Source organism: Flavobacterium microcysteis, assembly GCF_006385255.1.
Classification (GTDB): domain Bacteria; phylum Bacteroidota; class Bacteroidia; order Flavobacteriales; family Flavobacteriaceae; genus Flavobacterium; species Flavobacterium microcysteis.
Genome location: NZ_VFJE01000053.1, coordinates 346028 through 391874 on the forward strand (window position 1 = coordinate 346028; position 45847 = coordinate 391874).

Genomic DNA, 45847 nt, shown 5'->3' on the forward strand with positions numbered 1-45847 from the left:
CGTACTGCAAGCCATTCGAGTATTGCAAGCACAAGACAACTTTATAATTTCAGAAGAAAACATAAAAGATGGATTCTGGAACGTGATTAAAAACACCGGACTGCAAGGCCGTTGGCAGCAATTAAAAGAAGCTCCTATGGTAATTTGCGATACGGCCCATAACAAACACGGACTGGAAATTGTCATGAAACAAGTCGCACGCCAAAAATTTGACGCACTGCATATCGTTTTGGGTTTCGTAAATGACAAAGATTTGGATGATGTGCTGCCTCTTTTTCCAAAAAATGCTAAATATTATTTTTGCAGGCCAAATATTCCACGTGGACTAGATGCAATGGCATTACAAGAAAAAGCAGCAACTTTTGGACTTAACGGGAAAATATATCCCTCAGTTGCAGAAGCTTACAAAATTGCTTTAGAAAATGCATCTGAAACAGATTTTATCTACATAGGTGGAAGCACATTTGTAGTTGCAGAAATTTTATAATTTTTACGAATATTGTTTGCAGATATAAAAAAACAGTCTATATTTGCACTCGCAATCAGGGCGATTAGCTCAGTTGGTTCAGAGCATCTGGTTTACACCCAGAGGGTCGGGGGTTCGAATCCCTCATCGCCCACCAAGATTATTAAGCCCCGCAAGTTTTCGCTTGCGGGGTTTTTTCTTTGGCATAACATAGGACAACACATACCAAATACTTTATTTATAGTCGCATGTTAGTTAGTTGCAAAGTAAAAATGATTCTCAGCTAAATTTGGTTCGGCGTAACCAATCTTTCCTTGCTCTTCTAAATCCATTAATTTTTCTCTGATTGGTTTGTAATTTAAACTTTTTGGAACTTTAATTACAAAGTATCCTTCACGGAATTTTTCAGATTCACAACCTAATGAACTAAATATTTCACGTAAATCATTAGTTACAATTTCTTTGTCCCTTACGAATACTTGAATCGTTGAATTTCCAGAATGTTCAATAGTTCTTCTATACGTTAACATTTCTTCGTCCTGGTCATATTCTGCAAACACAATATCTTCGCAAGATACGTAAGCTAAAAACGGAATGCTCATTAGTTTGTAAAGCCCTTTTTCAACGTCTACAGTTTCTGACCATAAAGTTTCAACTGTCCATTCATCCAAAACGTCACTGAAAAATCTGAATAGTATTTTTACATTTTTATCGTCCATTATAGCAGGATTTTTATGCAATATCACATAACTCATTTATATAAGCTTTTTGCAATTAACAAGGTTTTCATTTATTAGCTAAAATATTAAATTCCCCCTACAAACCATCAAAATTTTATTTTTAGGCTAGTAACTTAAAGTGTTTATAAAATTGGCTTTGTTGTTTTTATGATTACCGATACTTCTGATTATTTTAGGAGTAAAGGCAATGCAATTTCATCATTATTGTTTAGTCTACAATACAAAACAAGCCTGTTTGGGGTTGGTCAAAATTTCCTGAATTACCGGCTGTCATTCCTACCGTAATATAGCAGAAATCATTTGTTTTAAATTCAAATCTAGTTTATATCATAAAAAAACCCCAAACTCTTTTCGGAATTTGGGATTTTGTATCAAGCAATTGTTTTACCTTTTTATAATTTTAATAATCTTCACAAGATTACCACTAGTTACCTTAACAAAGTAATTTCCTGATGGTAAATTCGAAAATTCCACTACTCCATCTTTCGCATTTATCGATTTAACATATACTTCCTGGCCCAATACATTATTTACACTTATAGTATTAATCGTATGGCTATATTTAAGATACAGTACATCCGAAGTTGGGTTTGGATAAAAGCTAAGCTTTGTATCATTAAAAGAATTCGTACCCAATGCAACTGAAACCGTTACCGGATATGGAGCGCTGCTACAGCCTTGACTAGTTGTATAGACTGCGTAATAAGTAGCACCGTTCACCAAAGCTGTAGCGCCATTCAGCGGATTAGTATGCGATATTGCATCCGATTCAGATGCATACCAGATAACCGTTGACGGACTGATAACAATATCAGAGATTGTTGCATCACTCGAAACATCGCCGGTTATAATCTGAGACGATTGACCAACTGGAGATATCGAATTGTTTATAGTTAAATTTAATATCGCCGTGTTGGCACATCCGGAAACGTTAGTCGTAACGTTGGTATATGTTCCACTCGTTGTGTAAGTCGTTCCGTTTGCAGCCCATGTATAACTGTCACAAGCCGTTTCGGTAACGCTTGATGTCGTACTGTTATTGATTGTAAGGTTCAGCGTTGCGGTGTTCGGGCATCCCGAAGCGTTAGTCGTAACATGGGTGTATGTTCCACTCGTTGTGTAAGTCGTTCCGTTTGCAGCCCACGTATAACTGTCACAAGCCGTTTCGGTAACGCTTGATGTCGTACTGTTATTGATTGTAAGGTTCAACGTTGCGGTGTTCGGGCATCCGGAAGCGTTAGTCGTAACATGGGTGTAGGTTCCGCTCGTTGTGTAAGTCGTTCCGTTTGCAGCCCATGTATAACTGTCACAAGCCGTTTCGGTAACGCTTGATGTCGTACTGTTGTTGATTGTAAGGTTCAACGTTGCGGTGTTCGGGCATCCCGAAGCGTTAGTTGTAACATGGGTGTATGTTCCGCTCGTTGTATATGTCGTTCCGTTTGCAGCCCAGGTATAGCTGTCACAAGCCGTTTCGGTAACACTTGATGTCGTACTGTTGTTGACTGTAAGGTTCAGCGTTGCGGTGTTGGTACATCCGGAAGCGTTAGTCGTAACATGGGTGTATGTTCCGCTCGTTGTGTAGGTCGTTCCGTTTGCAGCCCAGGTATAGCTGTCACAAGCCGTTTCGGTAACACTTGACGTGGTACTGTTGTTGATCATAAGGTTAAGCGTTGCGGTGTTCGTGCATCCGGAAGCGTTGGTTGTAACATGGGTATATGTTCCACTCGTTGTGTAGGTCGTTCCGTTTGCAGCCCATGTATAACTGTCACAAGCCGTTTCAGTAACACTTGATGTGGTACTGTTGTTGATCGTAAGGTTAAGCGTTGCTGTGTTCGTGCATCCGGAAGCGTTAGTCGTAACATGGGTGTATGTCCCGCTCGTTGTGTAAGTCGTCCCGTTTTCAGCCCATGTATAACTGTTGCAAGCTGTTTCGGTAACGCTTGATGTCGTACTGTTGCTGATAGTTAGGTTCAGCGTTGCAGTGTTCGGACATCCAAAAGCATTAGTTGTAACATGGGTGTATGTTCCGCTCGTTGTGTAAGTCGTTCCGTTTTCAGCCCACGTATAGCTGTCACAAGCTATTTTGGTAATGCTTGACGACGAGCTTTGGTTGATTGTCAAATGCAATTCATTACTGGTAACCGAATCGATATAGATTCCGCTTGTAGTATAAGTTATTCCAGTAGCTGCCCATGTATAGCTGTCACAGGCCGTTTCAGTTACGATCGTACTTCCCGGACAGGCAATCAATGTCGGCACCAGCAGTCGCGCCGTAAGCCCGTCACCCAATTGCGAGTAATTGTTATAGCCCCAAGTCCAGAATGAACCATCATTTTTTATAGCTGCACCAAATAGTGAGCTTGTACCTACTGAAATGGTATGCCAGTCATTTTGAGTACCAATTTGAGTAGGAACCAAAACATTCGCAGTGCTTGCCCCTTGGCCCAGTTGGTTGAATGTACCCTCTCCCCATGACCACATCGTACCGTCAGTTTTCTTGCCAATACTGAAGAAAAAACCTGCCTTAGCACTTTCCCAGTTAGTGTCAGTTCCAACTTGCGTAGGTGTATAGTTTCCAGCAGCAGTAGTACCGATGCCTAATTGGCCACGCCCGTTCGTTCCCCATGCCCAAAGTGTCCCATCCGTTTTTACGGCTAAGGCATGGTTTACACCACGGCTTACACTCTTCCAGTTGGTGGCTGTTCCAAGCTGAACAGGTGAAGTTTTGTCGGCGTCCGTTCCATCACCAACCAGAAAGCCTTCGCCCCAACCCCAAAGCGTACCATCAGTTTTTACAGCGATTGTGATATTGTTTCCTGCAGAAACACTCTTCCAACCCGTTCCAATAAGTCTGGGAGTGGACCTGTTGCTACGGCTACCGTCACCTAACTGCCCATGATCATTGAGCCCCCAGGCATACATGGTTCCATCATTTGTAATTGCCACCGTATGATCATATCCTGCAGCTACGCTAGACCAGATATTACTTGAAGATACTTGAGTTGGGGTGGTTCTGTTAGTAGTATTACCAAGCCCTAACTGCCCGCTGGAATTAAAACCCCATGTCCAGAGCGTCCCATCTGCTTTTATGGCGACTGTATGGAATTGCCCGCCTTCTATACTTTGCCAGTTTGTGGCAGTACCAACCTGAGTTTTTGCCGGAGTATTGACAGTATTGCCAATTCCCAATTGGCCGTAGTTATTTCTACCCCAAGCCCAAAGCGTTCCATCTGCTTTGATCACAAAAGTGCAGGATGATCCTGCGCCGGCCTTTTGAACACATTGCGCTGACAACTGTAGGCTTAGTGACATTAATAAAATTGTAATTATTCTTCTCATATTTGTTATTGCGGGTTAATTAATTTATGATTGACATTACTATTTGAAAATCAACAATAGGTTGTTTGATTAGTATTTTGTGAATTAAAATTTTCGACGGCAAACATATAAAGCATTTTGTAGGTTGCAAAGAAACTGACAGAAAATTATATGTAAGGTTACTATTTGACATTTTTATTAAAAATCTTTTAAACAGCTGGTACAAAGTATTGGCGTAATGTCAATATTGGTTAGATTCTGAATCGAAATCATAAATTCAATGGTATGTTCAAGGAAGTATTCCAACATTTTAATGTGCTTTAGTAATATTCACCTACTTCGATTAATGATTAGATTCGTTATTTTATTCTTTGAACATTAAAAATATTAATGACGAAATGCAAATCACGAAATCATACAAATACGCTACAATGATAGTTCAAAAGCAAGAAAAAATCTGAGCTAATGAACAAGTGCGATCTATTAGCGGATTACTGTAACCTATCACGGGATATTCGTTCTTTCGGGATATGTTTAAAAATAAGAAGTTCCAGATGTTGCTATTACAATAACCGAGTTATTTAGGGTGGTCTAGCAGCGATAATAAATGCGACAGTTTTCAAAAACTCAAGGCAATCGCCGAGAGTACAAATATTGTCAAGCTCCCGCATTTAAAGATTTCGGGCTATCACAGACACAAAACATTTTTTTATTTTACACATTGTTCTGTTACATTTCACAAACAGCCTCGTCTTAATGCAAAAGAGTTTAAAAAAATCATACTAGTAAAATCAATCATCAAAAAACAGAAACAGCCCATGAAACTTTTAACTACCTTATTTTTGGCAGTATTTCTTGCATTCAGCTCATTTGCACAAACCAATTCACCAACATGGAACACATTCCTTTCGGACTTACAAAAAGCACAAGTCGAATATACCGCACATTATTCCGAAAAGAAATACCAGCAGGCAGCCACAGTATTAAGTACCGTTGCTACCACATTGGATAATTTAAAATTAACCGAAAAAGAAAAGCAAGAATTTCAGCCTACCATCAAAGATGTATATGCAAACGTTTACTATAATTTAGCTTGTTTACAATCATTGCTAAATGAAAAAAAACAAGCAATTACTAGTTTTGAAAAAGCAATAACATGGGGTTATAAAGATTATCAGAATGCCCTAAATGATACCGATTTAACTAACATTCGAAAAGAGAAAAAATTTATAACAGCATTTGGTCAATTAAAGCAATACGACAAATTATTCCTGTTACAGCAATCTGGCAATTACGTATCAGAAAATAAGGGTTCTTCTTTACCTGCATTTAACTATCAGGCTGCAAACGACCATAACTTAACAGAAGTGAAACGATATTTCAACCTGGACTCCATAGCCGGAAAAGGTGATGAAGTTTCAAGGATAATTAATATTATGTTGTTTGTTACTAAAAGCATTAAGTATGACGGAACCAATTGGGCTTTGTGTGAATTTGATGCCATTGATTTTTACAACTACCATAAGGCAACTGGTAAAGGCATCAATTGCCGACACAAGGCTATGACATTAAATGAAATGTATTTGGCAATGGGTTTTAAGTCACGTTATGTAACCTGCATGCCAAAAGATGATACGGATACTGATTGCCATGTTATCAACAGTGTATATTCTGAGACGCTAAAAAAATGGCTTTGGATGGATCCTTCGCATGGTGCTTATGTTATGGACGAAAACAATACTCTATTGAGTATTGAAGAAGTTAGGGAACGATTAAGAAATAACCAGTCCTTGAAGTTAAATACTGAAACAAAAGTAACCAAAATCTGGTATTTGGATAATTATATGGCCAAGAACTTATATTGGATTCAATGCACCAACAAAAGCCAGTTCAATACAGAAAGCAGATACAGACAGGCAGATTCCGATTTACAATATATTTCGCTAATTCCAACTGGTTTTGATAAAGAGAGCAACAAGTATTTGAAAAATAATGCTATCACTCACGATCCTGCTTATTTTTGGCAATTGCCTGAAGCAAAAAAATTGCAATAGAAAGTTTGTGATAAGATAGGCTTAGTTTCAAATCTCTTATCACTAAAAAAGGGAAGGATAAAAATCCTTCCCTTTTTTAGTATGTAAAACTTATTTTTATAATGGCTTTATTACGATTATTGCCTTATCCATTTCTTTGCTTCTTCAATTACCTCGTCTTCTTTGGTGTTTGAATTGTCTTCAACGGTTATATCCGGAAAAATTTTCTCTCTATAGACTTTTCCTGTTCGGTCAGCCGCATGGCTTGTTGCCAAATACAAATGTGAACCGTTTGATAAAGGAAACGTACCATTTGATGTGGTATATCCTGCTGATGGTTGCCCAAATGTTTTTACGTTAGGAAGTCCAAGGAATGAAATAGCCGTCATTTCTCCGCTACTTGCTGTCAACGAATCTATAAGTACGGCAATTTTTAGCTGCCTGTCTTTTATTTTATAATCGTTGATTTTTGATTTCTGAGAAAGCATTGATCCGTTTTCGCTTAACCATGGCATTTTATAGTTTGACGCAGGATAAACAAAGTAACCTACTTCACCATCTTCTATAAGTGCATTCAAACCTGCAAGCATGGGCCACATATTGCCTCCGGAATTATGACGCAAGTCAACTATCCATCCGGTAATATCGTTTGTGCTATCTATATTTTTAATTTCTTCCCGTATCGTATTGGCAAATGCCAGGTCTTTTTCAGCATCAAATGTCACACAGCGTGGTACTTTTATCAATCCGATATGATTTCCCAAATACATTCCTTTAGGTTGCTCATGATTGGTAATTTGCTTTTTGGCTGTCATCGTCTTCTTTGAAACAAAAAAAGAATGATGATCTCCTGCCTGTCTTAGTTTTTCAGTAAAAAACTTAAACAATATACTCTGACTGACAGAATCATTTTCGCTTAATGCAACTGTCTCATATTCGTCATTAATTTTCTTCCAATCCAAAGAGTCTGTATACAAAGCATTTTCTTTTATAATCTGAAAAATTTCCTCTTTCAATTTAAGGCTTTCTTTGCTTGGCTTTGCTGAATTTTGCCCATACATAGCAAACGAGCTAAAGAATAAGATGAGAAAAAAATGTCTAATCATAATTGTATCGATAAAATCTCTGTTTGTTGTCTTAACAAAAATAACAATAAAGCACTATCCAGTGTTTTAATAAAATAAAAAACCGCAGTTGGCAACTGCGGTTTTAAACAAACTTTTACTATTACTATTATTATTTTTTGATGCTATTGATAAATGTCTGGAGAAGGGCATCAGTCTCTTCCAGAGTATTTCCGTTATTTTTCACAGAGCTTGAAATGATAAGAGTCAGCTTTGGATTAGTTGGATGTTCCAGAATATAAATAACAAAGTTGCCTTTTGGAGTCCAATCGGTCGCATTAATATGCTCACGCTCATCCGTATTGGTTTTGAATGCATAACCTTTCATACCATTGATAGTAACTGTTTCAAACATATTCATCAGGTTGCTATTCTTGACTGCTTTGTTGACACGATATGAAAGCTTAGAAAGCCTGTTTTTCGAATCCAGCAAATTGTTGATATGGTCCCAAGGCAATGTATATTTCCCAATATCATAATCCTTAAATGGTCTTTTATCATTCATCTGGTTATAATTAGCATAGTATGTTCCTGCATGGATAAAATCGTCTGCCACTTCTTTAGCATTCAGACCTGGATATTTATCACTATTAAGAGCAAAAGCCGTATACCATATCTTGCCCTTTTCACTAAGCTGATACCCAATCTCAGTTCCTTCTCTGCCTAACATCCCGTTTTGCTTGGTATCCATATCACCCGCTATATTGGTCTTATCGATTGCAAGTTCAAGGAATGGCATAGTAACATTTTTTGCATCCCAAATTGGCACATTGAATGTCATAGGTTCTAACAAATTTACACGTTGCCCGTATTGTCTGTAGCCTGTTTCTTCAGCAACATACAATCCGACTTTTACCTGTATCGTTTTCTGGGTTTCTTGCCCAACAGCTGATGACAATGTCCAATCAAGCGTATTACCATCACCCAAAAAACCGTCTTCACCAAATACTTTAAATTTTTTTGTTGGTGTGTTACTTTTAAAAAAATCATCAATGGCAACATACCCATCTTTTTGGAGATAAAAAGTCTGGATATTTTTTTTATTTGCATCAAGAAGCTGAACGTACAGTACGCTCACTCCAGAAATAATGGTGACTTTTTTCGGGTTCTTAAAACCAACCTGCAACGATGCTAGATCATTTTTAGAGACGCTGGCTCCTTCTTTGATTGCCTTCCCGTTGATAAAGGCCGAAAGTTGTGCATGACTTGTAGCACTCATGGCCAAAAGCATGACTAATAGGATTTTTTTCATTTTTAGATGTATTTTATTGATCTTAAAAGTTTAAATCATCTCAAAAAACCACAACCTTTCGGTTGTGGCTCACCAATGAATTAAGTAAGATGTTGTTGTTTTATTTTTTAGGAACAAATTTCATCGTCGTGTTATTTATCAATAACGACAAGCTTTCCGGACTAATTTCCCAAATGGTCCATTGAAATGGATCCAATGCACCTTCTGGCATTACGTTTAAGGTTTTGTCCTCATCAGTAAGTGACCATTTGCCAGTGTAATTTTTGACCGTATTGGTATGATCCATCATTTCAACAGTCACCTTTCCGTCAGCACTAAGGTTTAATTCGCTTTTCCCTTTCATGTCAGCCAACACTTTTTCAAGTTGTGCTTTGTATGCTTCTTTGTCCTTGGCTGCATTAAGGCCCACATTGTAATCAATATCATTTAATACCCAAACTTTTGTCAGGGTTTCTTTTACTGATACCGGAGCTTTTACTTCAGTTGCTTCGGTTGCAGTACTGTCAGTAGTAGCTGCATTGTTATCTTTAGTTTCTTTTGACCCACAGGATACCGCTAGTGCAATAACCAGCCCAAACATTACATTTTTAAGTTTCATAGGTTTACTATATTAAACAGTTATTGATTTTTTTAACGGCCATTACGCAAGCTTTCTACATTCTTTTTCTTTGCAATCCAGAAAGCAAATAGCGCTAAAACAATAAGAGGGATTCCTGTAATAAGTGCCAATGTTCTGTTTGAAAACCCTGAATATTTTCCTCCTTCTATGTCAGGCGAAATAAAATAAGTGGCTAGTAAAAGCAGAATAGACATTACAAGTAACGTCTTTGACGATTTCAAATTCGGACGGAAAAGAAATACTCCAAATACTATTGATAAAACCATAGAAGCCCCAAACAATACCTGAACAATTGTAAAAGTAGATTCAGACGGAAGTTTTTTAATACCTGATTCTGCTTCAGCAATTTGATTTTCCATTTCTAATTTCGATTCGCCCGTCATGTTCTTGACTTCTTCTTTCATTAAGGTAAGGCTTTGCTGTGCCTGAGCAATCAATTCCTGACTTTCGCGAAGTTCATCCTTATCTCGCTGAGATCTCCAGATTGACGCAGAACTTGCGAGTAACACAAACAAAATGATAAAGATTCCAAAAATGCGTACTGTTGTTTTCATTTAAATTGATTTAGGTTGTAATTAAGTTAAGTTTGTGCAGCAACTGGAAATCAGACCATTCCAGAACTGCATTGCAATACTAAATCAAAAAGAAATGAAAATTTTAACCAATGAACCTGCGTAGCCTTTTGCAGGATTATCGTTAGTAATGAAAGAAGAAATGTTTTTTAGCAGTAAAGAATCCTATAGGTTTTCAAGTAACAAAAGGAATTCTTCTTTTTTGCGCACTGATAAAGGCACCGTAAGCTTGTTTTGCATTACGAGCGTATTACCTCCATCTGATTTTATAAAATGGTCAAAATAGGCCATATTGACGAGATGCGACTTGTGAGTTCTGAAAAAATTATAAGGCACCAACATTGTTTCGTACTCTTTGAGATTGGTAGAAACAATAAGCTTTGGTGCATTGATAAAATTAAAGGTTGTATAATTTTTATCGGCTTCACAGCTTACGATATCCTGAATATTGACCGAATAGATTTTATCCGCCGTTTTGAGTATCAGTTTTTGGAGATTCTTTGGGCGTTCGATATTAGCAAACAGGTTATTAAGTTTTGTATCGAAGATTTCATTGCCGAATGATTCCTGGGCTTTTTTTACAGCATCTACCAATTCCATTGAGTCAAGCGGCTTCAATAGGTAGTCAATAGCCGAAAAGCGAAATGCCCGGATTGCAAAATCCTCATAGCCCGTGATGAAAATGACCTTAAATTGAATTGGTTTTAGTTTCTGGAGCAAATCAAAGCCAGTTCCGTCAGGCATCTCGACATCAAGAAAAACAAGATCAGGTGAAGTGAGCTTTATTAATTTCACCCCCGACTCCACTGATTCTGCCTGCCCGATTATTGAAATGTTCGGACAATTTGATTTTATAATCGCGATATTTTCTTTTCTAATACGCTCAATATCATCAATGACAACGGCTCGTAGCATATAATTCTAGTTTTCGTAAATATAAGCAATTTTAAATGTTACTTATAAACCTAATCAACTAAAAAATATCAGCTGCCAGAAAATTCTATTCAAAACGGTTAACCTCAGCTATTCAACGTTAATACCCAAAAAAGCTACGTTGCTTAATTTAATAGCATATTGACTTTTCTTTCCTCTATATTTGAGTCATTCTGAAGATTTTTCAGGAAAGTAAACAACAACTAGCCGAAAATAAAAAAGTATATTTATAATTATAACACTATTTTTAAGAAATGAAGAAAACAGCACTCCTTATCATTGCTTTAGTAAGCTTTACAATTACCAAGGCACAAACTATCGAATCCGGTAGCCGTAGCACTATTGGCTACATTAAAAGTGACGGAACTATTGAAAACAGCAGCCGTTCAACGGTGGGTTATATTAAAAGCGATGGCACCATTGAAAACAGCAGTCGAAGCACCATTGGCTATATTAAAAGTGATGGAACCATCGAAAACAAAAGCCGATCTACAGTTGGTTATGTAAAGAGCGATGGAACCGTAGAAAACAGCAGCCGCTCCACTCTAGGCTATATCAAAGATGATGGAACGGTTGAGAATTCCAGCCGCAGTACTATTGGTCATGCCAAAGGAATCAAAAAAGAATGGGTAGCGGTTGTATATTTCTTTTTTAAGTTATAACCGTTTACAAAAGCTCCTACTTTTTTAGAGAAAATTATTTTGGAGCCACTTAATTTTTGAATATTACAAAACGAAATAAACTATTAAAACATACTATAAATGGGATTTTTTAAAAAGAAAGAAAAACAGGAAGAAACTGCTAAAAGCAACTTATTACTTGCAATGCCAATGTTTAACAATGATGAAAGGTTTGATGTCGATAAGATAATAGCGTACCTCAAATCGGACTGGGGCATTGACGTGACGGATATCGATAAATCTGCAGAGTCAGCAAGTTTTTCTATTCAGGGCGAAACAGTAGTATTAGCAACAATAGCTGCACAAATTCCAATGGGCGACATTCAAGGAACTGCACAATATGCTTATAATTGGCCAACTGCAGTAAAAGATCTTGAAAATCACAATGTACATGCCCTTGTAACTATATTATCAAACAACAATACCGCTAAAGAGCGCTTTGCGGTTTTGACAAAAGTACTAACGGCTATTCTTGCAACGAGCAATTGTATTGGAGTATACCAAGGCACTCAATCCTTACTTATCCCAAAAGCACAATATCTTGATAGTGCAGAAGCATTAAAATCGGACCGAATCCCTCTCGATCTGTGGATTTACATCGGTATTCGAAGAGGAGAACAGACGAATAGTGCCTATTCATACGGATTGACCGCTTTTGACAAACTGGAAATGGAGTTTGTAAACGCACCTATGAGTTTGAGAGAATTGCACACCTTTTTAAGTCAAATTTGTGGTTATGTCATTAACAGTAATGTTACCTTTAAAAGTGGTGAGACATTAGGTTATACAGCAGAGCAGAAAATCAAAATAACACAGTCAAAAGGGAAATTTGTAGAAGGAGAATCGTTTAAACTGGAATTATAAAATTCGTAATTTAAATTGAACTCCTAATTAAAAAAAGCAAACAATGCCTTACTATATCCTAGAACATGACATTGATCCCGGAGATAAATATGTAAGCTGGGAAGCCGATGGCAATTTAGAACGGGCAATGGAAGGCAAACCTTTTCCAAAAACCTACTATCAGGGTGAATTCGACACTGATTTTATTTCAGGACATTACGGTATTTCTGCCAAAGCCAAAGATTTTTTCTTGTCGTTAAACATTCCGCACTTGGAATTTATACCGGTAACAGTGTACCACACCAAATGGGAAGAATCGATGGAAATCTACTTGATGAAAATCAATAAAGAAATCGATTGTGTCGATTATGAACAATCGGACTTGTTTATGCTGAGTGATAAAAAAATACGCCGTGTACGGAAATTAGTGGTCAAAAAAGACAGCATCAATGAAGACATTTTTACCATTCACAACCTGTTACATAGCGTAACCGTAAGCGAAGTGCTGAAAAATAAAATAACTGAATATGGTTTGAAAGGATTCCGGTTTGTCCCGACAGATAAATATCCTATGTATTAAAAATAAAAATGGAACAGTTAAAAGAACTCAAAGAACTGAATACAATGTTGCAGGCAACATTAAAAGCAAAAAGTCCTAAAATTACTGAAGAGCTTATACAAATACTCAACGGAACAGCCATTACGATGTTGCCTACTTACGAAAAAAGCGATATTGCTTCCTTTAATTTCGAATACCGTCACGAATGGTTTTCAATAGTGTTTTTCGGTTCCAATGCCAGAGGCCTAACCATTACGGAACCTATCAGTCTTTTGTTTAATGAACTGAATGAATACCATTCAAAATCAGAAGATGTAATGGATGAAATGGACGAGTTGGAAGAAAATCTGGAAGACGACACAGATGAATGGGAAGACATGATGGACGAATACAACGAAGAAAAAAATGAAATTTATGAAGATTGGTTCGTAGGCTGTTGGGAAGAGGCCCGAAGCCAAACACAAAACACGATGCCTACTTATTTCTCAATTGAAGAACTGGATTGCGGTACCGAACTTGTTTCGTCTGACTACGTTGAAATCAACAAAAATCAATCGGTAATTCGTTATTATACACATTAATCAATAAAAATGGCTGATTTAAAAAGGGAGGAACTAAAGAAACTTTTGTCTTCCATCAATAAAGAATTAAGAATACACGGCGGAAATGAAAATACCATTAAAATTACAAAGCTGAAATCAGCGCAAATTGATTTTTTATTGGAATTACTAACTGTTCATTTAGACGATTACAAAACTTTTGCAAGGACAAAGCTTGAAGAATTCCATGCAGACGATATAAAATTGGTGAACTATAAAATGCCTGTCAGTATACATAAAATCACGTTGCCCGAAAATGAGGAAGAAAATTGTACCTGGGAATTAATTATTGGCAGACTAAAATTTGGTTCTACAGAAATTATATTGGATATGAAAAAATGGGAAATTATTGATGACACAGTGGTAGGTTAAATTCTGGTTGAAGAAAAATCATATAAACATTGAAACAAGAAATGAAAGAAGAACAAAACTTTACAAATGAGCAATATGTTGAATACCACAATTTAAAGCTAAAATCAATAGAATCCATTTTAGGGGTTTCGGCCGAAAATATCGGGCTTTCAATAATCCCATTCGGAACTATTGGCGACATGACTGTTGGAGCTGTTGATATGTATTATTTTCCAAATCATATATCCGGTACCGGATTTACAACGATGCAATTAATTAACCCTGACGGAAAAGGCCCAAAGAATAAAAAAGGCACGTATGAATTAATCGCTTTTACAAAACAGGCCTATAATAACCCAGAACAGGAACCACCAACAGAATTCAACCGAATTGAAAGACGCATTTGTGATACTTTTACGCAGATTGCTGGTGTAGCATCAAAAAAGGATTTTAATCCATTTGAGATATGTCAGTTAAAAGACGATAATGGCGGAAACAAATACATCATTTTCGATATTTACAAAGAGTTTAAAATTGGAAAACAAAAACATCATTTGCTTCTATGTCATGAAATTTTTGAGGAAGAATTGGCTACAGTAGAGATGTTTGGGCATAAAGGTTTTGTAAATATGTTGAAAATGATAAATATTTACCCTTATAGTGATTTGGATAGAAATTGGGTGGGAGTTAGATAATTAAAAATTATGATTTATGATTTATGATTTATGATTTATTTAAAAAAAATCCTTTGGTACAATATGTTTGACCTTGAAAGTAGAGGAAAAGATACTCAACTTGCTAAAAAAGGAACTTCCATGGTACTGGCTGGAACTGCCTTGATATTCATTATTGATTACGCCTTATGGAATTTAGAATTTATATCCGACAGTCTTTCGGATGCTACATTTGAAACGATAACTATATTGGGTTCAAAATTCATAGGTAAAGTAGTAGGACTTTTATCCATTGGATTATTTTATCTGTTCACTTTTGGAATGATAAGCAGAAAAAGTTTTTTTGAACAAACATTACAAGAATACGAAGCCATGTCTTTGGCACAAAAAGAAGAAGTAGCACAAAAAGGGAAATACCTCATCGTAATACCCTTTGCTTTGGCTTTGTTGTTGTTATTTTATATTATGTTTTTTAGATTAGACTAACTATGGAACTCATTCTCACCATCGAAATAGAACCTAATGACTTTGCCAAAAACGAGTATGAATCTCCTAAAGGCAGTGCAACAGACTATCCTGATGAATGGAATGCGTATTGGTTGAAAAGCATTTCAGACAGCCATCTGAACAACTTAAAAACTATTAAAAATGGTTCTTTTTTAGTGGACATTGCTACTATCAATGAAACAGAGTTGGAAATCATCTTACAGCAACAGCTCGAAGATATAGAATGGGATTTTTTTGAAGAACAGATAGGCAAATTATCCGGAGGAATTGTTGTAAAGGAAAACGATAACTTCCGTATCGAACCCATGTGTTGTGGAGATATTGGAACTACAAAAGATTGGGAACAAATTTTTGAAACGGCTACCGACAACTGGATACAGCTCTGGATTGGACATCCCTGGATTTTCTACAAAAGAAACAATGGAATGATTGAATTTTCAGACTATACGGAATCCACACCCGAAGATCTTAAAAACATCAAAAGCTTTTTTTCAATATCCGAAACAGACTTGAAAAATCAGCTGTCAAACATCAGAAAACAGCAAGATGAATTTGAAATCAACATTCGAAAAGTACTTAACAAAATAAACATTCCTCATTCGGAACGTATCTCAAAATTGATAACTGGAAATGGATAAGACAGTATTGAATATAAACGATTTTTTCACTCAGCTGATTCAGTATGATTGGAAACGTTTTGATACGATTGAAGATGCATTCGAACAATTAAAACAATACAGAGAAATACTCAACAGCTTTGAGACATTAGTAGTAACAGAAGCCGCAAAAGAAAATTTTGATTTTGACACTCTGTACACATTTATTCAGTCTCAAAAGGCAATTGCCACATTACCTTTTATGGGAAGACTGCATAGCATTGTCAACCCTTATCGCATGAGAGGACAACTCATAGAAATAGCAAAAAAGATTGAATTTGACACTGAAAAAGTGAAACTTTCGGGTTTAATCTGCGAATGCGATCTTCGGTATAAATACGGGCAAAATCCCAATTTTCAGGATTTACTCAAAATAGATTCGGGTAGCGATGGTTATTACGAGTATACAGTTTATGAATGTATGAAATGTAATTTTAAATGGTGCGCCTCAATCGCAGATGAAATGTCAGGAAATACAAAATTTGATAAATGGGATAACCAGTTCATTTAAAAATAATGGAACAATACGATATACAATCCGAGTTATTGAAAAACCATTGGAATGTAATGGGCACTACATATCTCTCCGCAAAGAAAAAGAATGTGGATGATGGTAATAATGATGCAGTACTTGAATTCCTGCACGAAGAATGGGAAAGAATATATCCGGAATTTGTGCTAAATCCTGTGAAAAATGAAGTTATAGAACGGTTTTATTTTGCCCAGACCAAAGGATTTGAAAAAGAAAAACAGCTCAACGGGGAAGTGACAGCTTTTCGTGTTTACTACTATTTGTGCCAGTACTTTTCATTAAAAATAGAGCCGAATGTGATAACGGATTATAATCCGGAAAACTATCCTCAATATGACATTCATTTTAGCGACACGAACCGACTCTTATTTGATCTGTTCTCTGAATTGTGGGATGAAATTAATCGAGACAACGAATCCGATTTCTATTCTTTTGAAGAATTTGATCTGGAAGAATTTTATGAAACGGAAGTTGATTTATTACAATTGTTTTTAGCAGAATGCTGGAATGAGACAAAAGCAAAAACCCATTCAACAGCCATAGCCATTTTATCTGAAGCTACGGCAGTAGGAGACGATTATTTCCTTGACGAAAAAAGAATTTTATCGGATAGTGAAGCAGAAATTTTAAACAGACAATAATTAATCATTTAAAAAAGAACATGATTAAAAAATTGAACATTGACGTAAGCCAAACATCAGAAAAATTCCAACATTTGGCTAATGAAATAGTGGACTTTTTGATTAACAATCTACTACTAATTGACGCATTGGAACAGGAAATATATGATCGCTATCAGATTTTAGAAGAGAAAAGAGCTTCTCCCAATCAGACACATCCTGACGAAGAGGATTTATGGGATGAATATGCACAACGTTGTAAAGAAATAATTGCACCAATCAGCACAAAGCCCTACACCGATTCACGCTCATTTGGGAAACCAACTGCATATGAATATCTAAGCGATCCGAAGACAAAAATCAGTCTTATAATGAAATCGGAAAATCGTGCTGTTGTAGAAACCTATTTTGAGCATGCGATAGCCAAAAAAGAACAATTTGTACTGAAAAAAGACAATACTGGCTGGAAAATTGACACCAAAAAATACGGATACCCTGACGAGGACAAATGGTGGAAAGACGAAATATAAGTGAAAAACACTATCCAATTCCCTTAAAAAACAACTACAAAAAACCCCGATACTAGTACCGGGGCTACAAACAACAAGGTGAAAAAACTATTTCTGGTTTTTCTTTATGGTACTCATTTTTCTGGCTGGCGAATATATTTTTGATTTTAAAGAATTTTTGGCCATATGATAGCTGCCAATACATCGTTCCAGTTCATGTATCAATATCTTATAATAATCGTAAGTTCCCTGAAGCTCTGATGCTTTATTTCTGATTTCCTGATCTTGTTCTTCAGAAATAGTTATGGTTCCATATAAATTATGGTATTCTTTGTATCTGCCGTAAGCCTCTACCAATTGTTCATGGTCTTTGGCATCTATTTTTATCATGTGTACACTATTTGAACAGCCATTGGCTGCCTGGACAATTATTTTATTTTAGCAGTTGCCTGCAAGACAGATTAAAGATAATCTGCAATATCGATATCACCTTTGACAACCAAATTCCCGTTTTCTAATTTTTCCTGCAATACAATCATGTTGGCTCCAACAGTTTGAATTATCTGTACGCGTATTGGCCCGGAGTTAGCATAAGGTTCCGTTGTTCCCGGTTTATACAATTCTAAAAATACAGGAGCCGTATTACTAAAGAAACTATAGATTTTGAGTTCGGAAAAGTTTTCTTTTCCTATGTTTGGAAACTCTGCCAATACCGCCCCATTTTCTCTTTTTAGTACGCCTTTTACTGTTTGCAGTTCAGAACCTGAAAATTCTCCAAGGTTTGGAAAAAGGAATACAAAGCCTACTCTTCCGATATTTACTGTAGGCTTTACAGCATACGTTTTTAGAAAAATCCCGGGAAGGTTAAAAAAGTACAATTCCTTGTATTGGTCACTATTGTAGTACGTAATTTCATAGTTTGCCAGTTCGTTTCCGATTTCATTGTTATAAATACCCAGATAATTTTTTTCATCTTTGTCTATGACAAATTCCAAGGTAGTTTCTATGTTTCCTCTGTAACTTCCCTGTTGGTTTATCAAAACCGGTTCTCCGTTAAACCTCAGCTGTACGGCATCCGGACTGGAATATCCTTTAATCTTTACACGAGCCGGTTTTTGAGCCGCATCAATAGAATTGGTAAGTTCTGCTTCGCAAGCAGTCAAAATAAGCAGCCCTATTATAAATACTATCGCTTTTTTCATAATCAATCTGGGTTATATTTTATTTCCCGCAACTGTGTCTGGTTGCGGGATTTTTTGAGTAATTGATTATTTCTTGATAAACTTAAGTTTCTCAACCGTAGTACCGTCAGTTACCGTAATCAGGTAGGTACCAACAGATAAGGATGAAACATCAGTACGTGTATTGAAAGGCGCAGTCATAATTTCTTGCCCCATCATATTATATACTTTAACTGTTGTCTGTTCTGCTGAAAGTGACGGATTAAGTTCCAATACCAATTCTGACATTGCAGGGTTTTGCATAATTTTAGTAGCATTCAGACCTTTCTCAGTGTCTTTTGTACTTAATGGTGTTACATAAATACCCATTTCATCAATATTAATATTTTGTACGTTTTGACCGGAAGTCGGACCTGAAGTAATTCGGTTTGACCATAAACCTATATAAATCTTTTTTCCAGCAAATGCAGAAATATCCACAAGACTTTCCACAAATTGTGTCAAATCACTAGGAAACGGATGATTTACTCCTTCACCTGCAATTATCGTATACGGATAAGCTATCTGCTCTCCTGCTCCATCTAAAGCCATTGACTGAAAATCGGACAAATCAGGCACTTGTTTTTCTGGTGTACTGGTATATATATACAAAAATCTACCTAAGGTTAAATGTGTCGTCCTTTGCCTGCCTATATAAGCTGCAAGTGTAATCGTTCCTGAAACAGATGTCAAATCAATTTCCGGAGAAATCACCCAGTCATTTTCTGTAGCAAAACCGGTTGCATTTCCTGATGGTACATTACTGATAGAAAAACGCAATACTCCAGATGTGCCATAGGTAAGAGAAGTTCCATTGTGGTAAATATTTTGTCCTTGAACCCATTTGTTTCCGTTTGCATTCAGGTCATGGAATGTCCATCCTATCATATCGTCTGGAGAATCAAAAGAATTGACCCATACTGGAAGTTGTCCGTAAAAAACAGTGGTAACCAATAAGGTCGCTAATAGTAATAAATTTTTCATTTTTGTATTGTTAAGTGTTGTAGTTTCTCCGCTTCTGTTATCTTTTGCGATTCCTTGCCTGAGCCGAGTAAAGGCAGGAATCGGGTTTTATTTTTAAATTATAGTGCCGTGTTTTGGGTTTATTTCATAGGCAGGCCGTTTAAAAAGTTAGGTTAATGCTCATTCCGAAAGTCCTTCCGGTACGGGCACGGAAAATAATCTTGTCAATATCTTTGTCGTATTTACTGGTCGAGCCTGGTAAAAGCGCTAAGTTTTCTCTTTCTGTAGCATAATCACTCCCTACCCCGCGTACAACCGAATAGGAATTGTAATTGTTATAGTATTCCTTTACACGATCAAAAAGATTTTTGACATGGAATTTTACCTCAAGATTTTTGTTCTTTAAAAACTTATAGGCAATCTGCATATCTGCAACGGCATAAGGACGCTGTATTTCTTCCGCATTATAAGAATAACCTACTGTTATATACTGGTCACCTTTGGCATTGTATAAAAAGCTGGCTCCTAACCTATCACCTTCATAAACCAAACCCAGGTTATAGGCATAAGGCGTTTGTCCATACAATGGCCTGTCTACCTTATAGGTATCACCTGTCTCGTATCTGTTTTTGTAAGCAGTAACTTGTGTCTTGTTATAGGTAAAGTTCCCACTTATGAAAAGGCTGTTAAGGATGGCGTTATTATTGATAAAACCTAGATTCTTTCTTAGCTCCATTTCAAATCCTACCAGTTTTGCATTATTTGAATTTCCGTTATAGAGGTAGAGGTTTCCTTCGTTAGAAATATAACCTTCGCGTTCTATAGGTCGGTCAATATCTTTGTAATATATGCCCGCCGACAGTATTTCACCCAAGTTGGGGAACCATTCAAATTTAAAATCATAACTGTTGATTACTGAAGATGTCATTTCGGTATTATAGATCATCGCATTGGCTACCGGATCGATATACGGCAATCCTGTTCTTTCATTAAACTGAGGACGAATTACTGCTTTGCTATAAGCCAGCCTTAGATTCATACTACTTATAGGGCTGTAAGTAAAGTTAACCGAAGGCATAAACTGCCAAGTCTTATCGTGGATAGGCTCTTTTAGTAAATTCCTTGAGTCGGCAGGATCTAGCTGTTGAGAAATCAGCGTATATTTAAAGTACTCTGCTCTCATACCCCATACCAGCCTTAGTTTATTTGTCCAACGATTGTCAAACATAAAATAAGGTGCATGCTGTTTCACTTCGCCTTCATATTTTGAATCTTTATAGATTGGCATCGTTTGCCACCCAATACCGCCAGGTACATATTTTGAGCCATCAAACCAATCGCTAAGTGGGCCATAAATGGCTAAGGAGTTTCTGTCACTATTGGGTACATCCCTATTTTCGTCTACTCTTAGGAAAAACTTTTCTTGTTGGTTGGTATTATTTTTCAAGGTACCTGCATATCCTACTTTGATATCATTTTTAAAATCTCCAATATCCAGTTTCCATTTTAAAGACCCTCCATAATTGTAGTCGGTTTCTCTGTTTTCTATGTAGGCTCTTGTAAAATTATTCCCGGAGTTATATATCTGGTGGTATTCCATGATTTCCCTACCAATAAAACTATAATAGGTTATATTCTGTGTCATATCCTTGGTATCTGAGGCCACACTAGTTCTGGCTGCAAACCAATTAAATTCTAATCCTCCAATTTTGTGACTTCCTTCAAGTTTGTTCTGTATCAATGTCTGATATACCGGATAATTGACATTATCTGTATAAGGCTTATCTAAACCAGGAATGTTTCTATCGTCATTGTCCGGTACGATTCCATGATAGAAATAATTATAAGCACCCTCAGCCGCACTTGCCATTCCGCTACCTCCTGTATATTCATTCCATCCTGTAGTCCTCGTAAGCGTATTGTCATAAAGATGCGTATAAGAATTACGGAACGATAGACGGTTATTGCCCAACTGAAGTCCTGTATTAAACATCGCCGCTACTGTGGAAGTATAAGTGTAAGACGCTCCTTTGTTTCGAAAGTTGAAAAATTCTACAGGTGCTACACCTGCTTGCTTCCAATTGCTTACTAAGGCCGTATTGTCGAGCCAGTTTCCTCGTCCTGTATGTTCAATATCCAATTTTGTCTGCTCATTTCTTAAAGTAGCTGCTGCTGCAAAACCCCATTTGTTATTATTTTTCATTTTAAAGTTTCGTCCCATCGCTAACTGGAAACTGGAACTCGGATCTGCCTTTGAGTTATAGGTAGTGAAGTTATCGTTCTTAAAACGTTTGGATTGTTCAAAAAACACAGGATTGTTCCAAGAGGTAGAAATAAGACCTTTAGGAAAATCTCTTGTACCGTCGTCATAGCCAAAATAATCAGATTCACCTCTTTGCCGAGACTGGAAATCTTTAAAGGTAGATTCGGTATTATAGGAACTGCCCCAGCTAAAAGAGAAAAAATCCTTTTCCGGAATATCTTTTGTTCTTACTTCCACATAACCTCCAGCAAAACTGGCATTCATATCGGGAGTAACTGTCTTGCTTACTACTACACTTTCTACCATAGCCGTAGGAATGATATCAAATGAAAAGTTCTGGTTATACGCTTCTGTGCTTGGCAAATTGATACCGTCCATTGCGGCAGTATTCCAGCGTTCTCCCATAGAACGCACGACCACATATTTGTTGTCAATTGTCGTAATCCCGGTAATTCTTTTTAAAGTTGCCCCTACATCGCTGTCGGGTGTTTTGGCAATCTGTTCGGAAGAAATACCGTCGCTCATCTGTGGAGCTCTTTTTTGCTGCATGAGCAATCCCTGAGCTGAAGCATCGTTGTAGTCTAATGTGATTACTACTTCATCCAATCCTAATGCATCCGGTTTCAAGACAACATTCAGGTCTGTTACTTCACCGGCTTTTACTACGACTCCTGTAATTCGCTTGGTCTGATAAGAAATATAGCTTATTTCCAGATTGTTGATGCCTTCTTCTAATGACAATGAAAAATTTCCATTGCTATCAGCCTGCGCACCTGCCTTTGCTCCGGCAACTGCTACATTGGCTCCTGCCAAAGCAAGGCCAAATTCATCGACTATCTTTCCTTTTACGGCTCCAATTTTTTTTACAGAGGTCGGTTTTGGAACAACTGCATAGGAGTTGCCATTTTTCTTAAGTATAAAAGAAGTCCCTGAAAGAGAGGCTTCCAATGCCTTTTCCCAGGTTTGGTTTTTTGCAGAATAGGCCGGTACTTTTACTGTTCCGGTTTGCTTATGGTCAAAGGCAATGCTGATGTCGCCTAATTTTTCTATACGTATGATTCGTGATTCCAGAGTTTCTTCAGGAAAGGATACATCCTGCTGGGCATAGAGAGATTGCGTAAAAATTAAAAGCAATATTGTTTTAAATAGGAACCAATTTTTCATAATGTTCGTTAGTGCTGTTGTTGAAGTTGTTGTAATTATTTGTAAAGGGTTACTGTATTATTTTTAATGGTATAGCGTATGCCGTAGATGTCTGAAATAATATCCAGCGCATTGCTTAGGGAAGTTTCTTTTTCAAAAGAGGCACTAAAGCTCATGTCCTTCAACAGGTCTGGTTGTGCTATGATTTCAATATCAAAATGCTGTTCCATTCTAAGGATTAATTCATCCGCATCAGAATGGTTGAGCGTCAGGTTTCCTTGTCGCCATGTAGCAATTGTTGAAGTTTCTATTTCTGATAAGCTGACCGCATTTTTCTTTTTATCGATGACTACTTTCTGTGAAGGAACCAGCACGCAGATTTTTTGATTCTCTCTTAATACCTCAACTCTACCCGTCCTGACTGCTACGCTGCTTTTATGCAATTCTTTATATGCCGTTACGCTAAAGGAAGTTCCTTTTACCGCTACATCGGCATCTTGGGAATGGACGATAAAACGCTTCTGTGGATTTTTAGTTACTTCAAAAAATGCTTCTCCGTTTTCTAGCCAGATTTCTCTTTTGATGTCGTTAAATTCATTTTTTACAAAAGCCAGAGTAGTGTTTCCGTTTAGCGTAATAAAAGAACCGTCAGGTAGTGTAAACTTTTTTACTTCTCCTTTGCCTGTCTGATACACCATCTCTTTTGAGAACAAACACCCAAGACTCTGGAACGTGCCATAGGTATTGTATTGGTAGGCCGTAACAGAAGTCATCAACATCACGACGACAGCCGCTGCATAAGGCATTAGTTTTTGCAATCTGAAAACTTTTATCGGCCGACGAGCCGGATCGCCAAACCCGTATTGAGAGGATAATGACTCCCAGACCTTTTCAACGCCATTTTTTATCTGGCTTTCGGAAGCTTCAAATGGAGTGTTTTCTGATTTTTCAGGATTCCAGTTTTTAATACTCTGGATTTCTTTTTCAGATGCCTGTCCGTTATAATATCTGTGGAAATAATCATGCAGCCACAAAAACCAAATCAGCTTTTTTTTCTCTTGTTCTTCTTTATTCAGCTTCTTGTTCATATTATTTTGTTCTTATATAGATAATCGTAATCAGTGTTCCCGATTTCTTGGCGATACTCGTTATGAAAACATTACTAATATGTTAAGTGTTTTTTTATCAAATTGAGAGGTTCATTTTTATGATACATTTGCGGTGTTCTTCTTATTCAGCATCTACAAAATATGTAGAAAACAACCCTATGAAAACTCCAGATCAAATCCTTATAGACAGGATTACGAATAAAGACGAGGCGGCTTTTTATGAATTTTACAATCGTTATGCGGCGTTGCTTTATCGATGGGCCTATAATCGTGTAGGCAGTGAAGAAATTACGGAAGAAATCACTCAGGAATTCTGGGCTCAGTTTTGGCTGAATCCGATACAGATAAAAACGAATGCGGAAGGAAATGCAAAGAATTATCTTTTGCATTTTTTTACTTACAGGGTGCTGGATTATATCCGTGCTAATATGACTCGAAAAATATTCTCAAGCATAGGAGACGAACTCGATCTGCTTTCCCGAACCTTAATCTATAGTCATATTTCTGAAGAAATAGAGGAAAAGGAAATTTATACTCTGATTGACGAAATCATTGCTACCCTGCCAGAGTTGACCCAAAAGGTTTTTAATCACCGATGGAAAGATGATTTATCAACTGAAGAAACAGCGAAGCTGTTGAACATTGACGAAAAAGCAGTATACAACCGAATGTATACTGCCATTAGTATTATACGTGAAAAAGTGTCCTTAATGTTGCAGGAAGGAGATACGATGCAGAAAATAAAAACAATTAATATGGGTGCTTTGGCTATATGGTATAGCCTAATGAAGTAATATCAATCATTTATTTTCTTGTGCTCAAAGGTCCATATGGATTCATAAGACGTAATCCGTTTTCCATCCTTAAAAAGATCGATATGAAGTTTTACCGGAATCAGCGTTGAGGTAAGCGTCAGGTATTGATTGTCCTTTGACATTTTCCACTTTCCTTTGTGTACTTCATCGCCAATAAGACTTTCAAATTTGCCGTTTTCATAAAATACCTGATACACCTGATCCGTCTTAAAGAAATCTTTGATGTCTTTTTCCTGTCCGTTATGCATGTATCGTACGAGTTGCCATTTGCCAATAAGTTCTTTGGCAGTTTGTGCTTTTGCAGTTAAGCAAGTAACACAAAGAAATAATGTGAGTAGTGTTGTTTTCATTGTGGTAGGTTTTAGATAACTAATTTATGAAAAAATCACCAAATCCTCTTATAAACTTCTTACACAAACCCTTTAATTTTTTTAATTAAACATCAATTATGTTAAAAAATTATTATATTTGACTCAAGCAAAAGCCACATTTTGCTAAAAACTAAAAATCCAGATAAACTACTTTTTCAAGGAAGTTTATGTGGATTTTTTTTATTTCTAATCCTCTAAACTAATGAAAGGCACAAACTTCTTAAAAGGTCTTTATTGTTTATTCTTGTTTTTCTCAATTCATTCTGCATACTCACAGAAAGGAGGGTTAATTGCTTCATGTTGCGACACAAAAAAAGGAGGTCGCTGTACAGGGAGTGCATCTTGTACCGCATGCACAACATGTAGTGGCTGTAAATATTGTAATAGTGGTGGTTCATGCGGTGTATGTGGATTCTCGACCTCTTCAAAACCATATAGCAAAACTACTTATTATACTTCAAGGAAGCCTGCCATAAAGAAATCCAAAACAAAAAAGACAATATCTACTAATAATTTTTATAACGGTTCGAGTTCAGGCACAGACAATTATTATGATTCATACACAGAGAATTATGACGCAATCAAAAAAGGTTCATTTTTTATGATCAAAGGGGCTAAACTGAATCTTAGAAACGGTCCAGGTATAACTTATGATATCATCCAAGAACTTCACAAGACAGATTACGGCCAAATACTCGGAAGTGTAGTTGACGGATGGGTTTTTGTATCGATTACAAAAAGTGAGAATTTCGGATATGTGAAAGTTGAAAATATAGAAATTATAAAATAATTACTTTTTTAGAGGACTAATAAAAGAGAATATATTTGGGATATAGTTAATTTGTTTTTATTAGCTATCTAGTTTTTAAGCAAAATCCTAATCCCTACCAACGCCAAACAAATCGCCAATACTTTAATAATATTGGTTCCTTTAACCCTATGCGAAAAATAGGCTCCTAATTGTGCACCTGGAATTACTCCTCCTGCAAGACAGATTACCATTTTTAATACCGTCGGATCGTTATAGGTACCATTAATTGCGTGCACTATTACCGTCACAGTTGACATTACTGCCAGAATAAAATGCGAGGTTGCGGTTGCAATATAAACCGGAAAATGCAGCCAATTCACCATGGCCGGTACATGGATTATTCCGCCACCTATACCCAAAAGTGGTGACATATAACCTACTACAATACTGATGATAATACCGTTACGCTGGTTATAGCTGTATTGATAAATTGTGCCCATCTTATCAACCAACTTGCGGTGTTTTAGTCCTTTTTGCTGACTGTCGTCATCTTGCACTAGTTTTTTTTCTGATTGTTTTTTAAAGAAAAGAAATACCGATAATGCAAGAAGCAAGACCCCGAAAATAATATTAAACGATTCTTTTGGGATATACTGCACCGTAAACACGCCCAATATAGAACCTGGAATCGTAAACAGCGCAAAAATAACGCCTGCTTTATAATCAATCTTTCCTGACTTTGCGTAGGCAGCTGATCCTGAAATGGCATTTGCAGCCACTACAGCCATAGAAATTGCGGTAACGGTTTCAGGTGGCAACTCCGGATAAAAAAGCAACAAAAGCGGTACCAATATAAAACCGCCACCGGCTCCGATTAGCGTTCCACAAGTTCCGATAATAAAACCGGCCAATACTAAAAGAAATAACTCCAAAATGAAAAAATATTAATTGGTATTCCAAAGATACGGACAAAGTCCTTATTTTTTGGTTGTAAATTCAACCAGATAAGGCTTTATTCTAATTCCTTCATTATTTCTGAAAGTCTTGTCCACAACAAATTGGTAGTGTTTGTTTGGTTCTAAGTCGGCTTCAAGTGTTATGGATTTTTTATCTTCAGACCAGACCCTGTTAGGACTTAGTTTTGGAAAATAATCAGCTCCTAGAGGCCCGAAGTCAATTCCTGAATTGCGTCCGTTGAGCGGTTGAGAGAATGTAATGGTAATTTGGGTTTTTCCTGATTTTACTTTTTTGCTTCCATTTTTGATAGGCGAAATAGCAACTACCGTTGGTATACGTTTTTCAAATTCGGCTTTATAAAAAGAAAGCGGCTTGTCGAAATAGTTTGTCTTTTCAGCAAAACTTATCAAGGCTGTTTCATTGTTATAGTCCAGATTAATCATTTCTTTCACGGCCTGTTTTTTATCCTGAGCTAACTCGTAATATCTCTTACAAATGGCATAACCTACAAAATACCCCAAATCCCTCATCTTAAACTGATTGTCAGGGCTATTCATTAACCAGTTATAAATATTTGAGGAGAACATTTCTTTTACATATTCCTGCTTTATTTTTTCTTCATTTTTATATCCGAATTCGATTTGAGGATTCGGGGATTTTACATTTAACGAAATTTCAGCTAAGAACTCAGCGGCTCCTTCCATTATGGTTTGTGACAAAAGAGAGTTCCCAATAGTTTCTTTTTGTTGTGTATGGATGTATTCGTGAACATTCAGAAATACCACATCATTGATAGGCTCTGTATCAAAATAGCTACGCAGGTGCGGGTATTTTTTATCAAATTCTTCTGTAACTACTGATCTATCTGTCAAAGCGACTTCACTTCCTATCAAAAGCATACCGTCCATTGTTGTTCCCCCTGTTCTTAAAATCCCGATTTCAAAATAGGTATTCACCGGTTTTAAATCCGGATAAATGTCTTTTAGTTTTGCTACGCCTTCATTAATCTCTTTTGAAAACTCTTTAGATTTTAAGGTATTATTCCGTACCGAATTCCAAAATTTAGGATAATGATTGATGGCATACACAAATTCTTCAGCAGTATATCGTCTTGCTTTCATAATCCCGCCTAAACCCGGAGTCGCCTTGTCTATATACAATGTTTTGATTAAATCCAGTTGTTTTAGCGAGTCCTTTTCTACAACAATTTTGTCATAAGCATTCCAAAAACGATCAATATCATCCGCTATAATCTGTTGGCTAAAGCTTACTAGTGGTGTCATTGTCAAAAGTAGCAGGAGTAATTTTTTCATTTTTTAATTTGTATTTCTGTGATATTTAGTCTGTATTCCCAAAGGTTTATAAAGCCTTTTTGTCTTCGTAAACTTACTAAAATAATTATCAATCTTAGTTAAAATATGAGCTGTAGTCTATCCTCCCATCGACACGAGATCATTGCATTCACAGATAATTTCATACTTATATCTCTTAATTATTTATATTCGTAAACCTTAAACTATTTTCATGAAAATTTTCAAGACCCTGCTTCTATTTATTATAGTGTCAACTCTAATTTTTAGCTGTAGCCGAAAACACACTACCAAAACAAACATTCCAATTTCTGAAAATACTTTTAAGCAAGACAGTCTTGCTTTTGAGTTATGCAAAATGTATGGCTTTGATCAAGGTATCAGGGATAACAAACTGAGCTTTAACAAAAAGGAATTAATGCCTAAAATTGACTCTACCAATTTTTCTAATATGGTTGACTTTATTATTAAGAATGGCTACCCGACGGAAGCATTATTAGGAGAAAGAAACATGAAACACGAATGTGTTGAGGCTGCTATTGCTGCAATTTTGTTGCATAATCCACATAGGCTTGTGAACGAAAAAGTATATTTTGATTTATTTCTAAAAGAAGTCAACAAAGGAAATATTGACAACGCTTTTTTTGCTTCGGTTTTAGATAAATATTACTGGTTGAACAGCACCAACAAAAAGCAAAGAAGGGTTTTTTATGGTTCACAGTTTGGTAAGCCATGTATTCAGACAAAAGAAGCAACTAACATAGCAAGAATTGAAATTGGCTTAAAACCATTGAACGACAATGAATTCATAGATTGTGGACAAGAGGTGTTGAATATGCCTAAAAAGAGGTATTGACAAGAGCATTAAGATTTTTTATCTCTAACTCAAAAAAGAATAGAGATACAATTCAATTATAGCAATGCCGTTATTAGTTTAATACCTTTAAAACGATGAGAAAAACACTATATATATTGCTCTTTCTACTTATTATAGGTTGCAATAAGAAAGAATATCCCAAAACCGTATTTGACTCAAAGAAAGAAACGGAGCTTCTTATTAAAGAGTTTTTAAAAGATTTTGCATACATCCCAAATGTAACCGAATCGTCAAAAGGTGTTGATCTTTTAGAATGTTTTAAGGAAGTAGAGACAGACAGAAAGTTCTTTACATCAAAAGAGCTAAACTATTTGAAAATGGAGCTTGCAAACGATTCTTTAAAAAAATGGACAGCGAAGGACTTGCCAAACGTCAACTTGATTAGTGATGACACAATCAGATCGAAAGGCAAATTCGAGTTTATTGAAGAGTCAGAAGTAAATCTATTCACATTTTCACATCCTATTTTCTTTAGAAATGGCAAGTATTGTATTTTCTATGAAGAATACAAGTGTAGTATGATTTGTGGCGGAGCAACATTGTATCTTTTTGAAAAGAAAGGTTCTAATTGGGAAATAATACGAAAATATTGTGAGTGGATCAATTAATTTGCTTCAGCTAACAGTAACGAAATATGTTACTGGTTTTATGAAAGATGGATAAGAATCAAAACTATAGAAACCTGGGTTAATTAAAAACTATTTGAGTTAATTGAGGCATCAACACTGATAACAATGATTCACAATCTTAAAGTCATTCTGAGAACCTAATCGTCTATACAACAACAAACCCTTATGAAAAAAGGAATAATTATATTCGGGCTTTTAGGCTTGTTAATTTTAGGCGGGTTTTTCGCCAAACAAAAACTTTACGGCTCAACACACCGAATTAAAAATGCTAAAGCAGAAGTAAAACAACTTGCCGACAATAACGAAATAGAAAATGGCGACCTTATTTTTCAAACTTCGCTTTCAAGTCAAAGCAAAGCCATTCAACTTGCAACAAAATCGAAATATTCCCACTGTGGGATTATCTACAAAAAGGGTAAGGATTTTTATGTTTTTGAAGCAATACAACCCGTTACGCGTACTCCACTTGACCAATGGATTGCTCGGGGAAAAGAGGGAAAATTTGTAATCAAACGCCTTAAAAAAGCCAGGCAAGTATTAACTCCTCTTGCATTAAAAAAAATGAAACAAGTTGGTGACAGTTTTATAGGTAAAAGCTATGATTTGACTTTTGAATGGTCTGACGACAAAATTTATTGTTCTGAACTCATTTGGAAAATCTATCAACGTGCGACCGGTATTGAAATAGGCAAACTGGAAAAGCTTCGCAACTTTGATATGACAAATGAAGTTGTCAAAAAAACTATGAAAGAGCGCTATGGTGATAAGATTCCAATGGGAGAAACTGTAATTTCTCCAGCAGCAATTTTTGACAGTGAGCTTCTGACAACAATAAAATCAAATTAACGAATCGACAGAATACTTCTTTCCATTATACAACAAAGCTTAAAACAAAATTTATGAATCGTACGCTATCTGTTCTGATTGTATTTTTTATTTGTAATTTAGTTATAGGGCAATCTAAAAGAGATGCTTTAAACTATCCTTTTACAAAGGCAAATTCAATTATGATTGCTTCATTTGAGAATTTGCAATTTGTAAATGACTCCTTATCTATAATTGAATGTCGTGAAATACCAAAAACAAATGGTAAAATAAATATTGGAGAATTCAAACAACTCGTGAATTTAAAAAAATCGGAATATCCAAAAATATCAGATATTATTTTCTCAAAAAGCATCGAGGAGAATATAATCGGTAAAGGAAAATGTTCAGAAACCGGATATGCAATCTTATTTTTCGATAAGGCCGGAAATGTGTTTGAGTACATTCAATTCTGTTATAATTGCAAGACATTTTCTTCAAGTTTCGGCAAAGACAAATTAAAGAATGACGATTATGAAAAATTAGATCGTCTAAAAGATCTTTTTAATGACAATGGAATTCCTATCAAAGTTTACAGAGAAGGATATTGAATATAAAGTGATTTCATCAATCAAATAAACAGCATTTGAAGTATAACAAAAAACGCCTCGGTTTCCCGAAGCGTTTTTTTATTTCTTTTATTTTCTATTTTTTATCTGTGGCAATCACAAATTTCAAATTATTCTTAACACCTATCTGGAGTAAATCTACTAAATCCTGTACCTGTAAATTATAAGGAATTCTCACAATTACCGTTTGGTCTTTAGCATCGCCCATTTTTGTCAGCAGTGCCGCTTCCAGTTCATTAAAAGCAACATTCTGTTTATCGACATAGTATTGTTTTTCTTCAGAAACCGACAGCGTGATATGCTGTTTGTTTGTCTTGTCGTTCTGCTGCGTTTTAGGCAACGTCATCTTGATTACGTTCGGGTTTGCCAGTGTTGAGATAATAAGGAAAAACAACAGCAAAAAGAACATAATATCACTTAAGGAAGAAGTTGCTACTTCCGCGTGAAATCTTCTATTTCGTTTTAGAGCCATCGTTAGGTCTTTGAATTATACTTACAAACTCCAAAATCTGTTTTTGGACATTTAAAGAAAAATTATCAATCATCCCGTTAAATAAGTGGTAGCCCGCATAAGCAATAATACCTACTACAAGTCCGGCACCACTACTGATCATCTTTTCATACAAACCGCCGGAAATATTTCCGATACTGATATCTTCTGTTTGCGAAATGCTGTAAAAAATCTTGATAACTCCAGAAATCGTTCCAACGAAACCTAAAGTCGGTGCGATACCGGCAATAAGTCCCAAATGTCCCATCCTTTTTTCCATTTCCCCAATTTCGATATTGGCAGCTCTTTCCATATTCGACTCAATTTCAGAAATCGGCCTACCTATAGTTAGAATTCCTTCTCTTAAAATATTACCAGAAGCCGTATTTGATCTTTCTGCCAATGACAGGGCTGCATTAATATTTCCGGAATTCAACTGAATGCTGATATCCTTGATCAGGTGCGAATCTTGTTTGGTTGCTTTTTTTATAGAAAGATATCTTTCGAAAATCAGGTAGATTGTATAAAAAAGAAGAATTACAATCGGGATAAGAAATGCTCCACCTTTCATCAGAAAGCTAAACAGGTTCATTTCTTCATTTTTGGCGATTCCCTCAATTACTGTATTCGTTGAAGCTTTTGCAATGGTATCAGTCTGCAGTAAAATTGTTGAAAATATCATAAATATAATACAGGGATTTGGTTATTTAATTTATAAAGCATTTGTTGCTTTAGACAAAAATAAGTTTTTTATTTAGTTTTAAAAGTATAACGGTAGTTTTTAGAATATAGTATTTTCTATAAGCTTCCAATTCCGTTAAGCTACAGTAATTCGAGCGTTCTTTCTAAAGCCATGCCTCTGGAACCTTTAATCAGCAAAGTCTTATTTTCTATTTTTTCCGCTTTAAATGCCTCGGCAAATTCATCAAAAGTTTTGAAGAAATGAAGGTATTCTTTGTCTATTTTATTTTGGTAAAAATCTTTTCCAACAAAATAGGTCTGTACTTTTTCTTCATGTTTGAGCAAAGCCACTATGTGCTTGTGTTCGTGCAAGCTTTCTTCACCCAATTCAAACATATCGCCCAAAACAGCAACCTTATTTTGCTTGTCTAATTGCAGGAAGTTTTTGATAGCTACTTCCATGCTGCTAGGATTTGCATTATAGGCATCCAATATGATTTCATTAGAGTTTTTCACTAATAACTGCGAACGATTGTTTTCCGGAACATAGCTTTCAATCGCTTCTTTTATTTCAGTATCAGAAATCTTGAAATACCTTCCGATTGTTACTGCCGCATTAATATTATTAGCATTGTATAAACCAATCAAATGGGATTTGACTTTAATGCCGTCAAATTCGATAGCAACAAATGGATTTGCGGCAATCTTATTAATCAAGACAGAAGCGTTTTTATCAGTATGGCTGAACGTAATACGAAGATTTTTGTCTGTCTTTTCTTTTTGTATCACATCATCCAGGTTTACAAAAACATATTTGTTATGTTCTGAAAGATACGTATACATCTCGCTTTTTCCTTTGATAACGCCTTCTACTCCGCCAAAACCTTCCAAATGGGCTTTACCAAAGTTGGTAATATATCCAAAATCCGGGCTTGCGATATTACATAAGAATTCTATTTCTTTCTGGTGGTTGGCACCCATTTCAACAATTCCTATTTCAGTATCTGAAGTAAATGAAAGTAATGTCAGCGGAACACCAATATGATTGTTTAGGTTACCAACAGTAGCTCTTGTATGGTATCGTTTTGAAAGCACCACATTGATTAATTCTTTTGTAGTCGTTTTTCCATTGCTTCCTGTTAATGCCAGGATTGGCAATCCGAGATATTCTCTATGAAACTTGGCTACTTCCTGCAATGTTTCAAGTGTATTGGAAACCAGGATTGTCTTTTCGTCAATGTAATAGTCTTTATTGTCGATAATTACATATAGGGCACCTTTATTTAGCGCTTCCTGAGCAAATGTATTGGCATCAAAATGTTCTCCTTTGATAGCGAAGAACATGGAGTTTTCTTCAATTTTTCTGGTATCGATTGAAACTGAAGTACATGTTAAAAACAGGTCGTGTATTTCTTTAATTTCCATGCTATGCGATTTAAAAAAACAAAAGCCCTAAAAAGGGCTTTTGTAGAATTATTGTAGAAAATTAATTTCTTGCTTTTTTCTTTTTGTCAGACTTAGGACCTACTCTTGACATCGCACATCTGAATCCGATGTAGTCTGTAGCCATATCCTGAGGGAAGTATCTTCTTTGTGCAGGATCTAACCAGTAAGCTCTATCTCTCCAAGAACCACCTTTGTAAACTCTTACGTTGTCATCAACCAAAGTTGTTCTTTTTGAAGACTTGTCATATTTTCTTACCATGTTACCTAAACTATCTGTAGTAACATTGTGTTTTGGAGAATCGTACATTCTTTTTGAATCATCTACTTTTTCACCTTCTTCAGAATTTCCGAAGTCATAGTATCTTGTAGATTGTTTGTCTCCATCTCTGTAGTTTCTGTTATCAGACTTATCAAAGTTTTGTCTTAGGTAAGTTTCTTTTTCGTCAACAGGAACCTGAGCAATTTGTCCAGGGAAGTTTCTTGCGATAATTTTACCGTTAGCCAATGTATCGTAAGCGATGTTTTCACCTGTAACGATTTCAGCTTTTCCATCTTCACCAATTTTATTTTTCATGTAGACGTTACCTCTGTAGTAGTTGAAGTCGTTAGCCTCATCGTCAACGATTGGTCTGTAAACGTCAGCAACCCATTCTGCAACGTTACCAGCCATATCATACAATCCGAAATCGTTTGGTGGATAGTATTTTACTACGTTAGTGATATCAGCTCCGTCATCAGACCATCCAGCGATTCCGCCGTAATCTCCTTTACCTTGTTTGAAGTTAGCCAATTGGTCACCTCTAACTTGTCTTTTTCCAGAACGAGTATAGTTACCTTTCCATGGATATTTCTTCTGACCTCTGTAAAGGTTGTACTCTCTGTTACCTACATCAGCTGCAGCTGCATATTCCCACTCAGCTTCTGTTGGAAGTCTGTATTCAGGAAGTATGATACCTGAAGTTCTTTGAGCGTATACATTTTTAGCATCTTCTTTAGCCGCTAATCTTCCTCTTTGTCCTTTCAAGACAATTTCTTCATTACCGCCATAAGTTTTTGTAGGAGCATTAAGGTAAGTTTCTGTACTGAAAGTGTTATCACCTTTTGCATCTACTACTTTTGCATCTCTTTTCAAGTAGCCTTCTCTTTCAAGAACACCTTCGTTTACACGGTCAGTTCTCCACTTGCTGAATTCAACAGCTTGGATCCAGTTTACACCAACTACAGGATAGTTTGCATAAGCAGGGTGTCTTAAATAGTTGTTGGTCATAGTTTCGTTATAACCCAATCTATTTCTCCAAACTAATGTATCAGGAAGAGCTCCTTCATAAATATTCTTATAATTTTCATCTTCTGGATCGAAAACTCTTTTCAACCAATCAAGATATTCCATATACATAAGATTGGTTACCTCAGTCTCATCCATATAGAAAGACTGAACGTGCTGCTGATTAGGTGTATTGTTCCAATCGTGCATTACATCGTCCTGAACTTTACCCATTGTGAACGTTCCTCCCTCAACCAAAACCAATCCCGGAGCAGTTTCCTGCTTCTTAAATTTAGAATTGTATTGGAATCCGCCTTTCTTGTCATTGATTTTCCAACCAGTGGCAGAGGAAGCGTTTTTTGAACTGGATTTCTTGCTACAACTAGTAAAACCCATAACTAATGCTAAGGAGAGCATCAGCTTCAAAGCCATAATTTTGTTTACTTTCATACTTTCAGTAGGTAATAAATTTCGAGCCGCAATATAATAATTAACCATTAAACTGCAACAACAATTTTGAAATATTAATAAAAATCTAATTTTGTGTTAAAAGTCTTCTGCTAGAACGCAAATTTATTGAGTTTATTGTACTTAATATTAAGTTAAAAATTTATTTTTACTTTTCGTAATAATTAGGCGCTACTGGCGTTATTCAAATTAATGAAAAAGATTACCTTACTCTTATTGCTTATAAGCTCTTACGTTTCTTTTGCCCAACAAAGAGACAATATATCTATTGAATGGATTGATAATTCTGGTATTTATTCGGAACAGATCCAGATTAAGGCCCCTATTTTTAAATCATCCGGTTTTTATTTCAACTATGAAAAGAAAGCCGTTTTTTTTAATCTAAAAATTCCCGTTTCTGGTTTTGCTGACGAAAACAGCCTACAGATAACTAATATAGTATACGAAACCATTTCTCGTGAACAACTTGGCGACTTACGAATCTCATCGATTCCTTCTTCTATTGAAGCCAGCCTTAAAAACATGAGTAATCCCGCTTCACAAAAAGCAGTCTTATACTTATCTCCTATTATTAAATCAGGAAATACATTTCAAAGAGTAAAATCATTTACCTATTCATTTTCGACAACCGCAAGACGATCTGGCAATACCATACAAAACTCCTCATTAGTATATAACTCCGTATTGAGTTCCGGCGAATGGTACCGTTTCTACGTAGTAAAATCAGGTGTTTATAAAATATCCAGAAGTTTCCTGCAAAGTCTTGGCATGAATGTAGGTGCTGCAAATGCTCGAAACATAAAGATTTACGGCAATGGCGGCCGTATGTTGCCTTTGCTCAACGGCGCTTATTATCCGGAAGATCTAATTGAAAATGCTATTACCTTAGTTGGAGAAAGCGACGGTTCTTTTGACAGCCAGGATTATATCCTATTTTATGCAGAAGGCATGGACAATTGGAATAAAGAAAGCGAGACCCATAATAATTTGTATGCAGACAGGGCCTATTATTATGTAACGGCGCAAGGCGGTCCCGGAAAACGAATTGGGAACATGCCTGCTATTGCAGATAATCCCACCTTGAACATGACAACTTTTGACGATTACCAATACCACGAACTTGATAAAACCAATATCGGGCGTTTGGGAAGAAAATGGTTCGGAGAAAGATTCAACATCGATAACGAGCAAACTTTTGATTTCAAATTCCCGAATATCGCTACCGGAACACAAATCAAGATTAGAGTAAACGCTGCTGCTTCTGCCTTTACACCAACCACGATGAATGTCTCGGCCAACTCTCAAGATATTAATCCCCTCACTTTTGCCGCAACAACCTCAGATGGCGATGTCGCATCCGAGCGTAGCACAGCGGGCAATTTTCCAGCAGCAGAAAGTGTAGCCATAAAATTAAATTACAACAATGGAGGCGTTCCAAGCGCTGATGCCTATCTAGACTATATCATCCTGGAAGCAAAAAGGAACCTGCAGGGTTATGGAAAGCAATTCCGATTCCGATACAATGATGCGGATTTGAATACCGGAGTAATCCAATACCAACTTTCAAGCGCATCAAGAATAACACAAGTATGGGATATTACAGATATATATAATGTACAAAAAGTAGAAAATAACGGAGCAGATGCTTTTTCCTTTAAAGCTTATATGGGCGAAGACAGGAATTATATAGCCGTTGATGCAGCCGACTATTATTCACCATTGAAAGATTCGAGAACACGTGTAGTCAACCAAAATTTAAAAGGTACCATTTTAAAAAATGCGCAAGGGGCTTTCCAAGACCTTGACTATCTTATTGTGACACCTGCTTTTTTGAGCTCTCAAGCAGAAAGGCTTGCCAACTTCCACAGAACCTACTCTCAATTAAATGTAAAAGTTGTCAATCTTGAAACTATCTATGAGGAGTTTTCTTCGGGTAAACAAGACATTGGCGCTATCCGAAACTTTGTAAAATACATCTATAATAATGCATCGATTCCTTCAAAAAGGCTGAAATACCTCAATCTGTTTGGAGATGCATCATTTGATTACAAAAACAGAATTTCAAACAATACGAATATCGTTCCGGTCTTCCAAGCTCTGACTAGCTTTTCGTTAGCAGGCTCTATTATGTCTGACGATTATTTCACCATGCTAGACAATGACGAGGGACTTATGATAGATACGAGTGCTCAGGACATGGAACTTGCTGTTGGAAGAATGCTTGTCAGCGATATAAAGCAGGCAGAAGAAATGGTAACCAAAGTAATCGAATACCATGCTATCGAATCCTATGGAAAATGGAGAAACAACTTCGTGCTGATTTCCGATGACGTTGATGTAGCCTGGGAAAATTCTATCCAAACCGGAATCGATGCACTAGGCGATCAGATTGCCGCACAAAAACCTTTTGTGAACGTTGAAAAAATCCATACCGATTCTTATGTACAAGAAGCATCTGCAGGAGGTTTCCGCTATCCAAAAGCAAGAAAAGATTTTGTTGATGCTATAAACCAAGGCGCTCTAGTCTTTAATTATTTTGGACACGGTGGAGAGGATGGCCTTGCAAAAGAGCGAATTTTCGAAAAGGCAGATGCTCAAAGCCTAAACAATCGTTATAAATATCCTTTATTCGTAACTGTAACCTGTGAATTCACGAGATTCGACAATCCTTACCGACCAACTGCAGGGGAATATACCTATTGGAATCCTAAAGGCGGTGCGATTGCAATGGTAACCACCACACGCCAGATAGATGTTGTTACCGGCCAGGCTATTAACCAAGCCTTTTCAAGCGAATTATACGGCTACGGAACAACAAACCATGTCCCAATTTCAGAAGCCTTAAGAGTTGCGAAAAACAATTACACCAACGGCTCTGCCCTGATGGTTTCTTATGTAGGAGATCCGGCCATACGGCTTGCAATTCCAAAACCTACAATCGTTTTGACCAAAATAAACGACCAACCTGTTGCAGCTTCAACATTTGTTTTTAATGCCTTAAGTCCGGTAAAGCTAACCGGTGAAGTCAGAAATGTAGACGGAAACACTATATTATCAAACTACAATGGAAGCCTGTCTGTAAACCTATTTGACAAAAACGTACAAAGAAGCACCTTCGGAAATGATGGAGTAACTGATGGAAACGGCAATTTGATTATAATGAATTTTACGCTGCTGGGCGAAACCATCTTCCGTGGTAACGCTTCTGTTGCAAACGGACAATTCGAATTTAATTTTGTCGTGCCTAGAGACATTTCAATTCCTGTAGGAAATGGAAGGATTAGTTTTTATGCTAAACGAAACCAGGGACTAGAAGACCAGACCGGATACAATACTGACATCAAAGTAGGAGGAATTAATCCAAACGCCACAGCTGACAATATCGGCCCAAGAGTGCGACTGTATATGAATGATGAAACATTTATATCCGGAGGTATTACCAACGAATCACCTATATTCTTGGCTTTTCTGGAAGACGAAAACGGAATCAACACGGCAAGCGGCATCGGACATGACATAGTTGCTATTTTGGATGGCGACGAAAACAATCCGTATATCCTTAATGATTATTACGAAACCGAACTTGACAATCACACGAAAGGAAAAGTGCGTTTCCCTTTCCGTAACCTGGCTGTAGGTTTGCACACAATTACCTTTAAAGCCTGGGATGTATATAACAATCCGGTGACATCAGAAATACAATTTATAGTGGTTGGCGATGAAACGGTAACTCTAAAAAATGTGCTTAACTATCCAAATCCATTTGTAAGCTATACTCAATTCTGGTTCACGCACAACCGTCCGTACGAACCTTTAGAAGTACAAGTACAGATTATCACCATAACCGGAAAAATCGTCAAGACAATCAATCAGATGGTAACCACGGAAGGATTTCTGTCAAGAGAAATTTCATGGGATGGAAAAGATGATTTTGGAGATAAGATTGGGAAGGGAGTTTACGTTTATAAACTTACTGTCAAATCGACGTTGACCAACAAAAAGACAGAAAAATACGAAAAACTTGTTATACTTTAATAAAATACTATATTTGTTCAATTCAATTAATATCAATCTCAGAATGAAAAAAGCCGCATTATTTATTATCTGCATATTGGGAATCAATATGGCGAAAGCCCAAGAAACGAATAGGGTCATCACAACAGGAGTACCCTTCCTTCTTATTGCGGGAGACGCTAGATCCGCCGGTATGGGCGACATTGGAGTAGCTTCTTCCCCAGACGCTTACTCTCAACAATGGAACCCTGCGAAATATGCATTTTCGCTTGATAAGCAAGGTTTTTCACTAAGCTACACGCCTTATCTTCCAGAACTTGTAAATGACATTTCCTTAAGTCAGGTCACCTACTTCAACAGAATTAATGAAAGAAGTGCTTTCGCAGCAAGCTTACGTTATTTCAGCCTTGGAGTTATCGAATTCAGAAACGACAACCCAGACGATCCTGCTGTAGAAGTGAATCCAAGCGAGTTTGCATTAGACCTTTCTTATGCCCTAAAACTAAGCGAAAGATTCTCGATGTCTGTAGCCACAAGATATATCCGTTCTAACCTAAGACTAGCGCAATTAAGCAATGATGCTTCTGCTGCAAGTTCTTTTGCTGTAGACATTTCGGGTTACTATCAATCCGAAGAAATAGCTTATGAAGATTTCAACGGAAGATGGAGAGGTGGTTTCAATTTCCAAAACTTAGGACCAAAAATCAATTATGACTTAGACGATTCTGATGAAGGATCTAACTTCCTTCCATCCAACATGAAACTTGGAGGAGGATTCGACTTCATTTTTGATGAATTCAATAAAGTATCGGTTAACGCAGAAATCAACAAGCTATTGGTTCCTACTCCTCAGAATCCTGATTTGAATGGAGATGGTGAGATTACCGATGTGGAAAGAGCACAAAACAACCAAGATTATCGTTCAATCGGATGGGTAAGTGGTATTTTCAAATCTTTTGGAGATGCACCAGGCGGAATCAAAGAAGAATTAAAAGAAGTTACCTGGGCTTTAGGAGCCGAATATTGGTATCAGGATTCCTTTGCAGTAAGAGCTGGTTACTTTAATGAAAGTAAAGAAAAAGGAGCTAGAAAATTCCTTTCGCTTGGAGCAGGATTTAAATACAACATTGTAAAACTGGATGTATCTTACTTGTTCTCAACTTCAAAAGTCAGAAACCCATTGGAAAACACATTACGTTTTTCTCTTAGCTTTGCGTTCGGAGACAAATATGATGAATATTAGTATATAATTTAAAGTCTAAAAGATCCAAATTGCTTTCATTAGTAATTTGGATTTTTTTTCCTCAAAACATTTATGAAACAAATCAACATTACGACCACATTCTCAGTATTCGACAACAAAGAAGAACTGCCTGAAGATGTAAAAAATCTGATGGAGCAAGCCATCGAGATACGTAAAAAAGCATATGCTCCTTATTCAAGATTCAGAGTTGGAGCAGCCATCTTTTTAGACAATGGAAAAATTGTTTTGGGTTCAAACCAGGAAAGTGCCGCTTATCCTTCCGGACTTTGCGCAGAGAGAGTTGCTATCTTCCAGGCAGGGGCTATATATCCTGATGCCAAGATTTTGAAAATTGCAATTTCAGCCACATCAGACGAAAGACCGGTTACCTCTCCTATTCCACCATGTGGAGCTTGCAGACAATCGATATCAGAGTATGAATTCAAACAAGATTACCCAATAGAAATTTATTTTATGGGTGAAACAGGAGTAGTTTACAAGTCGGATTCGCTTAAAAATCTGCTCCCTTTTATGTTTGATAAAAACTTCTTATAAAAAACCTAAAATTTACATTTTAAACTTTACTTCTACGTAGGAATGTCTTATTTTTGCCTTTCGCAAATTTGTGTGAGGAAACTATTTTGCGTCTTATTATTTTAGCAATTTACTGGCACAATAACGTTTACAAAAAACAAACAATGAAAGAAATTACAAAAGAAGTTTATTTGAAGTGGTATGAAGACATGCTACTTTGGAGAAAATTTGAAGACAAATTAGCCGCTTTATATATTCAACAAAAAGTAAGAGGATTTCTTCACTTATATAATGGTCAGGAAGCCGTTCTGGCTGGTGCTTTGCACGCTATGGATTTATCCAAAGACAAAATGATTACTGCCTACAGAAACCACGTCCAGCCAATTGGTATGGGTGTTGACCCAAAAGCTGTTATGGCAGAACTATTAGGAAAAGTTACCGGAACATCCAAAGGAATGGGTGGTTCGATGCATATCTTCTCAAAAGAAAAAGGATTTTACGGAGGTCACGGTATCGTAGGAGCTCAAATTCCGGTTGGTGCAGGTATTGCTTTTGCCGACAAATATTTTAATACAGGTGGTGTTACGATGACTTACTTTGGTGACGGAGCAGCTCGCCAGGGTTCATTGCACGAAGCATTCAACATGGCAATGCTTTGGAAACTTCCTGTAGTATTTATTGTAGAAAATAACGGTTATGCGATGGGAACATCGGTAGAAAGAACCGCAAACCATACAGATATCTGGAAATTAGGATTAGGCTATGAAATGCCATGTGGTCCGGTTGACGGAATGAATCCGGTAAAAGTTGCCGAAGCAATGCACGAAGCAATCGACAGAGCTAGACGTGGTGACGGACCAACTTTCTTGGAAATGAAAACATACCGCTACAGAGGACACTCTATGTCTGATGCGCAATTATACCGTTCAAAAGAAGAAGTAGAAGAGTATAAAAAAATTGACCCTATTACTCAGGTTCTTGACATCATCAAAGAAAACAATTATGCTACAGAAGCAGAAATTGAAGCGATTGACGAAAGAGTTAAAAATCTGGTTGAAGAGTGTGCTCAGTTTGCTGAAGACTCTCCGTTTCCTGATACGCAACAACTTTACGATGTTGTTTACGAACAAGAAAACTATCCTTTTTTACCTCATAAACTATAATCATTATGGCAACAAAAATCACAATGCCTCGCTTGAGCGATACTATGACAGAAGGAACTGTAGCCACATGGTTGAAAAAAGTTGGAGACAAAATTAGCGAGGGAGATATTTTAGCAGAAATCGAAACTGATAAAGCTACTATGGAGTTTGAATCTTTCAACTCTGGTACTTTGTTATATATCGGAATTCAGGAAGGCGAATCAGCTCCGGTTGATTCTCTTTTGGCAATTATCGGAAAAGAAGGCGAAGACATTTCTGATCTTTTAGCTGGCGGAAGTTCTTCTGACAAAAAAGAAGAGCCTAAAGCGGAAGAAAAAACTGCTGAGGCTCCTAAAGAAGAAGCTAAAGAAGCTCCAAAATCAGAAGGCACTGCTTTACCTAAAGGTGTAGTAGTTGTAACCATGCCTCGCTTGAGCGATACCATGACTGACGGTACTGTAGCTACATGGTTGAAAAAAGTAGGTGATAAAATTAACGAAGGAGACATTTTAGCTGAGATCGAAACCGATAAGGCTACTATGGAATTTGAATCTTTCAACTCAGGAACGCTATTGTACATTGGGATCCCTGAAGGTGATTCGGCTCCAGTTGATTCTCTTTTGGCTATTATTGGACCAGAAGGAACTGACATATCAGGCATTGCAGAAAACTTCAAAAAAGGTGGTGCAGTAGCTGCTCCAGCTAAAGAAGAAAAAGCCGAAGAGTCAAAATCAGAAACTGCTGAATCAAAAGAAGAAACTGTAGAAACTGTTTCTGACGGAAGAAGAATCTTTATTTCTCCTTTAGCTAAAAAAATTGCTGAAGAGAAAAACATAAATATTTCACAAGTAAAAGGTACAGGCGAAAACGGACGTATTGTAAAAAGCGATATCGAAAACTTCAAGCCTGCTGCTGCAACTTCTCAAGCACCAGCTTCACAAGAAACTGCTGCTAAACCAGAAGCTACTGCTGCGGCTCCAGCTGTAAAACCATTCGTTCCTGCTGGTGAGACCTATTCAGAAGAAATTAAAAACTCACAGATGCGTAAGGTTATTGCCAAGCGTTTGTCAGAATCTAAATTCACTGCTCCTCACTATTATTTAACGATTGAAGTAGCAATGGATGGCGCAATGGCTTCCAGAAGTACAATCAATTCATTACCTGACACAAAAGTTTCTTTTAACGATATGGTTATCAAGGCTTGTGCTATGGCATTGAAAAAGCATCCAAAAGTAAATTCTCAATGGAAAGATGATGTGACGGTAATTCACCATCACGTACACATTGGAGTTGCTGTTGCTGTTGAAGATGGTTTGGTTGTTCCTGTATTAAAATTTGCTGATCAATTGAGCTTGACTCAAATAGGAGCTAATGTAAGAGATGTTGCTGGAAGAGCTAAGAACAAAAAACTACAACCAGCCGAAATGGAAGGAAGTACTTTTACAGTTTCCAATTTAGGAATGTTCGGTATTACAGAATTTACATCAATCATCAACCAGCCAAATTCAGCTATCCTTTCTGTTGGAGCAATTGTTGAAAAACCAGTTGTTAGAAACGGTCAGATTGTAGTAGGCAATACGATGAAAGTAACACTTGCTTGTGATCACAGAACTGTGGACGGAGCTACTGGAGCAGAATTCTTGCAGACTTTAAGACAATATCTGGAAAATCCGGTTACGATGTTAGCTTAATTAAGCTATCCTCCATAAAACAAAAATCCCGCCTTTTAAGACGGGATTTTTTTATTTTTAGCTTCTATCCAACGTGACATATATTCGGTACTCCTTATCGTATGATATTGCAAAATCTGACCCATAAAGTTCTTATTCCGATGTTCTATCAAGTTATTCATTAAGTCACGAATCATCGCAATAAACGATTCCGTATATAGCTTTTCAGCAAACCTATCCTCCAATAACTGAACGCCATCTTTTTGGGCTTTATGCCAAAGATTTTCATTTTTATAAAGGTCTATAGCATATTGGACAAAATCAGCCGGATTATCCGTGATAAAGCCGTTCCAAAGCCCATCTAGATTCATTCCTTCAGCTCCAATACTAGTAGTAATGCTAGGAGTTCCATATTCCATTGCTTCTATAAGCTTTCCTTTTATTCCTGCTCCAAATCGTAATGGAGCCAACATAATCTTAGCTTTTTTAATTACTTCTGCAGCACTATCGGCTCTACCCATAATATGAAAATTTGATTTTGGATGATTTAATTCCAAAACCTTTTGCGATGGATAAGCACCATAAACAAATACCGAAGCCTCCGGAAGCTGCTTATAAATCAAAGGCCAGATGGTGCTTTTTAAATACTGAACAGCATCCCAATTGGGTTCGTGCAGGAAGTTGCCAATAAAAACAAAGTCTTTTCTCTCTTCAAAAGGAACAAAATCTAAACTTGAATCAGCAAAAATAGGAAGATAAAATAATAAGGAAGAATCAATCTTAAACTCACCAACCAGGAGTTTTATTTCAAAATCAGAGACAATCAGAGACATATCACAGCGTAAGATGCTGGCAATTTCTCTCTTTGCGGTATCGCTAAATAAATCCGAAGTAGTAAATTCTTTTTTCTTTTTAAAAGCATTTTGCCTGGCCAGGCGGAGACAGTGGAGATCTTCTGTATCTAAAATCTTAATAGCCTCTGGACAATATTTAGAAACTCTCCAGCCAAACTGTTCTTCAATCACAAATCTATCAAACAGCACAATATCAGGCTTTAAGCCCTGAATAAAAATATCAAAACTTTCGTCATTCAAGCTAATTTTAGCTTTTTGAACGACTAATAATCCTAAATCAAATTCGTATTCGCTATCCTGTGCCGGACTTGCAAACGTAATTTCGTAGCCTGTTCCTTTAAAAAGTTGTATTAATTGCAGCATTCTTCTTCCTGCTGCTGAAGAATTTGGCTCTGGAAATACCAAACCAATAATCAAAAGTTTCTGCTTATCCATAATTACAAAGAAAAGATATTTTAAGCAAACCTTATAAAACAAAAAAGGGTTCCCATAGGGAACCCTTTTCAAAGGAAGGCGGCGACATACTCTCCCACAGGATTGCAGTACCATCTGCGCAGGCGGGCTTAACTTCTCTGTTCGGAATGGGAAGAGGTGAGCCCCGCCGCAATAACCA

Annotated in this window: 44 protein-coding genes, 1 tRNA gene and 1 rRNA gene (1 of these 46 only partly in view); 25 read left to right on the forward strand and 21 right to left on the reverse strand. The window is 36.7% G+C overall.

Going from position 1 to position 45847, the window contains the following annotated elements; translation table 11 throughout:
• Together FJA49_RS08745 and FJA49_RS08750 are read left to right on the forward strand one after the other, a co-directional pair.
• Positions 1–487, forward strand: partial view of a bifunctional folylpolyglutamate synthase/dihydrofolate synthase gene (locus tag FJA49_RS08745; RefSeq protein ID WP_140000587.1) — the 3' portion only. Its footprint begins 734 nt before the window's first position; the window shows 487 of its 1221 coding nt (coding positions 735–1221); its start codon lies off the left edge, out of view; it ends in the stop codon at positions 485–487.
• A 58-nt stretch (positions 488–545) separates the two neighbouring features.
• Positions 546–623 (forward strand) — tRNA-Val (locus FJA49_RS08750).
• A gap of 94 nt (positions 624–717) precedes the next feature.
• Here FJA49_RS08750 and FJA49_RS08755 read toward each other — a convergent pair.
• Positions 718–1185: a DUF4265 domain-containing protein gene (locus FJA49_RS08755; protein ID WP_199758376.1), complete on the reverse strand. Its 468-nt coding sequence runs from the start codon at positions 1183–1185 to the stop codon at positions 718–720.
• Between the two features lie 405 nt (positions 1186–1590).
• The gene (locus FJA49_RS08760; RefSeq protein ID WP_140000589.1) at positions 1591–4545 is read right to left on the reverse strand and encodes an RCC1 domain-containing protein; all 2955 of its coding nucleotides are present in this window, start codon (positions 4543–4545) and stop codon (positions 1591–1593) included.
• Between the two features lie 797 nt (positions 4546–5342).
• On the opposite strand from FJA49_RS08760, the gene FJA49_RS08765 reads away from it, so the two are divergent.
• Positions 5343–6578, forward strand: coding sequence for a transglutaminase-like domain-containing protein (locus FJA49_RS08765; protein ID WP_140000590.1), 1236 nt, complete (start codon positions 5343–5345; stop codon positions 6576–6578).
• 116 nt (positions 6579–6694) lie between these two features.
• Here the strand turns inward: FJA49_RS08765 and FJA49_RS08770 are convergent, their stop codons facing one another.
• The 5 genes from FJA49_RS08770 to FJA49_RS08790 all read right to left on the reverse strand — a co-directional run bounded on the left by FJA49_RS08770 (position 6695) and on the right by FJA49_RS08790 (position 11039).
• A complete protein-coding gene (locus FJA49_RS08770) occupies positions 6695–7663 on the reverse strand; it encodes a S41 family peptidase (protein WP_140000591.1) in 969 nt (322 codons plus the stop codon).
• Positions 7664–7793: 130 nt separating this feature from the next.
• Positions 7794–8933, reverse strand: a complete 1140-nt coding sequence (locus FJA49_RS08775; RefSeq protein ID WP_140000592.1) for a hypothetical protein — start codon at positions 8931–8933, stop codon at positions 7794–7796.
• A 100-nt stretch (positions 8934–9033) separates the two neighbouring features.
• Positions 9034–9531 (reverse strand): hypothetical protein, encoded by a 498-nt coding sequence (locus tag FJA49_RS08780; protein WP_140000593.1) that lies wholly within the window; start codon positions 9529–9531, stop codon positions 9034–9036.
• A 32-nt stretch (positions 9532–9563) separates the two neighbouring features.
• Positions 9564–10106: a hypothetical protein gene (locus FJA49_RS08785; RefSeq protein WP_140000594.1), complete on the reverse strand. Its 543-nt coding sequence runs from the start codon at positions 10104–10106 to the stop codon at positions 9564–9566.
• A 183-nt stretch (positions 10107–10289) separates the two neighbouring features.
• Positions 10290–11039, reverse strand: coding sequence for a LytR/AlgR family response regulator transcription factor (locus tag FJA49_RS08790; protein ID WP_140000595.1), 750 nt, complete (start codon positions 11037–11039; stop codon positions 10290–10292).
• A gap of 272 nt (positions 11040–11311) precedes the next feature.
• Here FJA49_RS08790 and FJA49_RS08795 point away from each other — a divergent pair, with 272 nt between their 5' ends.
• The 11 genes from FJA49_RS08795 to FJA49_RS08845 all read left to right on the forward strand — a co-directional run bounded on the left by FJA49_RS08795 (position 11312) and on the right by FJA49_RS08845 (position 17608).
• Positions 11312–11719 (forward strand): 5-fold beta-flower protein, encoded by a 408-nt coding sequence (locus FJA49_RS08795; protein ID WP_140000596.1) that lies wholly within the window; start codon positions 11312–11314, stop codon positions 11717–11719.
• Between the two features lie 99 nt (positions 11720–11818).
• On the forward strand, positions 11819–12601 hold the full coding sequence (locus FJA49_RS08800; RefSeq protein WP_140000597.1) for a DUF4261 domain-containing protein: 783 nt from the start codon (positions 11819–11821) through the stop codon (positions 12599–12601).
• Between the two features lie 43 nt (positions 12602–12644).
• Positions 12645–13160 carry an imm11 family protein gene (locus FJA49_RS08805; protein ID WP_140000598.1) on the forward strand — a complete coding sequence of 172 codons (516 nt, stop codon included), beginning with the start codon at positions 12645–12647 and terminating at the stop codon, positions 13158–13160.
• An 8-nt stretch (positions 13161–13168) separates the two neighbouring features.
• Complete coding sequence (locus FJA49_RS08810) at positions 13169–13720, forward strand: hypothetical protein (protein WP_140000599.1); 552 nt, start codon at positions 13169–13171, stop codon at positions 13718–13720.
• Between the two features lie 9 nt (positions 13721–13729).
• Positions 13730–14110: a hypothetical protein gene (locus tag FJA49_RS08815; protein WP_140000600.1), complete on the forward strand. Its 381-nt coding sequence runs from the start codon at positions 13730–13732 to the stop codon at positions 14108–14110.
• 41 nt (positions 14111–14151) lie between these two features.
• Positions 14152–14784: a hypothetical protein gene (locus FJA49_RS08820; RefSeq protein ID WP_140000601.1), complete on the forward strand. Its 633-nt coding sequence runs from the start codon at positions 14152–14154 to the stop codon at positions 14782–14784.
• A 30-nt stretch (positions 14785–14814) separates the two neighbouring features.
• A complete protein-coding gene (locus FJA49_RS08825) occupies positions 14815–15249 on the forward strand; it encodes a hypothetical protein (RefSeq protein WP_140000602.1) in 435 nt (144 codons plus the stop codon).
• Between the two features lie 2 nt (positions 15250–15251).
• Positions 15252–15908, forward strand: a complete 657-nt coding sequence (locus tag FJA49_RS08830; protein ID WP_199758377.1) for a hypothetical protein — start codon at positions 15252–15254, stop codon at positions 15906–15908.
• Complete coding sequence (locus FJA49_RS08835) at positions 15901–16437, forward strand: hypothetical protein (RefSeq protein ID WP_140000603.1); 537 nt, start codon at positions 15901–15903, stop codon at positions 16435–16437. The genes FJA49_RS08830 and FJA49_RS08835 overlap by 8 nt, the downstream gene beginning before the upstream one ends.
• 5 nt (positions 16438–16442) lie before the next feature.
• Positions 16443–17099, forward strand: coding sequence for a hypothetical protein (locus tag FJA49_RS08840; protein ID WP_140000604.1), 657 nt, complete (start codon positions 16443–16445; stop codon positions 17097–17099).
• 20 nt (positions 17100–17119) lie between these two features.
• Positions 17120–17608: a hypothetical protein gene (locus FJA49_RS08845; RefSeq protein WP_140000605.1), complete on the forward strand. Its 489-nt coding sequence runs from the start codon at positions 17120–17122 to the stop codon at positions 17606–17608.
• An 87-nt stretch (positions 17609–17695) separates the two neighbouring features.
• On the opposite strand, the gene FJA49_RS08850 is transcribed toward FJA49_RS08845, so the two are convergent.
• From FJA49_RS08850 to FJA49_RS08870, 5 genes are all read right to left on the reverse strand, one after another.
• A complete protein-coding gene (locus tag FJA49_RS08850; protein WP_140000606.1) occupies positions 17696–17977 on the reverse strand; it encodes a hypothetical protein in 282 nt (93 codons plus the stop codon).
• A gap of 71 nt (positions 17978–18048) precedes the next feature.
• On the reverse strand, positions 18049–18789 hold the full coding sequence (locus FJA49_RS08855; protein WP_140000607.1) for a hypothetical protein: 741 nt from the start codon (positions 18787–18789) through the stop codon (positions 18049–18051).
• 66 nt (positions 18790–18855) lie between these two features.
• Positions 18856–19791: a T9SS type A sorting domain-containing protein gene (locus FJA49_RS08860; protein WP_140000608.1), complete on the reverse strand. Its 936-nt coding sequence runs from the start codon at positions 19789–19791 to the stop codon at positions 18856–18858.
• 139 nt (positions 19792–19930) lie between these two features.
• Positions 19931–23197, reverse strand: coding sequence for a TonB-dependent receptor domain-containing protein (locus FJA49_RS08865; RefSeq protein ID WP_140000609.1), 3267 nt, complete (start codon positions 23195–23197; stop codon positions 19931–19933).
• A gap of 35 nt (positions 23198–23232) precedes the next feature.
• Positions 23233–24264 (reverse strand): FecR family protein, encoded by a 1032-nt coding sequence (locus FJA49_RS08870; RefSeq protein ID WP_140000610.1) that lies wholly within the window; start codon positions 24262–24264, stop codon positions 23233–23235.
• A gap of 179 nt (positions 24265–24443) precedes the next feature.
• On the opposite strand from FJA49_RS08870, the gene FJA49_RS08875 reads away from it, so the two are divergent.
• The gene (locus tag FJA49_RS08875) at positions 24444–25079 is read left to right on the forward strand and encodes an RNA polymerase sigma factor (protein WP_158629471.1); all 636 of its coding nucleotides are present in this window, start codon (positions 24444–24446) and stop codon (positions 25077–25079) included.
• A 2-nt stretch (positions 25080–25081) separates the two neighbouring features.
• Here FJA49_RS08875 and FJA49_RS08880 read toward each other — a convergent pair whose 3' ends face one another.
• The gene (locus FJA49_RS08880) at positions 25082–25450 is read right to left on the reverse strand and encodes a hypothetical protein (RefSeq protein WP_140000612.1); all 369 of its coding nucleotides are present in this window, start codon (positions 25448–25450) and stop codon (positions 25082–25084) included.
• A gap of 223 nt (positions 25451–25673) precedes the next feature.
• Between FJA49_RS08880 and FJA49_RS08885 the strand changes: the two genes are divergently transcribed.
• Entirely contained in the window at positions 25674–26261 is a 588-nt protein-coding gene (locus FJA49_RS08885; protein ID WP_140000613.1) for an SH3 domain-containing protein, read from the forward strand.
• Between the two features lie 68 nt (positions 26262–26329).
• Here the strand turns inward: FJA49_RS08885 and FJA49_RS08890 are convergent, their stop codons facing one another.
• Positions 26330–27154: a sulfite exporter TauE/SafE family protein gene (locus FJA49_RS08890; protein WP_233590096.1), complete on the reverse strand. Its 825-nt coding sequence runs from the start codon at positions 27152–27154 to the stop codon at positions 26330–26332.
• Positions 27155–27199: 45 nt separating this feature from the next.
• Positions 27200–28492 carry an Ig-like domain-containing protein gene (locus tag FJA49_RS08895; RefSeq protein WP_140000615.1) on the reverse strand — a complete coding sequence of 431 codons (1293 nt, stop codon included), beginning with the start codon at positions 28490–28492 and terminating at the stop codon, positions 27200–27202.
• A gap of 211 nt (positions 28493–28703) precedes the next feature.
• Between FJA49_RS08895 and FJA49_RS08900 the strand changes: the two genes are divergently transcribed.
• The 4 genes from FJA49_RS08900 to FJA49_RS08915 all read left to right on the forward strand — a co-directional run bounded on the left by FJA49_RS08900 (position 28704) and on the right by FJA49_RS08915 (position 31410).
• Positions 28704–29345, forward strand: coding sequence for a hypothetical protein (locus tag FJA49_RS08900; RefSeq protein ID WP_140000616.1), 642 nt, complete (start codon positions 28704–28706; stop codon positions 29343–29345).
• Positions 29346–29440: 95 nt separating this feature from the next.
• Entirely contained in the window at positions 29441–29974 is a 534-nt protein-coding gene (locus tag FJA49_RS08905; RefSeq protein ID WP_140000617.1) for a hypothetical protein, read from the forward strand.
• A 186-nt stretch (positions 29975–30160) separates the two neighbouring features.
• Positions 30161–30841: a YiiX family permuted papain-like enzyme gene (locus FJA49_RS08910; RefSeq protein ID WP_140000618.1), complete on the forward strand. Its 681-nt coding sequence runs from the start codon at positions 30161–30163 to the stop codon at positions 30839–30841.
• Between the two features lie 53 nt (positions 30842–30894).
• Positions 30895–31410 carry a hypothetical protein gene (locus FJA49_RS08915; RefSeq protein WP_140000619.1) on the forward strand — a complete coding sequence of 172 codons (516 nt, stop codon included), beginning with the start codon at positions 30895–30897 and terminating at the stop codon, positions 31408–31410.
• A gap of 94 nt (positions 31411–31504) precedes the next feature.
• Here FJA49_RS08915 and FJA49_RS08920 read toward each other — a convergent pair whose 3' ends face one another.
• The 4 genes from FJA49_RS08920 to gldJ all read right to left on the reverse strand — a co-directional run bounded on the left by FJA49_RS08920 (position 31505) and on the right by gldJ (position 35759).
• On the reverse strand, positions 31505–31900 hold the full coding sequence (locus FJA49_RS08920) for an ExbD/TolR family protein (protein WP_140000620.1): 396 nt from the start codon (positions 31898–31900) through the stop codon (positions 31505–31507).
• Positions 31881–32597 carry a MotA/TolQ/ExbB proton channel family protein gene (locus FJA49_RS08925; protein ID WP_140000643.1) on the reverse strand — a complete coding sequence of 239 codons (717 nt, stop codon included), beginning with the start codon at positions 32595–32597 and terminating at the stop codon, positions 31881–31883. The genes FJA49_RS08920 and FJA49_RS08925 overlap by 20 nt, the downstream gene beginning before the upstream one ends.
• A gap of 143 nt (positions 32598–32740) precedes the next feature.
• A complete protein-coding gene (locus tag FJA49_RS08930; protein ID WP_140000621.1) occupies positions 32741–34024 on the reverse strand; it encodes a UDP-N-acetylmuramoyl-tripeptide--D-alanyl-D-alanine ligase in 1284 nt (427 codons plus the stop codon).
• Positions 34025–34085: 61 nt separating this feature from the next.
• Positions 34086–35759: a gliding motility lipoprotein GldJ gene (gldJ, locus tag FJA49_RS08935; protein WP_140000622.1), complete on the reverse strand. Its 1674-nt coding sequence runs from the start codon at positions 35757–35759 to the stop codon at positions 34086–34088.
• A 210-nt stretch (positions 35760–35969) separates the two neighbouring features.
• Here gldJ and porU point away from each other — a divergent pair, with 210 nt between their 5' ends.
• The 5 genes from porU to FJA49_RS08960 all read left to right on the forward strand — a co-directional run bounded on the left by porU (position 35970) and on the right by FJA49_RS08960 (position 44401).
• On the forward strand, positions 35970–39812 hold the full coding sequence (porU, locus tag FJA49_RS08940; protein ID WP_140000623.1) for a type IX secretion system sortase PorU: 3843 nt from the start codon (positions 35970–35972) through the stop codon (positions 39810–39812).
• Between the two features lie 43 nt (positions 39813–39855).
• Positions 39856–41034, forward strand: coding sequence for a type IX secretion system outer membrane channel protein PorV (gene porV, locus FJA49_RS08945; RefSeq protein WP_140000624.1), 1179 nt, complete (start codon positions 39856–39858; stop codon positions 41032–41034).
• A gap of 72 nt (positions 41035–41106) precedes the next feature.
• A complete protein-coding gene (gene cdd / locus FJA49_RS08950; protein ID WP_140000625.1) occupies positions 41107–41589 on the forward strand; it encodes a cytidine deaminase in 483 nt (160 codons plus the stop codon).
• A 143-nt stretch (positions 41590–41732) separates the two neighbouring features.
• Positions 41733–42731: a pyruvate dehydrogenase (acetyl-transferring) E1 component subunit alpha gene (gene pdhA / locus FJA49_RS08955; RefSeq protein ID WP_140000626.1), complete on the forward strand. Its 999-nt coding sequence runs from the start codon at positions 41733–41735 to the stop codon at positions 42729–42731.
• A 5-nt stretch (positions 42732–42736) separates the two neighbouring features.
• Positions 42737–44401 (forward strand): pyruvate dehydrogenase complex dihydrolipoamide acetyltransferase, encoded by a 1665-nt coding sequence (locus FJA49_RS08960; RefSeq protein ID WP_140000627.1) that lies wholly within the window; start codon positions 42737–42739, stop codon positions 44399–44401.
• Between the two features lie 35 nt (positions 44402–44436).
• Here the strand turns inward: FJA49_RS08960 and FJA49_RS08965 are convergent, their stop codons facing one another.
• Positions 44437–45669 carry a glycosyltransferase family 4 protein gene (locus tag FJA49_RS08965; RefSeq protein ID WP_140000628.1) on the reverse strand — a complete coding sequence of 411 codons (1233 nt, stop codon included), beginning with the start codon at positions 45667–45669 and terminating at the stop codon, positions 44437–44439.
• 73 nt (positions 45670–45742) lie between these two features.
• Positions 45743–45847 (reverse strand): 5S ribosomal RNA (rrf, locus tag FJA49_RS08970); the annotation flags it as partial.

Coding starts and splice junctions, on each gene's coding strand:
- FJA49_RS08755 (WP_199758376.1), bottom strand. CDS start 1,185: ATGGACGATAAAAATGTAAAAATACTATTCAGATTTTTCAGTGACGTT.
- FJA49_RS08760 (WP_140000589.1), bottom strand. CDS start 4,545: ATGAGAAGAATAATTACAATTTTATTAATGTCACTAAGCCTACAGTTG.
- FJA49_RS08765 (WP_140000590.1), top strand. CDS start 5,343: ATGAAACTTTTAACTACCTTATTTTTGGCAGTATTTCTTGCATTCAGC.
- FJA49_RS08770 (WP_140000591.1), bottom strand. CDS start 7,663: ATGATTAGACATTTTTTTCTCATCTTATTCTTTAGCTCGTTTGCTATG.
- FJA49_RS08775 (WP_140000592.1), bottom strand. CDS start 8,933: ATGAAAAAAATCCTATTAGTCATGCTTTTGGCCATGAGTGCTACAAGT.
- FJA49_RS08780 (WP_140000593.1), bottom strand. CDS start 9,531: ATGAAACTTAAAAATGTAATGTTTGGGCTGGTTATTGCACTAGCGGTA.
- FJA49_RS08785 (WP_140000594.1), bottom strand. CDS start 10,106: ATGAAAACAACAGTACGCATTTTTGGAATCTTTATCATTTTGTTTGTG.
- FJA49_RS08790 (WP_140000595.1), bottom strand. CDS start 11,039: ATGCTACGAGCCGTTGTCATTGATGATATTGAGCGTATTAGAAAAGAA.
- FJA49_RS08795 (WP_140000596.1), top strand. CDS start 11,312: ATGAAGAAAACAGCACTCCTTATCATTGCTTTAGTAAGCTTTACAATT.
- FJA49_RS08800 (WP_140000597.1), top strand. CDS start 11,819: ATGGGATTTTTTAAAAAGAAAGAAAAACAGGAAGAAACTGCTAAAAGC.
- FJA49_RS08805 (WP_140000598.1), top strand. CDS start 12,645: ATGCCTTACTATATCCTAGAACATGACATTGATCCCGGAGATAAATAT.
- FJA49_RS08810 (WP_140000599.1), top strand. CDS start 13,169: ATGGAACAGTTAAAAGAACTCAAAGAACTGAATACAATGTTGCAGGCA.
- FJA49_RS08815 (WP_140000600.1), top strand. CDS start 13,730: ATGGCTGATTTAAAAAGGGAGGAACTAAAGAAACTTTTGTCTTCCATC.
- FJA49_RS08820 (WP_140000601.1), top strand. CDS start 14,152: ATGAAAGAAGAACAAAACTTTACAAATGAGCAATATGTTGAATACCAC.
- FJA49_RS08825 (WP_140000602.1), top strand. CDS start 14,815: ATGATTTATTTAAAAAAAATCCTTTGGTACAATATGTTTGACCTTGAA.
- FJA49_RS08830 (WP_199758377.1), top strand. CDS start 15,252: ATGGAACTCATTCTCACCATCGAAATAGAACCTAATGACTTTGCCAAA.
- FJA49_RS08835 (WP_140000603.1), top strand. CDS start 15,901: ATGGATAAGACAGTATTGAATATAAACGATTTTTTCACTCAGCTGATT.
- FJA49_RS08840 (WP_140000604.1), top strand. CDS start 16,443: ATGGAACAATACGATATACAATCCGAGTTATTGAAAAACCATTGGAAT.
- FJA49_RS08845 (WP_140000605.1), top strand. CDS start 17,120: ATGATTAAAAAATTGAACATTGACGTAAGCCAAACATCAGAAAAATTC.
- FJA49_RS08850 (WP_140000606.1), bottom strand. CDS start 17,977: ATGATAAAAATAGATGCCAAAGACCATGAACAATTGGTAGAGGCTTAC.
- FJA49_RS08855 (WP_140000607.1), bottom strand. CDS start 18,789: ATGAAAAAAGCGATAGTATTTATAATAGGGCTGCTTATTTTGACTGCT.
- FJA49_RS08860 (WP_140000608.1), bottom strand. CDS start 19,791: ATGAAAAATTTATTACTATTAGCGACCTTATTGGTTACCACTGTTTTT.
- FJA49_RS08865 (WP_140000609.1), bottom strand. CDS start 23,197: ATGAAAAATTGGTTCCTATTTAAAACAATATTGCTTTTAATTTTTACG.
- FJA49_RS08870 (WP_140000610.1), bottom strand. CDS start 24,264: ATGAACAAGAAGCTGAATAAAGAAGAACAAGAGAAAAAAAAGCTGATT.
- FJA49_RS08875 (WP_158629471.1), top strand. CDS start 24,444: ATGAAAACTCCAGATCAAATCCTTATAGACAGGATTACGAATAAAGAC.
- FJA49_RS08880 (WP_140000612.1), bottom strand. CDS start 25,450: ATGAAAACAACACTACTCACATTATTTCTTTGTGTTACTTGCTTAACT.
- FJA49_RS08885 (WP_140000613.1), top strand. CDS start 25,674: ATGAAAGGCACAAACTTCTTAAAAGGTCTTTATTGTTTATTCTTGTTT.
- FJA49_RS08895 (WP_140000615.1), bottom strand. CDS start 28,492: ATGAAAAAATTACTCCTGCTACTTTTGACAATGACACCACTAGTAAGC.
- FJA49_RS08900 (WP_140000616.1), top strand. CDS start 28,704: ATGAAAATTTTCAAGACCCTGCTTCTATTTATTATAGTGTCAACTCTA.
- FJA49_RS08905 (WP_140000617.1), top strand. CDS start 29,441: ATGAGAAAAACACTATATATATTGCTCTTTCTACTTATTATAGGTTGC.
- FJA49_RS08910 (WP_140000618.1), top strand. CDS start 30,161: ATGAAAAAAGGAATAATTATATTCGGGCTTTTAGGCTTGTTAATTTTA.
- FJA49_RS08915 (WP_140000619.1), top strand. CDS start 30,895: ATGAATCGTACGCTATCTGTTCTGATTGTATTTTTTATTTGTAATTTA.
- FJA49_RS08920 (WP_140000620.1), bottom strand. CDS start 31,900: ATGGCTCTAAAACGAAATAGAAGATTTCACGCGGAAGTAGCAACTTCT.
- FJA49_RS08930 (WP_140000621.1), bottom strand. CDS start 34,024: ATGGAAATTAAAGAAATACACGACCTGTTTTTAACATGTACTTCAGTT.
- gldJ (WP_140000622.1), bottom strand. CDS start 35,759: ATGAAAGTAAACAAAATTATGGCTTTGAAGCTGATGCTCTCCTTAGCA.
- porU (WP_140000623.1), top strand. CDS start 35,970: ATGAAAAAGATTACCTTACTCTTATTGCTTATAAGCTCTTACGTTTCT.
- porV (WP_140000624.1), top strand. CDS start 39,856: ATGAAAAAAGCCGCATTATTTATTATCTGCATATTGGGAATCAATATG.
- cdd (WP_140000625.1), top strand. CDS start 41,107: ATGAAACAAATCAACATTACGACCACATTCTCAGTATTCGACAACAAA.
- pdhA (WP_140000626.1), top strand. CDS start 41,733: ATGAAAGAAATTACAAAAGAAGTTTATTTGAAGTGGTATGAAGACATG.
- FJA49_RS08960 (WP_140000627.1), top strand. CDS start 42,737: ATGGCAACAAAAATCACAATGCCTCGCTTGAGCGATACTATGACAGAA.
- FJA49_RS08965 (WP_140000628.1), bottom strand. CDS start 45,669: ATGGATAAGCAGAAACTTTTGATTATTGGTTTGGTATTTCCAGAGCCA.